Annotated in this window: 48 protein-coding genes and 1 tRNA gene (1 of these 49 running past the window's edge); 35 read left to right on the top strand and 14 right to left on the bottom strand. The window is 66.0% G+C overall.

What is annotated here, in order from left to right; all coding sequences use genetic code 11:
• Nucleotides 1–1,300, bottom strand: a 1,300-nt coding sequence (locus tag LDO54_RS04115; RefSeq protein WP_224006792.1) for an efflux transporter outer membrane subunit, incomplete at its 3' end; no start/stop codon positions are given.
• An 86-nt stretch (nt 1,301–1,386) separates the two neighbouring features.
• A complete protein-coding gene (locus LDO54_RS04120; RefSeq protein WP_205996306.1) occupies nt 1,387–1,905 on the bottom strand; it encodes a MarR family winged helix-turn-helix transcriptional regulator in 519 nt (172 codons plus the stop codon).
• A gap of 448 nt (nt 1,906–2,353) precedes the next feature.
• Here LDO54_RS04120 and typA point away from each other — a divergent pair, with 448 nt between their 5' ends.
• The 6 genes from typA (at nt 2,354) to LDO54_RS04150 (ending at nt 12,106) form a co-directional block, all read left to right on the top strand.
• The gene (gene typA / locus LDO54_RS04125) at nt 2,354–4,174 is read left to right on the top strand and encodes a translational GTPase TypA (protein ID WP_224006796.1); all 1,821 of its coding nucleotides are present in this window, start codon (nt 2,354–2,356) and stop codon (nt 4,172–4,174) included.
• Between the two features lie 350 nt (nt 4,175–4,524).
• Complete coding sequence (locus LDO54_RS04130) at nt 4,525–7,389, top strand: 2-oxoglutarate dehydrogenase E1 component (protein WP_224006799.1); 2,865 nt, start codon at nt 4,525–4,527, stop codon at nt 7,387–7,389.
• A 103-nt stretch (nt 7,390–7,492) separates the two neighbouring features.
• Nucleotides 7,493–8,761, top strand: coding sequence for a 2-oxoglutarate dehydrogenase complex dihydrolipoyllysine-residue succinyltransferase (gene odhB, locus LDO54_RS04135; RefSeq protein ID WP_224006802.1), 1,269 nt, complete (start codon nt 7,493–7,495; stop codon nt 8,759–8,761).
• A 108-nt stretch (nt 8,762–8,869) separates the two neighbouring features.
• Complete coding sequence (gene lpdA, locus LDO54_RS04140; RefSeq protein WP_224006804.1) at nt 8,870–10,300, top strand: dihydrolipoyl dehydrogenase; 1,431 nt, start codon at nt 8,870–8,872, stop codon at nt 10,298–10,300.
• A gap of 109 nt (nt 10,301–10,409) precedes the next feature.
• Complete coding sequence (gene zapE, locus LDO54_RS04145) at nt 10,410–11,507, top strand: cell division protein ZapE (protein ID WP_224006807.1); 1,098 nt, start codon at nt 10,410–10,412, stop codon at nt 11,505–11,507.
• A 155-nt stretch (nt 11,508–11,662) separates the two neighbouring features.
• Complete coding sequence (locus LDO54_RS04150) at nt 11,663–12,106, top strand: transposase (protein WP_224006809.1); 444 nt, start codon at nt 11,663–11,665, stop codon at nt 12,104–12,106.
• 76 nt (nt 12,107–12,182) lie between these two features.
• Here LDO54_RS04150 and LDO54_RS04155 read toward each other — a convergent pair whose 3' ends face one another.
• The 4 genes from LDO54_RS04155 to LDO54_RS04170 form a co-directional block, all read right to left on the bottom strand.
• Complete coding sequence (locus LDO54_RS04155; RefSeq protein ID WP_224006826.1) at nt 12,183–12,668, bottom strand: DUF2147 domain-containing protein; 486 nt, start codon at nt 12,666–12,668, stop codon at nt 12,183–12,185.
• Nucleotides 12,669–12,904: 236 nt separating this feature from the next.
• Nucleotides 12,905–14,590 carry a ShlB/FhaC/HecB family hemolysin secretion/activation protein gene (locus LDO54_RS04160; protein WP_310633614.1) on the bottom strand — a complete coding sequence of 562 codons (1,686 nt, stop codon included), beginning with the start codon at nt 14,588–14,590 and terminating at the stop codon, nt 12,905–12,907.
• 278 nt (nt 14,591–14,868) lie between these two features.
• Complete coding sequence (locus LDO54_RS04165; protein ID WP_436975498.1) at nt 14,869–16,368, bottom strand: collagen-like triple helix repeat-containing protein; 1,500 nt, start codon at nt 16,366–16,368, stop codon at nt 14,869–14,871.
• Between the two features lie 102 nt (nt 16,369–16,470).
• On the bottom strand, nt 16,471–18,066 hold the full coding sequence (locus tag LDO54_RS04170) for a collagen-like triple helix repeat-containing protein (protein WP_224006832.1): 1,596 nt from the start codon (nt 18,064–18,066) through the stop codon (nt 16,471–16,473).
• A gap of 787 nt (nt 18,067–18,853) precedes the next feature.
• Between LDO54_RS04170 and LDO54_RS04175 the strand changes: the two genes are divergently transcribed.
• The 14 genes from LDO54_RS04175 to LDO54_RS04240 all read left to right on the top strand — a co-directional run bounded on the left by LDO54_RS04175 (nt 18,854) and on the right by LDO54_RS04240 (nt 32,967).
• The gene (locus tag LDO54_RS04175; RefSeq protein ID WP_224006835.1) at nt 18,854–19,039 is read left to right on the top strand and encodes a Flp family type IVb pilin; all 186 of its coding nucleotides are present in this window, start codon (nt 18,854–18,856) and stop codon (nt 19,037–19,039) included.
• Nucleotides 19,040–19,160: 121 nt separating this feature from the next.
• Nucleotides 19,161–19,661 (top strand): A24 family peptidase, encoded by a 501-nt coding sequence (locus LDO54_RS04180; RefSeq protein ID WP_224006838.1) that lies wholly within the window; start codon nt 19,161–19,163, stop codon nt 19,659–19,661.
• 71 nt (nt 19,662–19,732) lie between these two features.
• Complete coding sequence (locus LDO54_RS04185) at nt 19,733–20,188, top strand: TadE/TadG family type IV pilus assembly protein (RefSeq protein ID WP_224006841.1); 456 nt, start codon at nt 19,733–19,735, stop codon at nt 20,186–20,188.
• A gap of 40 nt (nt 20,189–20,228) precedes the next feature.
• A complete protein-coding gene (gene cpaB, locus LDO54_RS04190) occupies nt 20,229–21,194 on the top strand; it encodes a Flp pilus assembly protein CpaB (protein ID WP_224006844.1) in 966 nt (321 codons plus the stop codon).
• A 169-nt stretch (nt 21,195–21,363) separates the two neighbouring features.
• On the top strand, nt 21,364–22,674 hold the full coding sequence (locus LDO54_RS04195; RefSeq protein WP_224007602.1) for a type II and III secretion system protein family protein: 1,311 nt from the start codon (nt 21,364–21,366) through the stop codon (nt 22,672–22,674).
• 72 nt (nt 22,675–22,746) lie between these two features.
• On the top strand, nt 22,747–23,985 hold the full coding sequence (locus LDO54_RS04200; protein ID WP_224006847.1) for a fimbrial protein: 1,239 nt from the start codon (nt 22,747–22,749) through the stop codon (nt 23,983–23,985).
• 3 nt (nt 23,986–23,988) lie between these two features.
• The gene (locus LDO54_RS04205) at nt 23,989–25,329 is read left to right on the top strand and encodes a CpaF family protein (protein WP_224006850.1); all 1,341 of its coding nucleotides are present in this window, start codon (nt 23,989–23,991) and stop codon (nt 25,327–25,329) included.
• Nucleotides 25,322–26,425 (top strand): type II secretion system F family protein, encoded by a 1,104-nt coding sequence (locus tag LDO54_RS04210; protein WP_224006853.1) that lies wholly within the window; start codon nt 25,322–25,324, stop codon nt 26,423–26,425. The genes LDO54_RS04205 and LDO54_RS04210 overlap by 8 nt, the downstream gene beginning before the upstream one ends.
• Nucleotides 26,422–27,600, top strand: a complete 1,179-nt coding sequence (locus tag LDO54_RS04215; RefSeq protein WP_224006856.1) for a type II secretion system F family protein — start codon at nt 26,422–26,424, stop codon at nt 27,598–27,600. Before LDO54_RS04210 ends, LDO54_RS04215 begins: the two co-directional genes overlap by 4 nt.
• Before the next feature lie 33 nt (nt 27,601–27,633).
• Entirely contained in the window at nt 27,634–28,548 is a 915-nt protein-coding gene (locus tag LDO54_RS04220; protein ID WP_224006859.1) for a tetratricopeptide repeat protein, read from the top strand.
• Between the two features lie 41 nt (nt 28,549–28,589).
• On the top strand, nt 28,590–28,997 hold the full coding sequence (locus LDO54_RS38995; RefSeq protein WP_356788624.1) for a DUF3613 domain-containing protein: 408 nt from the start codon (nt 28,590–28,592) through the stop codon (nt 28,995–28,997).
• A 1-nt stretch (nt 28,998) separates the two neighbouring features.
• Nucleotides 28,999–30,780: a TadG family pilus assembly protein gene (locus LDO54_RS04230; protein WP_224006862.1), complete on the top strand. Its 1,782-nt coding sequence runs from the start codon at nt 28,999–29,001 to the stop codon at nt 30,778–30,780.
• Between the two features lie 9 nt (nt 30,781–30,789).
• A complete protein-coding gene (locus LDO54_RS04235) occupies nt 30,790–32,181 on the top strand; it encodes a sigma 54-interacting transcriptional regulator (protein ID WP_224006865.1) in 1,392 nt (463 codons plus the stop codon).
• A gap of 54 nt (nt 32,182–32,235) precedes the next feature.
• Nucleotides 32,236–32,967 (top strand): DUF2968 domain-containing protein, encoded by a 732-nt coding sequence (locus LDO54_RS04240; RefSeq protein WP_224006867.1) that lies wholly within the window; start codon nt 32,236–32,238, stop codon nt 32,965–32,967.
• A 118-nt stretch (nt 32,968–33,085) separates the two neighbouring features.
• On the opposite strand, the gene LDO54_RS04245 is transcribed toward LDO54_RS04240, so the two are convergent.
• Both LDO54_RS04245 and hfq read right to left on the bottom strand, forming a co-directional pair.
• Nucleotides 33,086–33,259: a hypothetical protein gene (locus tag LDO54_RS04245; protein ID WP_224006870.1), complete on the bottom strand. Its 174-nt coding sequence runs from the start codon at nt 33,257–33,259 to the stop codon at nt 33,086–33,088.
• 233 nt (nt 33,260–33,492) lie between these two features.
• Entirely contained in the window at nt 33,493–33,972 is a 480-nt protein-coding gene (gene hfq, locus LDO54_RS04250) for an RNA chaperone Hfq (protein WP_224006873.1), read from the bottom strand.
• Between the two features lie 605 nt (nt 33,973–34,577).
• On the opposite strand from hfq, the gene LDO54_RS04255 reads away from it, so the two are divergent.
• The 5 genes from LDO54_RS04255 (at nt 34,578) to LDO54_RS04275 (ending at nt 38,268) form a co-directional block, all read left to right on the top strand.
• Nucleotides 34,578–34,736, top strand: a complete 159-nt coding sequence (locus tag LDO54_RS04255; protein ID WP_224006876.1) for a hypothetical protein — start codon at nt 34,578–34,580, stop codon at nt 34,734–34,736.
• A 10-nt stretch (nt 34,737–34,746) separates the two neighbouring features.
• Nucleotides 34,747–35,310: a sigma-70 family RNA polymerase sigma factor gene (locus LDO54_RS04260; RefSeq protein WP_224006878.1), complete on the top strand. Its 564-nt coding sequence runs from the start codon at nt 34,747–34,749 to the stop codon at nt 35,308–35,310.
• Nucleotides 35,307–36,227, top strand: coding sequence for an anti-sigma factor family protein (locus LDO54_RS04265; RefSeq protein WP_224006881.1), 921 nt, complete (start codon nt 35,307–35,309; stop codon nt 36,225–36,227). The genes LDO54_RS04260 and LDO54_RS04265 overlap by 4 nt, the downstream gene beginning before the upstream one ends.
• A 123-nt stretch (nt 36,228–36,350) precedes the next feature.
• On the top strand, nt 36,351–37,916 hold the full coding sequence (locus LDO54_RS04270) for an FAD-binding oxidoreductase (RefSeq protein ID WP_224007609.1): 1,566 nt from the start codon (nt 36,351–36,353) through the stop codon (nt 37,914–37,916).
• Between the two features lie 16 nt (nt 37,917–37,932).
• Nucleotides 37,933–38,268: a hypothetical protein gene (locus tag LDO54_RS04275; RefSeq protein WP_224006884.1), complete on the top strand. Its 336-nt coding sequence runs from the start codon at nt 37,933–37,935 to the stop codon at nt 38,266–38,268.
• Between the two features lie 17 nt (nt 38,269–38,285).
• Here the strand turns inward: LDO54_RS04275 and LDO54_RS04280 are convergent, their stop codons facing one another.
• The 3 genes from LDO54_RS04280 to LDO54_RS04290 all read right to left on the bottom strand — a co-directional run bounded on the left by LDO54_RS04280 (nt 38,286) and on the right by LDO54_RS04290 (nt 43,222).
• On the bottom strand, nt 38,286–40,055 hold the full coding sequence (locus tag LDO54_RS04280) for an AMP-binding protein (protein WP_290371061.1): 1,770 nt from the start codon (nt 40,053–40,055) through the stop codon (nt 38,286–38,288).
• A 205-nt stretch (nt 40,056–40,260) separates the two neighbouring features.
• Nucleotides 40,261–41,478 (bottom strand): MFS transporter, encoded by a 1,218-nt coding sequence (locus LDO54_RS04285; RefSeq protein WP_224006886.1) that lies wholly within the window; start codon nt 41,476–41,478, stop codon nt 40,261–40,263.
• Nucleotides 41,479–41,812: 334 nt separating this feature from the next.
• Nucleotides 41,813–43,222 (bottom strand): tetratricopeptide repeat protein, encoded by a 1,410-nt coding sequence (locus LDO54_RS04290; RefSeq protein WP_224006889.1) that lies wholly within the window; start codon nt 43,220–43,222, stop codon nt 41,813–41,815.
• A gap of 335 nt (nt 43,223–43,557) precedes the next feature.
• Between LDO54_RS04290 and LDO54_RS04295 the strand changes: the two genes are divergently transcribed.
• Nucleotides 43,558–44,331 carry an SDR family oxidoreductase gene (locus LDO54_RS04295; protein WP_224006892.1) on the top strand — a complete coding sequence of 258 codons (774 nt, stop codon included), beginning with the start codon at nt 43,558–43,560 and terminating at the stop codon, nt 44,329–44,331.
• A gap of 111 nt (nt 44,332–44,442) precedes the next feature.
• Nucleotides 44,443–46,182 carry a long-chain fatty acid--CoA ligase gene (locus tag LDO54_RS04300; protein ID WP_224006895.1) on the top strand — a complete coding sequence of 580 codons (1,740 nt, stop codon included), beginning with the start codon at nt 44,443–44,445 and terminating at the stop codon, nt 46,180–46,182.
• Between the two features lie 137 nt (nt 46,183–46,319).
• Here the strand turns inward: LDO54_RS04300 and LDO54_RS04305 are convergent, their stop codons facing one another.
• The gene (locus LDO54_RS04305; RefSeq protein ID WP_224006897.1) at nt 46,320–46,703 is read right to left on the bottom strand and encodes a hypothetical protein; all 384 of its coding nucleotides are present in this window, start codon (nt 46,701–46,703) and stop codon (nt 46,320–46,322) included.
• A 233-nt stretch (nt 46,704–46,936) separates the two neighbouring features.
• On the opposite strand from LDO54_RS04305, the gene LDO54_RS04310 reads away from it, so the two are divergent.
• The 8 genes from LDO54_RS04310 to oxlT all read left to right on the top strand — a co-directional run bounded on the left by LDO54_RS04310 (nt 46,937) and on the right by oxlT (nt 56,502).
• Nucleotides 46,937–47,656, top strand: coding sequence for a GntR family transcriptional regulator (locus LDO54_RS04310; protein ID WP_224006900.1), 720 nt, complete (start codon nt 46,937–46,939; stop codon nt 47,654–47,656).
• Nucleotides 47,657–47,995: 339 nt separating this feature from the next.
• Nucleotides 47,996–49,744 (top strand): oxalyl-CoA decarboxylase, encoded by a 1,749-nt coding sequence (gene oxc / locus LDO54_RS04315; RefSeq protein WP_224006903.1) that lies wholly within the window; start codon nt 47,996–47,998, stop codon nt 49,742–49,744.
• Between the two features lie 51 nt (nt 49,745–49,795).
• Nucleotides 49,796–51,046, top strand: a complete 1,251-nt coding sequence (gene frc / locus LDO54_RS04320) for a formyl-CoA transferase (protein ID WP_224006906.1) — start codon at nt 49,796–49,798, stop codon at nt 51,044–51,046.
• A gap of 122 nt (nt 51,047–51,168) precedes the next feature.
• Nucleotides 51,169–51,615: a PAS domain-containing protein gene (locus tag LDO54_RS04325; RefSeq protein WP_224006909.1), complete on the top strand. Its 447-nt coding sequence runs from the start codon at nt 51,169–51,171 to the stop codon at nt 51,613–51,615.
• 57 nt (nt 51,616–51,672) lie between these two features.
• Entirely contained in the window at nt 51,673–51,909 is a 237-nt protein-coding gene (locus LDO54_RS04330; protein ID WP_224006912.1) for a hypothetical protein, read from the top strand.
• Between the two features lie 198 nt (nt 51,910–52,107).
• The gene (locus tag LDO54_RS04335; RefSeq protein WP_224006915.1) at nt 52,108–53,688 is read left to right on the top strand and encodes a Re/Si-specific NAD(P)(+) transhydrogenase subunit alpha; all 1,581 of its coding nucleotides are present in this window, start codon (nt 52,108–52,110) and stop codon (nt 53,686–53,688) included.
• 9 nt (nt 53,689–53,697) lie between these two features.
• Complete coding sequence (locus LDO54_RS04340; protein ID WP_224006918.1) at nt 53,698–55,092, top strand: NAD(P)(+) transhydrogenase (Re/Si-specific) subunit beta; 1,395 nt, start codon at nt 53,698–53,700, stop codon at nt 55,090–55,092.
• Nucleotides 55,093–55,161: 69 nt separating this feature from the next.
• Nucleotides 55,162–56,502 carry an oxalate/formate MFS antiporter gene (oxlT, locus tag LDO54_RS04345; RefSeq protein ID WP_436975499.1) on the top strand — a complete coding sequence of 447 codons (1,341 nt, stop codon included), beginning with the start codon at nt 55,162–55,164 and terminating at the stop codon, nt 56,500–56,502.
• A gap of 25 nt (nt 56,503–56,527) precedes the next feature.
• Here the strand turns inward: oxlT and LDO54_RS04350 are convergent, their stop codons facing one another.
• Together LDO54_RS04350 and LDO54_RS04355 are read right to left on the bottom strand one after the other, a co-directional pair.
• A complete protein-coding gene (locus tag LDO54_RS04350; protein WP_224006924.1) occupies nt 56,528–56,788 on the bottom strand; it encodes a hypothetical protein in 261 nt (86 codons plus the stop codon).
• Between the two features lie 255 nt (nt 56,789–57,043).
• A tRNA-Leu gene (locus tag LDO54_RS04355) sits at nt 57,044–57,128 on the bottom strand; it runs 2 nt beyond the window's last position.

Below are 57,128 nucleotides of genomic sequence, written 5' to 3' on the forward strand. Positions count from 1 at the left end.
CCGCCTTGTAGCGGATCACCGCGAGCTGGTACGCCTTCGTCGACGCATCGAGCGCGTGCTGCGCGTCGACCAGCTGCTTGTCCGCCGAACGGATCGACGACACCGTCGTCGCCACGTCCTGGAACGCGCCGATCAGCGTCTGGTTGTAGTTCGCGACGTCGAGTTCGAAGTCGGCGTAACGGCCTTTCAGCTGCGCGCGCAGTGCGCCCGCATCGAAGATCGGCAGATGCACGGCCGGGCCGATGTTCATCTGGCGGCTCGTGAAGTTGAGGAATTTGCCCCAGCCGAACGCATCGAAACCGATGCCCGCCGCGAGGTTCACGTCGGGATAGAACTCGGCTTTCGCTTCCTTGACGTCGTGCATTGCGCCTTCGACCTGCCAGCGCGCGGCGACGATGTCCGGGCGGCGCGCGATGAGATCGGCGGGCAGGTTGTCGGGCAGCGCGACGTTCGCGACCGGATTGAGCACCGGATTCGCGATCTGCAAACCACGGTCCGGGCCCTTGCCGAGCAGCGCGCCGAGCTGATAACGCACGGTCTCGATCTGGCCGTCGATCTGCGAGAGATTGGCCTGACTCGTTGCGATGTTGCCGTTCGCGGTCTGACGTTCGACGTTGGTATCGAGGCCCGCGACCACGCGGCCGTTCGTGATCGTGCCGATGGTCTTGCGGTTGTCGATCTCGTGCGCGGCGATGTCGCGCAGCGCGTAGAGCTGGGCGAGCTGGTTGTACGTGCGCGCGACGGACGCGGCGAGCGTGATGCGCGCCTGCTGCATCTCGGCTTCGGCGGCGCGCTGCGAGGACACGGCCTGCGCGAGACGCTGACGGTTCTTGCCCCAGAGGTCCAGATCCCACGACGCGCTCGCGAGCACGTTGTTTTCGCTGTACCAGCTGCCGCCGTAGGGCGGCGGGAACAGCGCGTTTTCGGAATACAGCTCGCGGGTCCACGAGTAGCTCGCGTTGGCCTTCGGATAGAGCGCCGACTTCGACGTCTCAATATAGGACGACGCTTTCGCCAGACGCGCCTGCGCCTGCGCGATGGTCGGATTGCCCTCGAGCGCTTCGTCGATCAGCTTCTGCAACTGCGGATCGCCGAACTGGCTAGCCCAGTCGAGCGCGGGCCACTGGCCACCCTGCGCCGGAATGCTCTGCGACGACTCGAACTGTTGCGGCTGGTCCAGCGTCTTGTCGCTCTTGATGCCGATGTAGTTCGCGCAGCCCGAGAGCGCAATCGCGGCAATCGCGGCCGTCACCGCGGCCCGGCAAGACAGCGCTGGCGCAAACTGGGTTTGGGATTTCATTGCTCGTCTCGTTGCGTGAGAAGGTGAGGTGATACTGGACGATGCAGCTATTTTCTTGTTTTCCGGTTTCAAATTTGCTTGCCCTGTCATGAATTGGCCGGCGGATTCTGGCCGGCTGCCGGGTTCGCGTTCTGGCTAGCATCGCAGCTATTGGCCAGAACCCGGCGCAACATGTTCTTCAGAAAGCCCACTTCTTCCGGTGTGAAACCCGCGGCGAGTGTCTCCGTCACGCTCGTGAAAATGGCCGGCATGCGGCGTGCGATCGCTTCGCCTTCGGGCGTGAGCGCGAGGCGCACGGCGCGGCGGTCTTCCGAGCTGCGCACGCGCTTGAGCAGGCCGCGCTTCTCCAGCCGGTCGACGAGACGCGTGACCGCGCTGGCGTCGATGCCGTATTCGCGCGCCAGTTCGGCCGCGAGCAGGCATTTGCCGCTCGCCACCATGAACAGCACGCTGGCCTGCTGGCTGGTGATGCCGAGCTCGGCGAGCGTGCGCTGCGTGACCATGTTCGACATGCTCGTCTTGGCACGCGCGAGCAGGTAGCCGACGCTCTCGCCGAGATCGTAATCGCGGATTTCGGGCGGCGGTACAGGGATCGGATCCGTCATGTTTCTGCTGCGACTGCAATGATTGACCAGGCAGGGATTATAGGAAACGTTAGTTGACGCGACAAGGGTTTTATTCTGCCGAGGCTGAATAACCTTTGCCGGATGGGGTCTTAATCTTGCGCGGTGGGCGTGAGAAAATTGAGATCCCGCGCAGCGCCGCTGCGGAACCCGTGAGCGTCCGACCCCGTGCCTGTTTGCACGGGTTCCGGCAGGTCACGGCGGCCCATGATGGAAAGATCGGATATGCGCCTGATCAATTCATCTGCGCGTGCTATAATTTCAGGTTCCCAAAAGTGCGCCATTGCAGCGCTGCCGAATCGAGCCTCCGGATGCGTCCGGAAGGGGCGGGCGGTGGTCGCGATGCCTCAGTTCTGGCTATGTAGCCGGCTGTGTAGCGCTCGCCCGCCCGGGCGCGCTGCCGCGCACTCTTAACTGTACCCAGGTTCCTATGTCCCGCGCCCTTCGCAACATTGCCATCATTGCCCACGTCGACCACGGCAAGACCACGCTCGTCGACCAGCTCCTCCGTCAGACCGCCACGTTCCGTGACAACCAGCAGGTCGCTGAGCGCGTGATGGACTCGAACGACATCGAAAAGGAACGTGGCATCACGATTCTTTCGAAGAACTGCGCGGTCGAGTACGAAGGCACCCACATCAACATCGTCGACACGCCGGGCCACGCCGACTTCGGCGGCGAAGTGGAACGCGTTCTGTCGATGGTCGACTCGGTGCTGCTGCTCGTCGACGCCGTCGAAGGCCCGATGCCGCAAACGCGCTTCGTGACCAAGAAGGCGCTGGCGCTCGGCCTCAAGCCGATCGTCGTCGTCAACAAGATCGACCGTCCGGGCGCGCGTATCGACTGGGTCATCAACCAGACGTTCGACCTGTTCGACAAGCTCGGCGCGACCGAAGAGCAGCTGGACTTCCCGGTCGTGTACGCGTCGGGCCTGAACGGCTACGCTTCGATGTCGCCGGATGCGCGCGAAGGCGACATGCGTCCCCTGTTCGACGCCGTGCTCAAGTACGTGCCGATTCGCGACGCCGACCCGGAAGGCGGCCTGCAGCTCCAGATCACCTCGCTCGACTACTCGGCTTACGTTGGCCGTATCGGCGTGGGCCGTATCAAGCGCGGCCGTATCAAGCCGGGCCAGCAGGTTGCCCTGCGCTTCGGCCCGGAAGGCGATGTGATGAACCGCAAGATCAACCAGGTCCTGTCGTTCAGCGGCCTGGAGCGCGTGCAGGTCGAGTCGGCTGAAGCCGGCGACATCGTGCTGATCAACGGTATCGAAGACATCGGTATCGGCGCGACCATCTGCGCGGTGGACAACCCCGAAGCGCTGCCGATGATCACGGTGGACGAGCCGACGCTCACGATGAACTTCCTCGTGAACTCGTCGCCGCTCGCCGGCAAGGAAGGCAAGTTCGTGACGAGCCGCCAGATCCGCGACCGTCTGACGAAGGAACTGAACCACAACGTCGCGCTGCGCGTGAAGGACACCGGTGACGAAACCACGTTCGAAGTCTCGGGCCGTGGCGAACTGCACCTGACGATCCTGATCGAAAACATGCGCCGTGAAGGCTACGAGCTGGCCGTGTCGCGTCCGCGCGTGGTGCTGCACGAGGTCGACGGCGTGAAGCAGGAGCCGTACGAAATGCTGACCGTGGACGTCGAAGACGCCAACCAGGGCGGCGTGATGGAAGAACTGGGCCGCCGCAAGGGCGAAATGCTCGACATGGCGTCGGACGGCCAGGGCCGCACGCGTCTCGAGTACCGCATTCCGGCGCGTGGCCTGATCGGCTTCCAGGGCGAATTCATGACGCTCACGCGCGGCACGGGCCTGATGAGCCACGTGTTCGACGCTTACGGTCCGGTCAAGGAAGGTACGCTCGGCGAGCGCCGCAACGGCGTGCTGATCTCGCAGGACGACGGCGCCGCTGTCGCCTACGCACTGTGGAAGCTGCAGGATCGCGGCCGCATGTTCGTGAAGCCGGGCGACGCGCTGTACGAAGGCATGATCATCGGTATCCATAGCCGCGACAACGACCTCGTCGTGAACCCGATCAAGGGCAAGCAGCTGACCAACGTGCGCGCCTCGGGCACCGACGAAGCCGTGCGCCTCGTTCCGCCGATCCAGATGTCGCTCGAGTACGCAGTCGAATTCATCGACGACGACGAACTCGTGGAAGTGACGCCGCAGTCGATCCGCCTGCGCAAGCGTCACCTGAAAGAGCACGAGCGTCGCCGCGCAAGCCGCGAAGCCGAGTAAAGTTTTGCTGTCGAAACTTTTTCGCGCACTGCAATGCATGTAAGAAAACAAGAAAGCCGCCGCTGTCTGGGCGGCTTTTTTGCGTCCGGCGGGGATTGCCTCGCAGTGCAGGAAGAGTCTGTTGTAAAAGTTGCAAAGTGCCGCTCAGGCCCGTGGAGCAAGGGTTTGCGTGCGGTGCTGTGTCGCATTGCATCTTATGGGGAGTATCACTTATGTGCTATCCTCCGCGGATGCATGATTTAGGTCCTTCCAAGCAGACTTGATTCGCAATCCGCTAAACGGTCAGGCCGTGGCGCGGAAGGTTGAGTAACCCGCTATTTCTCGAGAAACTCGAAGAAAGGTGAGCGTAAATGTCGGAAACGATGAAGCAATTCCAGCTGAACTCCTATCTGTTCGGCGGCAATGCTCCGTATGTCGAAGAGCTATACGAAGCATATCTTGACAACCCTGCGTCCGTTCCGGACCAATGGCGCGAATACTTCGACGCACTGCAAAACGTGCCGTCGTCGAGCGGTTCGGCCGACAGCGATGTCGCACACGGCCCGATCGTCGAGTCGTTTGCACAGCGCGCGAAAGCCAATGCATTCGTCGCCAGGGGCGGCGGCGAAGATCTCGCAACGGCACGCAAGCAGGTCTACGTTCAGTCCCTTATCGGCGCATATCGCTTCCTGGGCTCGCAATGGGCGAACCTGGATCCGCTGAAGCGTCGCGAGCGTCCGCCTATCCCCGAACTCGAACCTGCGTTCTACGACTTCACTGAAGCCGATATGGACCAGACGTTCAGCGCCACGAACCTGTATTTCGGTTTCGAGCGCGCGACGCTGCGCGAGATCGTCAAGGCGCTGCGCGACACGTACTGCGGCACGATCGGCGCCGAGTACATGTACATCAGCGACCCGGAACAGAAGCGCTGGTGGAAGGAACGCCTCGAGTCGATCCGCTCGACGCCGAACTTCACGAACGACAAGAAGAAGCACATCCTCCAGCGCCTCACGGCTGCTGAAGGTCTTGAGCGCTTCCTGCACACCAAGTACGTCGGCCAGAAGCGCTTCTCGCTCGAAGGCGGCGAATCCTTCATCGCCGCGATGGACGAAGTCGTCCGTCACGCAGGCGCGAAGGGCGTGCAGGAAATCGTCATCGGCATGGCCCACCGCGGCCGTCTGAACGTGCTGGTCAATACGCTGGGCAAGATGCCGGCGGACCTGTTCGCCGAATTCGAAGGCAAGCACGTCGACGACCTGCCGGCAGGCGACGTGAAGTACCACAAGGGCTTCTCGTCGGACGTCGCAACCGAAGGCGGCCCGGTCCACCTGTCGCTCGCGTTCAACCCGTCGCACCTCGAAATCGTCAACCCGGTGGTCGAAGGCTCGGCCAAGGCCCGTATGGAGCGCCGCGGCGACGACAACGGCCTGCAGGTGCTGCCGGTGCAGATCCACGGCGACGCGGCCTTCGCAGGCCAGGGCGTCGTGATGGAAACGCTGAACCTCGCGCAAACGCGCGGTTACGGCACGCACGGCACGCTGCACATCGTCATCAACAACCAGATCGGCTTCACGACGTCGGACCCGCGCGATGCGCGCTCGACGCTGTACTGTACCGACGTGGTCAAGATGATCGAAGCGCCGGTGCTGCACGTGAACGGCGACGATCCGGAAGCGGTCGTGCTGGCGATCCAGCTCGCGGTCGAATTCCGCATGCAGTACCACAAGGATGTTGTCGTCGACATCATCTGTTTCCGCAAGCTCGGCCACAACGAGCAGGACACCCCGGCGGTCACGCAGCCGCTGATGTACAAGACGATCGCGAAGCACCCGGGCACCCGTGCGCTTTACGCTGAGAAGCTCGTGCAGCAGGGCGTCATCTCGGCGGAAGACGGCGACAACTACGTCAAGGCGTACCGCGCCGCGATGGACGAAGGCCACCACACGGTCGACCCGGTGCTCTCGAACTACAAGAGCAAGTACGCGGTGGACTGGGTGCCGTTCCTGAACCGCAAGTGGACCGACGCAGCCGATACGGCCGTGCCGCTCGCGGAACTCAAGCGCCTCGCCGAACGCATCACCACGATCCCCGAGAACTTCAAGGTTCACCCGCTGGTCGAGCGCGTCATCAACGACCGCCGCGCGATGGGCAAGGGCGAAGCGAAGCTCGACTGGGGCATGGGCGAACACCTCGCCTACGCGTCGCTGGTCGCGTCGGGCTACGCTGTGCGCCTGACGGGTCAGGATTCGGGCCGCGGCACGTTCACGCACCGTCACGCCGTTCTGCACGACCAGAACCGCGAACGCTGGAACGACGGCACGTACATCCCGCTGCAGAACATCGCCGACAACCAGGCGAAGTTCAACGTGATCGACTCGGTGCTGTCGGAAGAAGCGGTGCTGGGCTTCGAATACGGCTACTCGACGGCTGAACCGAACACGCTCGTCGCGTGGGAAGGCCAGTTCGGCGACTTCGTCAACGGTGCGCAGGTCGTGATCGACCAGTTCATCTCGTCGGGCGAAGTGAAGTGGGGCCGCGTCTCGGGTCTCACGATGCTGCTGCCGCACGGCTACGAAGGCCAGGGCCCGGAGCACTCGTCGGCGCGTATCGAACGTTTCCTGCAACTGTGCGCCGAGCACAACATGCAGGTCGTTCAGCCGACCACGCCGGCTCAGATCTTCCACGTGCTGCGCCGCCAGATGATCCGTCTGTTCCGCAAGCCGCTGATCATCTTCACGCCGAAGTCGCTGCTGCGTCACAAGGAAGCCGTGTCGGACCTGTCCGAACTCGCGAAGGGCACGTTCCAGCCGGTCATCGGCGAAGTGGACGAGTCGATCGACGCGAAGAAGGTCAAGCGCGTGGTGGCCTGCTCGGGCCGCGTGTACTTCGACCTCGTCGCGCATCGCCGCGAAGCGAAGGCAAACGACGTCGCGATCATCCGTATCGAACAGCTCTATCCGTTCGCGCACAAGCAGTTCGAAGCGGAGCTGAAGAAGTACGACAACGCGACCGAAGTGGTGTGGGTGCAGGACGAGCCGCAGAATCAGGGCCCGTGGTTCTACATCGAGCACCACCTGAAGGAAGGCATGAAGGAAGGCATGAAGCTCGCATACAGCGGCCGTCCTGCTTCGGCCTCGCCGGCTGTCGGCTACTACGCGAAGCATTACGAACAGCAGAAGACGCTGATCGAAGGTGCGTTCGGCCGCCTGAAGGGCGCGCAGGTCGCGAAATAAGCATATGAGCTAACGAACCGGGAAGGCGTGCGAACACAGCGCGCTTTCCCGCGCTCAGATGCGCGAGCCGGTTCGTACCCAGATACGTATTCAGGAACATCAAATGGCTATTGTTGAAGTCAAGGTCCCGCAGTTCTCGGAGTCGGTGTCGGAAGGCACGATGCTGCAGTGGAAGAAGAAGCCGGGCGAAGCGATCGCTCAGGACGAAGTCGTTATCGAAATCGAGACCGACAAGGTCGTGCTCGAAGTGCCGGCGCCCGCAGCCGGCGTGCTGGCTGAAGTTCTGATCGGCGACGGCGCAACCGTCACGAGCGAACAGGTCATCGCGAAGATCGACACGGAAGGCAAGGCTGGCGCCGCAGCAGCTCCCGCAGCCGCCGCCGCTCCGGCAGCCGCACCGGCCGCCGCCGCAGCACCCGCTGCCGCAGCCGCATCGACGTCGAGCAGCAACATTGCCTCGCCCGCAGCGACCAAGCTGATGGCGGAGAAGGGTCTGGCAGGCGGCGACGTCGCCGGCACGGGCCGCGACGGCCGCATCACGAAGCAGGACGTGCTCGGCGCAGGCGCGCCGAAGGCCGCGCCCGCAGCCGCACCGGCTGGCAAGCCGGCTGCCGCCAAGCCCGCGCTGCCGCAAGTCAACGCACCGGCATCGGCCGGCAACTGGCTGAGCGACCGCCCGGAACAGCGCGTGCCGATGTCGCGTCTGCGTGCGCGTATCGCCGAGCGTCTGCTCGAATCGCAGCAAACCAACGCCATCCTCACGACGTTCAACGAAGTGAACATGGCGCCGGTCATGGATCTGCGCAACAAGTACAAGGACAAGTTCGAGAAGGAACATGGCGTGAAGCTCGGCTTCATGTCGTTCTTCGTGAAGGCTGCGGTTCACGCCCTCAAGAAGTTCCCGCTCGTGAACGCGTCGATCGACGGTAACGACATCGTCTATCACGGCTACTTCGACATCGGTATCGCCGTCGGTTCGCCGCGCGGCCTGGTGGTGCCCATCCTGCGCAACGCAGACCAGATGAGCCTCGCCGACATCGAGAAGAAGATCGCCGAATTCGGTCAGAAGGCCAAGGACGGCAAGCTCTCGATCGAAGAAATGACGGGCGGCACGTTCTCGATCTCGAACGGCGGTGTGTTCGGCTCGATGCTCTCGACGCCGATCATCAACCCGCCGCAGTCGGCGATCCTCGGCGTGCACGCGACGAAGGAACGCGCTGTGGTGGAAAACGGCCAGATCGTGATCCGCCCGATGAACTACCTCGCGATGTCGTACGACCACCGCATCATCGACGGCCGCGAAGCCGTCCTGTCGCTGGTCGCGATGAAGGACGCGCTCGAAGATCCGGCGCGCCTGCTGCTCGACCTGTAATCACAGCGTCGCTCAAGCCTCGCGTATCAAGTCTCACACTGAGCGGCGTGCGCGCGAACTCCGGAAGCCGGAGTCCGCGCGCCGCGCTCACGTATCGAAAGGATGACCATGTCCAAAGAATTTGACGTCGTCGTGATCGGCGCCGGCCCCGGCGGCTATATCGCGGCGATCCGCGCCGCGCAGCTCGGCAAGTCGGTTGCGTGTATCGAAAAGTGGAAGAACCCGGCCGGCGCGCTGAAGCTCGGCGGCACCTGCCTGAACGTGGGCTGCATTCCGTCGAAGGCGCTGCTCGCCTCGTCGGAAGAGTTCGAAAACGCCGCGCATCATCTGGGCGACCACGGCATCAGCGTCGCTGACGTGAAGCTCGACGTGTCGAAGATGCTCGCCCGCAAGGACGGCATCGTCGAGAAGATGACGAAGGGTATCGAATTCCTGTTCCGCAAGAACAAGATCACCTGGCTCAAGGGCCATGGCAAGTTCACCGGCAAGAACGACGCCGGCGTGCAGATCGAAGTCTCGGGCGAAGGCGAAACCGAAGTCGTGACGGCGAAGAACGTCATCATCGCGACGGGTTCGAAGGCGCGTCACCTGCCGGGCATGCCGGTCGACAACAAGATCATCGCCGACAACGAAGGCGCGCTGACGTTCGACTCGGTGCCGAAGAAGCTGGCCGTGATCGGCGCAGGCGTGATCGGTCTGGAACTGGGTTCGGTGTGGCGCCGTCTGGGCGCCGACGTCACGATCCTCGAAGCGCTGCCGGAATTCCTCGGCGCCGCTGACCAGTCGCTCTCGAAGGAAGCTGCGAAGCTCTTCAAGAAGCAGGGTCTCGACATTCACGTTGGCGTGAAGGTCGGCGAAGTGAAGGCGACGGACAAGAACGTCACGATCAACTACACGGACAAGGACGGCAACGCGCAAGTGCTCGAAGCCGACCGCCTGATCGTGTCGGTTGGCCGCGTGCCGAACACCGACAACCTCGGTCTCGAAGCCATCGGCCTGAAGGCCAACGAGCGCGGTTTCATCGACGTCGATGCGCATTGCGCAACGTCGGTGCCGAACGTCTACGCGATCGGCGACGTGGTGCGCGGCCCGATGCTCGCGCACAAGGCCGAAGACGAAGGCGTGCTGGTCGCAGAAGTGATCGACGGCCAGAAGCCGCACATCGACTACAACTGCATTCCGTGGGTGATCTACACCGAACCGGAAATCGCGTGGGTCGGCAAGACGGAACAGCAGCTCAAGGCCGAAGGCCGCGACATCAAGACGGGCCAGTTCCCGTTCATGGCGAACGGCCGCGCGCTCGGCATCAACAAGGCCGACGGCTTTGTGAAGATGATCGCCGACGCGAAGACCGACGAACTGCTCGGCGTGCACATCATCTCGGCGAACGCATCGGACCTGATCGCGGAAGCCGTGGTGGCGATGGAATTCAAGGCTGCCGCCGAAGACCTCGGCCGCATCTGCCATCCGCATCCGTCGCTGTCCGAAGTCATGCGCGAAGCGGCACTCGCTACCGACAAGCGCGCGCTCAACATGTAAGCGCCTGAGGCCGGGCGCGCCAGCGTTCCGGCCTTGCAGCACCTGCATCACGTACAGAGGCGGACGGGTTCGAATACCCGCCCGCCTTTACTCATTTGCGGCTCACGAAATGAACGTCACCGAATACTACGAAAACGAACTGCAGAAACGCGGTTACCAACCCGATACGGCGCAACGCGTTGCGATCGAGCGGCTGCAGCGGTGCTACGACGAGTGGGTCGAATACAAATCGCGTCGTTCGAACGCGTTCTGGAAACTCATCAACCGTCCCGATCTGCCGCGCGGCGTCTACATGTGGGGCGGGGTGGGGCGCGGCAAGAGCTTCCTGATGGACAGCTTCTACGCGGTCGTGCCGGTGCAGCGCAAGACGCGCCTGCATTTTCACGAGTTCATGCGCGAAGTGCATCGCGAACTCGAAGAACTGAAGGGCCAGGCCGATCCGCTCGACGAACTCGCGCGCCGCATCGCGAAGCGCTATCGCCTGATCTGTTTCGACGAATTCCACGTCTCGGACATCGCCGACGCGATGATCCTGTACCGCCTGCTCGACCGTCTGTTTTCGAACGGCGTGCAGTTCGTGATGACCTCGAACTACGACCCGGATCTGCTTTATCCCGATGGCCTGCATCGCGACCGCATGCTGCCCGCCATCGCGCTCATCAAGGAAAAGTTGGATGTCCTGAACGTCGACGCCGGCGTCGACTATCGCCAGCGCACGCTCGCGCAGGTCGAGGTCTATCACACGCCGCTCGGCGCCGCCGCCGACAAGGCGCTGCGTCACTCGTTCGCGCAACTGGCCGCGGTGCCCGACGAAAGCCCGATCCTGCACATCGAGAAGCGCGAACTGAAGGCGCTGCGCAAGGCCGATGGCGTGGTGTGGTTCGACTTCGCCACGCTCTGCGGCGGGCCGCGCTCGCAGAACGACTACCTCGAACTGGCGAGCCGCTTTCACGCCGTGATTCTGTCAGACGTGCCGCAGATGACGCCGCGCATGGCCTCCGAGGCGCGCCGCTTCACCTGGCTCATTGACGTGTTTTACGACCACAAGGTCAAGCTGCTGATGTCGTCGGCCGTGCCGCCCGAGGATCTCTATCCCGAAGGCCCGATGGCGAACGAGTTCACGCGCACGGTGTCGCGGATCGTCGAAATGCAGTCGAAGGAATATCTCGAAACGCCGCGCCGCATCGTCGATACGTCGCTGACCTGAGTGCTGACCGCAGTGCCGACCTGAGCGCGCGCACCCCTGCGACATCGCAAAAATAGAGTCCGAAGCGTTTTTTCAAGATTCGGACTCGTCTGATATGGCCCGCGCGGGCGAGTGGATATCGTTGGTTCAGAACCGTTCTGACCAAGGAGAACTCCATGACGCCGCATCGCGATATCACCGAGGAAGAGTGGCAACGCGTGTTGCCGCTACTGCCCGAACTGCGCCCGCGCTCCGAGCTGCGCGGCCGCCCGCTTGCCAACACCCGCTCGGTGCTCAACGGCGTGCTGTGGGTCATGTACAGCGGCGCCACGTGGTCGGCCATGCCGCGCCGCTATCCGTCCTATCAGACCTGCCATCGCCGCTTCAAGGCGTGGCACGACGAAGGCGTGCTCAAGAACGTGATGGCCGAGCTGTTCGGCCCCGAGGGCGCGGCACTGTGCGACGCCATCGAAACCCGCATGCGCAAGCACGGGAGCCGCGCCGAAAAAGCCGCGCGCGCCCAGGAAGAGGTGCCGATGCGCAATTCGCCGTTCTCGCCGGCCGCGCCCGGCGTGCCGCAGCCGTTCAGCTATCGGTCGGTGTATCGGCACACGGTTTGACGTGCGCACCAGGGTCGATCAAAAAAGGCCGCCTGATTCAGGCGGCCTTTTTCATGGTGTCGCGCGGCGCACTGTCTTACTGCTGGCGCACCCAGGTCTGCGAGCGGCCGAGCAGCGCAATGCCCATATAGCCGCGCACCACGAGCTTCTGGCCGCCATCTTCCGTGTGCATCTTGCAGCTATAGATCTTGCCGTTTTCCGGGTCGAGAATGTGGCCGCCGTCGTACTCGTTGCCGGCCTTCTTCATGCTGTCGATGATCGTCATGCCGAGGATCAGCTGGTCCTTGCGCGAATCGGTGCAGGCGGTGCAGCGGCGATCGGGCTGATCGTTCGCACCGAGTCCCTTGATGACCTTGCCGGTGAGGCCGCCGCTGCCGTCGTCGCTGATCTGCACGAGGGCTTTCGGCTGGCCGGTGTGATCGTCGATGGTCTGCCAGACGCCCACGGGCGAGCTGTCCTGCGCATGCGCGGCGGCGATGCCGCCCAGCAGCGCGCCGGCCAGCGCGAGATGACGCGCCGCGCGCGCGGCGAACGAAAGGGGGCGACCGTCGATACGGTTCATGTGTCTTCCTCCACTGATGTTTATGTGTGTGTACCGCACGCACGGCATGCAACGCGCGCAGGCACGTGCAGACGCGTGACGCGATGGCGCGCTCATGCAGTCAGGGCAGCATACGCGAAAGCGCCGCGCGCGTTTGCGAGTAGGAACTCTAGTCGGCGCGGCGCGCGCGGCACGCGGCTTGCCGCACGTGCCGTGCCTCGCGCGCCGCACGCATCTCTCACATCTCGCCCATCGCATCAGTTGAGTTGATACGAGAAAGTCGCGTTGATGCGCGGGCTGCGCGACGGGCTCTCGATCGGCGCATCGGCGAGCGCCTTCGCCACGGAGAGATCGAGGCTGTAGTACTTGCCGTCCGAGATCCGAAACCCGAACGACGCCGACGACAGCCGCGAAGGCGAGGGCGTGCCCGCATGCAGATAGACGCGCGCCATGTCGAACGAGACATAAGGCGTGATCGTTTGCAGCCACGTGCGGCCGATCTTGAACGGATGATTCAGTTCGAGCAGGAAGCCCCAGCCCGAATCGCCCGAGGCTTCGCCCGGCTGGTAGCCCGCCGCGAAGCGCTGCGCGCCGAACGAGATCTGCTCCGAAGTCGGCAGCGTGACCGCGCTGTACTGGCCCGTGACCGCCACCGAGGTGCCGAAGCCCATCGGCCAGTCGTTGGTCTGCGAGAACGACGCATTGGTGCGCACGAAATTCAGCGACACGGGGTTTTGCAGCACCACGCCCGGGATATTCGTATCGGCGCCTTTCGACGCGCCGAGGATATTGAACGCCTTCGCCACCGCGATGCTCGCCTTGCGCACCTGGCCCGTCTGCACGTCGGTGTAATCGGCTTGCAGCTGCAGCACGCGCACCTGCGAATGCGTGTCGTACTGAAAGCCGTTGATCGTGTTGTGATAGCGGTCCTCGTCGTGCGTGGCGTAGGCGCTCGCGGTGCCCACCACGCTGCGCGTGTTGCTGAGCAGCAGCGGGTAGGACAGCGAACCCGTGATCTTGTCGCTGATGACGGTGCGCTCCACGTAATTCGGCAGGCCCGGATTGTCGGCGGGATTGCCGCGATAGTGCGAGGCATCGACCTTCGCGGTGAGGCCGTCGCTCGCGATCGGCACGGCGGCGTGCGCGGCCAGATAGGTGACGTTGTCGCGGCCCTTGGGCAGCAGCGCGGACACGCTCAACTGCTCGCCGAACGGCGTCAGCCCGTTCTCGGTCAGCGTGAGCAGACCCTGCACGCCCGGATGATTGAAGTCGATGCCGGTGCTGATGTCGTACGGCTTTTGCGTGGCGTCGAGTTCGAGCGTGGTGGCGCCGTCGGTGCTCGTGGGCGGCGGCACGTTGGCCTTCACCTTGAGTCCAGGCAGCAGGCCGAGCACGTTGATATAGCGCTGGAACGTGGCCGTGCGCAGCGGCCGGTCCTCGACGATATGCGCGGCGATGGCGCGCATCTTGTCCTCGAGCTTGCCCGGCTTGCCGGTAATCGTCACGCTGCCCACATAGCCTTCGACGACCGTGATGCGCACCACGCCGCCCGCGAAATCCTGCGCGGGCACGAACGCGAACGACAGCGCGTAGCCGCGCTCCTGATAGAGCTTCGTCACGCCGTTGGCCGTCTCGATCAGCTGGCCGATCGTGATGTCGTGATTCGCGAGGGGCGCGAAACGCTGCGCGACCTCGTCGAAGGGAATCGACTTCACGCCTTCGACCTTGAACGTGGTCGGTGTGAGATGCGTGGCGAGCAACTGTTGCAGCTGAGGCGTCTGCTGCTGCACCTGCACGGTCACGTTCGGCGCCTTCTGCGGCGCGTTGATCTGCGGCAGTGCGTCGAGCGGATTGCCCCCTGCGGGGTTGCCGCCCGACGCCGGCCGGTTCTGTGGTCCTGCTTGTTGTGCTACTGCCACCCCCGTCAAGCCAGCGCTCGCCATCACCCCCAACGCGGCGAGCACGGCCCATTCTGCGACTGCGCCTTTCATCGGACTGCCCTCGGACTTGTCGGTCGGCGCGCCCGGTTTCTTTGAAGCGACCGGTGCGCGCCGCCTTTTTGTGCCGCCTTTTCGGCGGTCTGTGGCTCCCTGATTGCCTGTGTTTTTATTCCTGCGGACTCCGTACTACCTTGCCGATCTGCTTCGCATTACGCGCGCGGCTTCCCTCTCCAGACGCCGCGTCACGCGTTGCTCATGTTGCCCGATGATCGTTGCGCGTGCTACGGCAGCTTATGCAGCAAGCCGCTCAGTAGTCCCCCTGATGTACTCGTGCTGCCGGAACTGCTTGTCGAACTCGTGCTGCCGGTCGTGGCGCCCAGCGCGCCCGTCACCGTGCCGACGATCACCGTCACCGGCTGGAGCAGGGTGGTCGTGCCGCCGATGCTGCCCGCGCCGGTGCCCGCGCTGGTTCCGGTGCCGCTGCCCGATGTCGCCGAGCCGGCCGCGCCGGTCGCCGTCGAGACCACGCCGGAAAGCAGGCCGCCGACCACCGGCACGTTGCCGAGCGCGCCGGTCACCGCGCTCGTGCCGCCGGCCGTGCCCGTGAGACCCGTGACCGACGACAGCGGCGAGCCGCCCAGCCCGAGGCTCGCGATCGCCGCATTGAGCGGACCGAGCGGGCCTTGCGCGGCCGCGCCGGTCGGCGCGCCGCTGCCGACGAGCGCCGTGCTGCCGCCGACGAGACTCGTGATCAGACCCGGAATCGGCGCGGCGCCATTCGGTCCGTTCGGATTCACGAGGCCGCCCGCATTGGTGACTGTGTTGCCGAGCGCCGAGACCAGCGTGCCGACGTCGGCGCCCACCGGCGCGAGCGGGCCGAGCGCGCTGAGCGCGGCGGTCGTCGACGTGCCGCCCGTGGTCGACGAGATCGTGCTGCCGGCCGTATCGAGCGCGCCGCCGACCTTGGCGAGCAGCCCCGAAACCGGCACGCCCAGACCCGTCGTCGTGCCCACCTGCTGCGTGAGGACGCCGGCCTCGATCACGAGCGGCGTGATGGCGGTGCTGAGCGGCTGCGTGACCTGCTGGACCGGCGCGGAGGCGAGCGCGTTGCCGAGCATCTTGCCGCCCGCGTTGACGGCGTTCGCGGTCGTGTCGAGCACCGTGGCGACCGGCGTCGTGACGGGCGCGAGCGGCGCAAGCGGCCCGCTGCCGAGACCGTCGACCGTGGTGGCGACGCCCTGGACGACGCCGCTCGTCGCGCTCACGACGTTGCCGAGACCCGCGACCGTGGTGCCGACCGGATTGGCCGTCGAGCCGGTCTGGCCGAGGCCGTTCGAAACGGCGTCGGCGAGCGCGCTCGCGACGGTGCCGGTGCTCGACACCGTGCTGCCGAGGCCTTGCGTGACCTGCGAGCTGGTGCCGCCGGGCAGGGTGGTCGAGCCGATCGCATCGCCGAGATCGCTGGCCGTCTTGGCGACCGTGCTGACCACGCCGCTCGTGCCGGTCGAGCCGGTGGTGGTGCCGCCGCCCGTGTTGGTGTTGGTGTCGCCGCCGGAGCCACCCGAGCCGCCGGTGCCGGCCGTGCCGGAGGTGCCCGTCGTACCGGTTGCGCCGCCCGTGCCGCTCGACGCCGACGGCGGCGTGTAGCTGCTGCCGCCACAGGCGGCGAGGCTCAGGGCGACCACGCTCGCGGCGGCGAGGGCGGTCAGGCGCAGGCCGCGCATCAACGTGACGGCCCGCTCGTGCGAAATCGCGATGGAAAGACTGGACGTGCTGGACATAGCGCTGTCTCCTTGTTTCATCAGGGCGCTGTAACTGGCTATCGAGGCTGCAGAGCGGAGCGGCCGCTCTGCATGGGCTGATTCAGGCGCTGGGCTGGACGCTTATTTCTTCGCGCCGAGCAGACCGCCGACCAGCGACGTGACGCCGCCGAGCGGCCCGGTCGTGCCGCTGCCGCTCGTGGTGCCGCCCGTGAGCGAGGCCAGCGAGAGGCCCGGAGTGCTGTTAGCCGCACTGTTAGCCGCGCTGCCAGCTGTGCTACCGGCGCTGCTCGACGTCTTGACGCCCGCGCCGAGCGCCGCGCCCGCCGCGACGCTGCCCGTCGTGGTGGCGGCGGTGTTCAGCGTGCCGGCGACCGTATTGACGACACCCGCGACGAGGCCCGTGACCGGCGCGAGCGGGCTGCTGCTGCCGCCGGTCGCCGAGGTCAGCGTCGAGGTAACCGTGGTGAGCGCCGCCGTGACCGGCGCGAGCGGATTGGCGCCGCTGGAACCGCTGGTGATGCCGAGACCCGCGCCGATGCCGATGCCCGCGCTGCCGCCCGAACCCGTGCCGCCGGTCGTGCCACCCGTGAGGCCGCTGAGCAGGCCCGTGACCGGCGCGAGCGGATTGCTGCCGCTGCCCGACGTGCTGCCCGTCACGAGATTGCCGGCGGTGGCGACCGTCTTGCCGGTATCGGCGACGAGGTTGCCCACGCCCGAGGTGAGCGGATTGCCCGCGCCCGTCGACGCCACCAGCGCGCCGCCTTTTTCGAGGCCGCCGCCGAGCGTTTGCAGCAGGCCCGCGACCGGCGCGCCGATGCCGGTCGTATTGCCGACGGTCTGCGTCGTCGAGGCGAGCACCGACGTGATCGGCGTAATGGCCGAGCTGAGCTGCTGCGTGACTTGCTGGACCGGACCGGTCGAGAGTGCGGTCGTGAGCGTGTTGCCCGCGCCGGTGACCGCGGTGCCGAGGGTGCCGACCGCGCCGCCGAGCGGCGTGGTGACGGCGGCGAGCGGCGCGAGCGGGCCGCTGCCGAGGCTCGTCACGAGCTGGCCGGCGCTGGTGACCGCCTTGCCCGCGTCGGCGACGACGCCGCCCGTGCTCGCGACCGTCGTCCCGACCGGATTGGTGTTGGTGCTCGAACCGAGCTGGCCGAGACCGTTCGACACGCCGCTGCCGAGCGTCGAGACCGCCGCGCCGAGATTCTCGACCACGCCGCCCGCCGCCTGCGTGGTGGCTGAGCTCACGACCGGCAGCGATTGCGAGGCGATCGTGCTGCCGACGCCCGACACCGTCGAACCCAGATCGCCGACCACGGTGCCCGACACCTTCGCGACCTGGCCGACCGCATTGGCCGCGACGGCCGTGCCGCCGCTACCCGTGCCGGTGCCGCCGCTGCTGGTGTTGTCGCCGCCGCTGCCGTTCCCGCCGCCAGCGGTCGAGGTGCCGCCGCTTCCCGTTCCCGTGCCGTTCCCCGACGTGCTGTCGCTCGACGTGGTGGTGGTGCCGGAACCGCTGCCGCCGCTGCCACTGCCGCTATCGCCGCTGCCCGAGCCGCCGCTCGTGCCGCCGCTGGTCTGCAGCGAACCGTCGTTGCCGCTGCCCGTGCCGCTGCTGAGCGAGCCCGAACCGCCGCAGGCGGTCAGGGAAAGCAGCGTGGCGATGGTGGCAGCGACGGCAGTCAGGCGTGCCGCGTTCGCGATGGAATGGTTCTTCATGGTGTGCCCTCGTCTCTCGTATGGTGTGCGCGGTGTATGCGCTGCTCTGTCTGTGTTTTGTCGTGCTGCGCGACATACACTGCAACAGCTGTGCCAATGCGAGCGCGCACGCGAAAACGGCCTTCGCGGCGCAGACGTGCGTATCGTCTGATCAAGACGGCATGGGACTTTGCGCGAAGCTTTCTTCGCAGGAATCGATGTGTGGGAATGCGCGCGTTACTGTTCCCCGCGCGTTACGTCACGTAACGGCGCGCGGGCGATGTTACGAATGCCCGGGGTAACGTGACGAAGTGCTAATCGTTTTGCATATTTTCAATTCGATGAAGCATTCGAAACAGGATCAACGGCAGCTTGAAATATCGCTTGATTCACCGCGCATGAATCGTTATTTACGCATCGAAAAGTGTTTCTAGTCCTGAGTAGTTAGCGTGCGTAACGCGGTGTGTGGAAGCGCTTACCGATCGGCTCGCGGACGTTATGGTTTGCCCTGAGTGAATAAAAAAACGCCGCGTGCCGATAATGATGTTACGTAGAAACAGTGGCGTAACGGGAGATTGCGTAACGCTCACGGTTACGCTATAAAAAGCGCACTGAATAAAAATCACATACAAGCAGAGTTGAACGTGGCATACCAGATTTGATTGGGATGCTTACGATTCGGCCGCGATGTTGGCGGACTGACATGGCAGTCCGTGGACCAGATGCATCGGCGTCGTCATTTAAAAGAAATTGCAGAGACAGCCGATGCAATGCCGCGTGAGAGCGCGAGAAAAGAGAGAGGGCCGAAATGAACAAGCTGGTAAAGTTTTTTGCGCAGTCGGAGGAGGGGGTGACGGCGCTGGAATATGGGCTCATCGCCGGGCTCATTGCCGTCGTGATTGCCGCGAGCGCGACGAATCTGGGTACGCAGCTCAGCAGCGTATTCACCTACATCACGAATCAGCTGAGCACTGCGGTGCCAGCCAAGACCTGAAATAGCGCGTCGTCGCGTGGCGGCCTCGTGTCGCCGCGCCCGGTTATTCAGTTAAACGTAGCAATGGATTGTCACGCGCTGGCTTGCCAGCCCGCGTGACGTCTGTGCACGCCGATTCGCGATGAATGCATCCATCATTCCCAGCTGCGTATTCGCTGCGTGGGCGCTCGCGGTCGCGATTTGCGATCTGCGTTCGCGCCGCGTGCCGAATGCGCTCGTGATTGCCGGCCTCGTTGCCGCGCTGGTAGCCGCGTGCTGGCACGCGGGACCGGCGCATCTCGGCATTGGGCGCGCGTCGATCGCGGCGGCCATCGGGCTCGCCGCGCTCATGCCGTTCTTCGTGCTCGGCATGATGGGCGGCGCCGACGTCAAGGTGTTCGCCGCGCTCGGCGCATGGTGCGGGCTGCAGCCCTTGCTCTGGGTGTGGGTGGCCGCGAGCCTCGCCGCGCTCGTGCATGCGCTTGCGGTCATCGCGATGCGCGCGCGCTCGCATGCGTCGGCGTCGCGGCGCGTGCAGATCGTGAGCGTCGGCGCGCGGCGCGGCACGCCCTACGCGACGTGTCTGACCTTGCCTGCGCTCGCGTGGCTTGCGTTGCAGTGGATGCCGGGAGCGATGCAATGAGTGCGTGCGCAGCGAATCATGCAGCGTCGATGGCGCCCGGCGCGAAGCGTACGGCGCGTTCGAAGGGATGGATGCGATCGAAACGCCAGCGCGGCGCCGCCGCCGTCGAATTCGCCATCGCGTTTCCGCTGTTCTTTCTCGTGCTCTACGCGATCGTCACGTACAGCCTGATCTTTCTCGTGCAGCACAGCCTGACCGCAGCGTCGGCGGACGGCGCGCGCGCCGCACTCGTCTTCGTCAATGCGCAGGACACCGCTTCGGCGCTCAACGGCCGCGCGCAGGCCGCCTGCACGCGCGCGCTGCAAGGCGTGACGTGGCTCGCCACCGCGCCGACCTGCACGACCGTCGTGAGCGCCCAGCCCAGCGGCTGCACGAACAACACGGCGATGGACTGCATTCAGGTCACGCTCAGCTACCCGTGGAGCAAGAGCCCGCTCGTGCCTGCGCTGCCGATGTTCAGCGCGTTGCAGCCGACCACGCTCGCGGGCCGTGCGACGGTGCAGATCGATCCGGTGAATCTGCAATGAGCCATCCGCAACCGACCCATCGCATTCAAGGCAGCCGCTCATGGCCAATCTGACCAAAATCGCTGCAGGCTTGCTGATCGCCGCCGCGCTCCTGCTCGGCCTGTTCGCGTTCATGCTGGCGCGCCGTGCGCCGCCTGCACCGGTCGCGCCGACGCAACCGGCCGCCTCGGTGACGCAACCGCTGACGCCCGTCGTCGTGGCTGCGCGCACGCTGCCCGCAGGCCAGCTGATTCCTGCCGACGCGCTGCGCGTGCAGCCGCTGCGCACGCAGCCCGCGGGGTCGGCGAGCGACGTGCAGGTGATCGCGGGCCGCGTGCCGCTCGCCGACATCGCCGCCGATACGCCGGTGCTCGAGACGCAACTGTCGTCGAGCCTGGCGTCGTCGCTGGCGGCGGGCGAGCGCGCGGTCGCGCTGCGCGTCGACGAGAACAACGCCGTGGGCAATCAGCTGCACGCGGGCAATTACGTCGATGTGTTCTTCACGCTGCGCCGCGACGGCGCGTCGGGCGGCACGGGTAGCGCCGAAATCGATCGCACCCAGGCGCGCCTGCTGATCTCGAAGGCGCGCGTGCTGGTATTTGGGAATCCTGCCGATTCGGCGAATGGCGGCGCGGGCGGTACGCAACGCACGAACGGCTTCGGCACGCAGAACGCCACGCCGCGCACGGCGGTGCTCGCCGTGCCGCTGACCGAGGTGAACGAACTCGCGCTCGCGCAAAGCCAGGGCCAGTTGATTCTCGCGCTGCGCAATCCCACGGACAACGACGCGCTCGATCCGAACGCATTCGGTCCGCAGCCGGGCGTTCTGCGGGTGGTCGCGCACGGCACGCCGGACAATTCGACGCGCGCGGCCGCAGGCGTCGCGCTCGATCAGCTTGCGGGCGCGCAGGCGTCGCGTCAGGCCGCGCCGGTCGCGCATCGCGCGGGTGCCGGCGGCAGCGCGCGCGCGTCAGGCGGCGGGCTGGAAGTGATACGGGGCGGGCGGGCCGAAACGGTCGCCTGGTAGAGGGGGGAGTGCGGGTAGCGCGCCGCGCAAGCGTGCGTATTCGAGCTTTTTCAAGCGCATTCAAGCGTATTCAAGCGTATTCAATAGCAACGACAACACGATGACGATGAAGAGGACCCTTGCCGTGGCGCTGGCCGCATCCGTTTGCGCGGGCGGTTTCGCGCTCGCGATGTTGCCCGCGCGCGCGGCGCCGCCACTGCGCGCCAGTTCCGCCGACGCGCTGCCCGGCAGCGTCGACATCACCGTGGGCGAGCAGCGCACGCTGCCCGTTACGGGCTCGCTCACGCGCGTCGCCGTGGGCGATCCGTCGGTGGCCGACGTGCTGGTGGTGCGCGGCGACCGGCGCGGCGGCCTGCTGCTGGTCGGCAAGGGCGCGGGCACGACCAGTGTGATGCTGTGGGAAGGCGGCGTGCAGCGCAGCTTCACCGTGAACGTGACGACGCGCGCCGCGCGCGCGTTGCTCGGCGACGGCACGCCGGACGTGAAGGTGCTCGGCGGCACCGCGATCATTAGCGGCAGCGCGGCGACGATGGAGCAGCATCAGCGCGCCGTCGCGGCGGCGCAGGGCTCGCTCGGCAAAGGCGCGAAGGACGCCGACGTGCTCGACACATCGAGCATCGCGACGCGCTCGGTCGTGCAGGTCGACGTGCGCGTGATCGAATTCAGCCGCTCGGTGCTCAAGCAGATCGGCTTCAACTTCTTCCGCCAGAACAACGGTTTTTCGTTCGGATCGTTCGCGCCGACGTCGCTCACGTCCGCGTCGAACTCGAACGGCGGCACCGATATCCAGGCCTTGTCGCCGATCTCGTCGGCGTTCAATCTCGTGTTCGCCTCGGCCACGCACGGCCTGTTCGCCAACCTGAGCCTGATGGAGTCGAACAATCTCGCGCGCGTGCTCGCGGAACCGACGCTCGTCGCGCTCTCGGGACAAAGCGCGAGTTTCCTCGCGGGCGGCGAGATCCCGGTGCCGGTGCCGCAGGCGCTCGGCACCAGCTCGATCGAATACAAGCCCTATGGCATCGGTCTTTCGCTCACGCCCACGGTGCTCTCGCCGCAGCGCATCGCGCTCAAGGTCGCGCCCGAGGCGAGCCAGCTCGACTTCGCCAACGCGGTGACCATCAGCGGCGTGTCGGTGCCCGCGATCACGACGCGGCGCGCGGAAACCACCGTCGAACTCGGCGATGGCGAGAGCTTCGTGATCGGCGGCCTGATCGACCGCGAGACCGCTTCGAACGTGAACAAGGTGCCGCTGCTCGGCGATCTGCCCGTGATCGGCACCTTCTTCAAGCAGTTGAACTATCAGCAGAACGAACGGGAACTGGTGATCGTCGTGACGCCGCATCTGGTGTCGCCGCTCGCGAAGGACGCGAAGCTGCCCACCGCGCCCGGCGAACTGTCCGAGCAACGCAACGGCCACGTCTGGGGCGCGCTGCTCGGCGGCGCGGCCTCGCGCGATCCCGCACCGGGTTTTTCGCCATGAAGACCGCCGCCGGCAGGGCTACGCCGCGCCGCGCGCGGATTGCGCTGCGCGAGCAGCACAAGGAGAGGGCACATGAACGCGAGAACGTACTTGACGACTGAACGCACGGTCGTGGACTCGTTCGTGTTCGCATCGTCGGACGAGGCGCACGCGCGCTGGCTCGCGCGCGCGCTCGGCACGGGCGGCAAGGTCGATGCGGTCGCGCTCGATCCGGCCGCCGTCGGACAGCGTGTCGGCCAGCAGATGCCGTCGCTGCTGATGGTCGATTTTTCGCAGGGCCGCGCAGCCTGGGCGAGCGCCGTGGTGGCCGCCGCGCACGTGTCGTTTCCCGGCCTGCCGGTGATCGCCGTGGGCACGCTCGCCGAACCCGAAAGCGCGCTCGCGGCCTTGCGCGCGGGCGTGCGCGATTTCGTCGACGTGGCGGGCAGCACCGAGGACGCGCTGAACATCGTGCGCCAGGTGCTCGAAAACCGCGTCGAAGCGCCGAGCCGTCATGGCCGCCTCACGGTGATGCTCGGCGCGCGAGCGGGCATGGGCGTGACCACGCTGGCCGCGAATCTCGGCGCGCTGCTCGCGCGCAAGGGCGCGGCGCTCAACCGCCATGCCGCGCTGCTCGATCTCGGCTTGCCCGCGGGCGACGGCGCGATGATGCTCAACGCGGGCAACGGTTTCAGTTTCGTCGATGCCGTGCGCAATCTGCGCCGCTTCGATCAGACCTTCGTGCATACCGCGCTCGCGCGCCACGAAAGCGGTCTCGCGCTGACGACATTGCCCGCCGATCTCGCCGCGCTGCGCGAGGTCTCGTATCAGTCGGCGGTGGCACTGCTCGCGCGTCTGCGCGCGTTCTTCGACCAGCAGCTCGTCGATCTCGGCGGCTTCACGAACGCGGAGTTCATCGCCCAGGTCGCGCAGTCGGCGGACGCGGTCTGGCTCGTGTGCGACCAGAGCGTGGCGTCGATCGTCGCGGCCGCGCGCCAGATCGACGCGTTGCGCGAGGGCGGCATGGAGACCGCCACGCTGCGTCTCGTCATCAATCAGTACGAGGCCGAGATCGACCTGGGCGGCGCGCAGATCGCCGAGCGCCTGGGTGTCGAGCTCGCCGCCGTGCTGCCCGCGCGCCGCGTGGCGCTGTGCCAGGCCGCCAATCGCGGCCAGTTGCTGGTCGACAGCGCGCCGCGCGATCCGTATGTGCGCGCGCTCGAAGGGCTCGCCGCGCAGATGGACGGCATCGAATCGCGCGCGCCGAAAAAACTCGACGCGCTGCGCCGGCCGCTGCGCAACTTCTTCCCTCAATCACCGAAGCGTTCGTAGATCATGGCGGATAACATCGAATTTGCCGACGACGCGCCGCTGTTCGCGCACAGCCAGCAGTTCCAGGACATCAAGAACGCGGCGCACGAACACCTGCTCACGCGCATCGAGGAGCTGGGCGCGGAGTTCGGCCGCTGGTCGCGCCACGCGATCAACCAGTTCGTCGATCTCGAGATGGACAGCTTCGTGCGGCTGCGCCATATCCCGATCAACGAGAGCGAGGTGCGCGCGATTGCCGAGGCGCTCACGAAGGAGCTGGCGGGCTTCGGGCCGATCGAGGACCTGCTCGGCGATCCGGCCGTCGAAGACATCCTGATCAACGGCTACAGCGACGTGTACGTGTCGCGGCACGGCATCCTCGCGAGGATTCCGGTGCGCTTCTCCGATAACGCGCATCTGCTGCGTATCGTGCGGCGCATTCTCGCGCCGATCGGGCGGCGTCTCGACGAATCGAATCCGATGGTCGATGCGCGCCTGCCCGACGGCGGCCGCATCAACGTGGTGATCGAACCGCTTTCGCTCGCGGGCCCGATCGTCTCGATCCGCAAGTTTCGCAAGGACCCGCTGCGTCCCGACGATCTGCTCGGCAACGGCACCTTCGGCACCGAGATCGGCGCGCTGTTCGAGGCGGCGGTGCAGGCGCGCTGCAATATTCTCGTGTCGGGCGGCACGAGCTCGGGCAAGACCTCGCTGCTCAACGCGCTGGCGTTCTACATTCCCGATGTCGAGCGCGTGGTGACGATCGAGGACACCGCCGAACTCTCGCTCAATCACCCGCACGTGGTGCGGCTCGAAAGCCGTCCGGGCGGCTTCGACGGCGCGGGCGTGGTGACGATCCGCGACCTGTTGCGCAACACGCTGCGCATGCGGCCGGACCGCATCATCGTCGGCGAAGTGCGCGGCGGCGAAGTGCTCGAAATGCTTCAGGCGATGAACACGGGCCACGACGGCTCGATGGCGACGGTGCACGCGTCGAGCCCGCGCGAATGTCTGTATCGACTCGAAATGCTGGCCGGTTTCGCGGGGTTTCAGGGCACGGAAAACAGCTTGCGCCGCCAGATCGCCAACGCGGTCGACTTCATCGTGCAGATCGGGCGGCTCTCGAACGGGCGCCGTCGAATTCTTTCGGTTACCGAAGTAACGGGTCTCGCGGACAACATCATCGCGACGCAGGAACTCTATCGCTACGAACCGGTGACGACGCCCGACGGCGAGGAAATCGACCGCTGGGATTCGCTCGGCATTCATCCGCATTCGCCGAAGCTCGCGCGCTTCCGCCAGGCGGTGTCGGCGTCGGCGAATTTCGGTTTCGGCGGCGGGCAGGGCGGGGGCTTCAATGTCTAGCGTCGTGGCGCTCGCTGCGGCGCTTGCGCTGCTGTTCGCCGCCGCCGGGCTGATGCTCTGGCAGCGCGCGCAGCAACGCACGGCGCGCGAGCGCGTGACGCGTTTCGTCGACAGCCGCGTCGCGGCGGCGGGTTATGCGAGCGGCGCGGCGATGCCGGGCGGCGCGGGCGTGGCAGGTGCGGCAGGCGTAGCCGGTGCAACAGGCGCGGCGCGCGCGGCGGGTGTGGCGCCGATACGCGTGACGTCGGCGACGGGCGCGGCGAATGGCGCGAACGCAGGCAATGCGGCCGGCGCAGGGAATCCGGCGAACGCCGCGAATGCGGCCTCGCCGCTGCGCCGCTGGCAAACGCGCATCGGGCTCGCGTTCGAGCATGTCATGAGCCGCGCCGGTATCGCCGACGCGCGCAAGCCCGCCTTGCTGGCCGGTTGTGCGGCGTTCGCGCTGGCGCTGTGGGCTTACGTGACGGCCGGCGTGCCCGCGATGCTCGGCGCGCTGATGGTCGTCGCGGCGGGCGCGGCCTTCGTGCTGTCGGTGCGCATCGAACGGCGCCGCCGCAGGCTCGTCGGCCAGTTGCCGTCGTTTCTCGATGGCATCGTGCGTCTCATCGTGCTCGGCAATAGCGTGCCCGCGGCGTTTCAGGCCGCGCTGGTCACGACCGAAGCGCCGCTGCGCGAATGTCTCGATCACGTCTCGCGGATGCTGCGCTCGGGCGTCGAGATCGACCGCGCGCTTTACCAGGTCGCGCAGGTTTATCGGGCGCGCGAACTCGAATTCGTGGGCTCGGTGCTGCGGCTCTCGGTGCGTTACGGCGGCCGCGCCGACGTGATGCTCGAACGCATGTCCAATTTCATGCGCGATCTCGAACAGGCGCAGCGCGAGCTGATCGCGATGTCGGCGGAAACGCGGCTCTCTGCGTGGGTGCTGGGCCTTTTGCCGGTCGGCATCGCGGGCTTTCTCGTGCTGACGAATCCGCGCTATTTCGGCTCGCTCTGGAACGACGGTTCGGGGCGCACGCTGGTCTACGTCGCGCTCGGCTTGCAGGTGGTCGGCGGCTGGCTGCTATACCGGCTCACGCGGCTGAAGGGCGGCCTATGAACGCGCAGACACTCGGCACGCTCGCGCTGCTGCTTGGCGCGCTCGGCTGCGCGCTGCTTGCCGCGCTCGTGTGTCAGCGTTGGCTGGCGTCGCGGCGCAGCGCGCGCACGCTCGCGCAGGCCATTGCGAACATGAGCGCGCAGACGGCCGCGACGGCGTCCGAGGCGCGCGGCGCGGCCTCGCTCAATGCGATGAATTCGATCAATTCGACGAACGCGGCGGGCACGATGGGCGCGATGGGCGGGGTCGGCGCGATGCGAGGCGCGGGTTCGGTATCGGCGGCGCGGGCACCAGGCGGCGTACCAGGCGGCGCATCGATGAGCGGCGCGAGTGGAGCGAGCGCGGCAGGCTCGGCGAACGCGCCAGGTGCGGCAGGCGGCAACGCGCGCGCGCCGCGTCGCAAAGGACTGCCCGGCGTCGTCGATGCGCTGGCGAACGCGGGCGCGCGCTGGCTCGACACGCCGCTCGGCAAGCTGATGGTCGCCGACGAAGACCGCCGCCTGCTCGATCAATGCGGCTACGCCGATGCGCGCGCACGCGGGCTGTTCATCGCCGCGCGCTTCGCTTGCGCGTTCGTGCTCGCCGCAGTTGCGGGAGGCTATGCGGCGATGAGCGGCCGCAACGCCGCGATATTCGCCGTCGGCGGCCTGCTCGCGGGCTTCCTGGTGCCGAAATTTCACCTGCGCCGCCGCGCGTCCGCGCGTCTCGAAGCCGTCGCCGACGAGTTGCCGATGTTCGTCGATCTGCTGCGTCTGCTGCAGGGCGTCGGGCTCTCGCTCGACCAGAGTCTGCAGGTGCTCGTCAACGAATTCCGTCCGGTGCTGCCGGTGCTCGCGAGCGAAATGGAAATCGCCCAGCGCCAGTTCGTCACCGGACGCACGCGCGAACAGTCGCTGCAACGCATGGCGACGACGTACGACAACGAGGATCTGCGCTCCGTGATCCGCCTGCTCGTGCAGGTCGACAAGCACGGCGGCGCGGTGCAGGAACCGCTCAGGCAATTCGGCGACCGGCTGCGCGAAGTGCGCCGCGCGAGGCTGCGCGAGCGCATCGGCAAGCTCACGGTGCGCATGACCGGCGTGATGGTCGTGACGCTGTTGCCCGCGCTGCTGATCGTGGCGGCGGGGCCGGGCATGATCGCCGTGATGCACTCGCTGTCGTCGATCCATCGCTAGCGGGTGCGCCATGAAAAACCAGGCAGAACGAACATGAAGACTTCGATCGTGATACGCGCGGCGAATGTGGCGGTGAGCGCGTCGGCGCTCGCGCTGCTGGCGGCGTGCTCGTCGCCGCAAGGCTATGGCGTGGGGCCGCAGGCGCAGGCCGAGATGCAGATGCGCGCCGCGACCGCGCAGGAAAGCTCGCCCGACACGCCCGGCATGTATCTCGGGCTGATTTCGCGGATGCAGTCCGAAGGCCTGTATTACGCGTCGCTCGCGCATATCGACGCCTACGAGCGACAGTACGGCGCGAGCCCGAATTCGATCGTGCTGCGCGCCGACGCCTTGCGCGCGACCGGCCAGGCGACGGCGAGCGCCTCGGCCTATACGCAGTTGCTCGATACGCCGTTCGCGGCGCGCGGCCATCGCGGGCTCGGCTTGCTCGCGGGCGCGTCGGGCGACTTCCGGCGCGCGGCCCAGGAACTCGACGAAGCGTCGATGCTCGCGCCGACCGATCCGGCGACGCTCTCCGATCTCGGCTACGCACTGCTGCGCGAGGGCGACGTGAACGGTGCGCGCGTGCCGCTGCTCAAGGCATTCGAACTCGATGCGCACAATCCGAAGATCGCCGCGAACGTGGCGTTGCTGCTGAGCGCGAGCGGCGCCGATAGCGACGCGCAGGCGCTGATGAACACGCAAGGTCTGCCCGCCGAGGCGCGCGCGGCCGTCGCGCGCGATGCGCAGAAAGTGAAGGACGCGAGCCGCGCGCGCGACCTCGCCGAGCAGCGCGAATCGCTGGCCGTGACGGCGCACAGGCTCGCGCAGACCGCAGCCGTGCCGCAACCGCGCACGCTGGTCAGCAACCAGGGCAGCGCGGGCAGCGCGGGCAGTGTGGCCAGCGCGGGCGGAAGCTGGCCCGGCAACGATGCGCAGTCGCGGCTCGTGCAGCGCCTCGCGCAATAGTGGGCATTCATGCGGCGCGATATCCATCCGGGGAGACAACAATGAGAACGAACGCCTACACCGTGGCCTTGACGCGCCGGCGCGCGCCGACGCTGGCCGAGATGCTCAAACGCTTCGGCTGGCGCCTGGCCGTTGCGCTCGCGCTGACGTCGCTTGCCGTGCCGCATCGCGCGCATGCGCAGGAGGAAATCCAGGCCGCGCAGGAAGCGGGTGCCGTCGCGCCGATGAACAGCGAAATCGGCCACGCTACCGAGTCGTGGCTCGAGCTCCAGCGCAGCAACAGCGCCGCCGCGCCCGCGCAGCCGATGCTCGGCGCGGAGGCCGGTTACGCCTACAAGCGCTACCTCAAGTCGTTCGATACGGAGATTCCGGCGACCTTCGGCTCGTCGGTGAAATCGGGCGGCGGCGAGGTTGGGCAGGGCGGCGGCGCGTCGGGCGGCGCGTACTGAGATGAAACGGCGTATCGGTGAGCGGCAGGCGCGCCCTCGCGCGGGCGCGCGGCGGCAACGCGGCTCGATCGCGATCATCGCGGCTTTCGCGGTGATTTTCGCGGTCGCCGCGCTCGGCGTGATCGACATCGCCAACGTCTATTTCCAGAAGCGCGCGTTGCAGAACGTCGCCGATTTCGCGGCGCTCGCCGCCGCGCAGCAGATGGACGACACGTGCAGCCAGCCGAAAGCCGTTGCGACCGCGAACGCGAGCAGCAACGGCTTCACGGCGCAAGGCTCGTCGAGCACGCTGTCGGTCGTCTGCGGGCGCTGGGACCAGACCGGTCAGCAGGCCAACGGCTCGGCATCCATGAGCTTCACGCCGAACGGCAGGACGCCGTACAACGGCGTCGCGGTGACGGTCACGCAGACCGTGCCGATCTTCTTCCTCGGCATGGTGTCGCGCCAGATCACCGCGACCGCGACGGCGCAGTCGACCATCGTCGGCTCGTTCGCGCTGGCGACGACGCTCGCGCAGGTCAATCTGCTCAACGGGCTGCTCGGTTCGCTGCTCGGCGGCGCGGCCGTCAACCTGAGCGTCGCGTCGTGGAACGGCATCGCCAACGCGAACGTCAAGCTCGCCGATATCGCGGCGGCCGCCAACGTCGGCACGGTCAAGGGCCTGCTCGACGCCCAGGCGAGCGTCGCGAGTCTCGCGAACGTGCTCGCGACCGCCGTGCAGCAGGACGGTGCGCTGACCGCCGATGTGAGCGCGGCCGTCGGTGGCCTCACCGCGTTCGCGAGCGCCGCCGCCACGTCCGCCACGAAGATCGCGATCGCCAGCAATTCCGGCGGCACTGCGCTGCTGTCGCTCGGGCTCGCGGACGCGCAGTCGGCCGCCAACGTCTCGGTCAACGCGCTGCAAATGCTGATCGTGGCCGCCGAGATCGCGCAGCAGGGCAAGCCGCCGGTCGAGGTGCAACTGAATCTGAACAGCCTGCCCGTGGTCAGCTCGGTGCTGCCGGCGACGGCGTCGCTGAAGGTCAACGTGCTGTCGCCGCCGTCGATCGCCGTCGGTCAGGCCGGTCCCAATCCGGGCAATCCGCCGCCGCCGTGGCGCACCCAGGCGCACAACGCGCAGGTGACGGTGGCGCTCAATCTCGGCTTCGGCAACCAGTCCATCGCGGGCCTCGTCAGCGGGATCACGGTGAATCTGCCGCTCTACGTGGAGGTCGCGCCGGCCACCGCCGGGCTCGCGTCCGCGCAATGCTCGACCACGAAGGCGGCGAGCCGCTTCGTCGTGGAAACGCAAACGGGCATCGCGAATCTGTGCGTGGGCAATGCGCCCACGACCGCCGCGCAGCTTCAGTCCGGCTCGTGCAGCGGGCAGCCCGCCGCGCTGATCGACGTCGCCAGTCTGATCACCGTGAAAGCGGGGCTGTCGGTCGGGCTCAACTCGCCGCAAGTCTGGGATCTGACCTTCGACGGCACCGGCAAGCCGTTGTCGAGCACGACGCCCAACACGAACCAGTTGGGCGGCTCGGTGGGCAATGCGCTGAGCAGTCTGTCGACGCAGTTGATGAACCCGAACAATCTGTCCGTGAGCCTCGTGGGCTTGAACCTCGGTCTCGGCGTGGTCGTCGGGCTGGTCACCAGCCTGCTCGCCGCGCTGCTCAATCCGCTGCTGAACGCGCTCGACACGGCGCTCATCGGGCCCTTGCTCCAGCTTCTCGGCGTGCAGGTCGGCGTGGCCAACGTCACCGGCTATCCGCTCACCTGCGGCGTCGCCACACTCGTCCAATAAGAAACCACGATGAGAACCACCACCCCGATCGAGGAACTCGATCTGTATGTCTGGGAAGGCAAAGCCGATATCGTCGAGCGCGTCGCGCGCTGCATGGCGAGTCTCGACGTCGAAGTGATCCGCGCGGACGACACAGCGATCTCGGCGCAGCGCATCGCCGCGCGTCCGTCGATCGCCGTGGTCAGCGTGAGCGTGATCGATACCGGCGCGCTGATGCTGCGCGACTGGCAGGCCACGCACGGCCTGCCGGTGATCTGGGTCGGCGCCGCGCCGCGCGACAACGATCCGGCCATGTATCCGAATGAGTATTCGCACGTGCTGCCGCTCGACTTCACCTGCGCCGAGCTGCGCGGCCTGATCTCGAAGCTGATGATCCAGATGCGCGCGCACTCCGCGCAGACGGCGGGCGCCGACGTGCTCGTCGCCGAATCGGAGACCATGCGCGCGCTGCTCAAGGAAGTCGACACCTTCGCCGATTGCGACACCACCGTGCTCGTGCATGGCGAAACCGGCGTGGGCAAGGAGCGCATCGCCGAGCTGCTGCACCGCAAGCACGGCCGCTACGGCGCGGGGCCGTTCGTCGCCGTGAACTGCGGCGCGATTCCCGACGGCCTGTTCGAGTCGCTGTTCTTCGGCCACGCGAAGGGTTCGTTCACGGGCGCGGCGGTCGCGCACAAGGGCTACTTCGAGCAGGCCGACGGCGGCACGCTGTTCCTCGACGAAATCGGCGACTTGCCGCTCTATCAGCAGGTCAAGCTGCTGCGCGTGCTCGAAGACGGCTCGGTCACGCGCATCGGCTCGGCCACGCCGCTGAAGGTGGATTTCCGGCTCGTCGCCGCGACCAACCGGCAGTTGCCGCAACTCGTCAAGGACGGCACGTTTCGCGCGGATCTTTACTATCGGCTTGCAGTAATCGAATTGATCGTGCCGTCGCTCGAAGATCGCGGCGCCGTCGACAAGATCGCGCTGTTCAAGGCCTTCGTCTCGACGGTGGTGGGCGAGGAGCGGCTCGAAACGCTGCCCGAACTGCCGTACTGGCTGGCCGATTCGGTGGCCGCGATGCGCTTCGCGGGCAACGTGCGCGAGCTGCGCAACCTGGCCGAGCGGGTCGGCGTGACGGTGCGTCAGATGGGCGCATGGGACGCCTCGCGGCTGCGCCGTCTGCTGGCGGGCTCAGGCGGCGCGCAGCCGACGGCTACTGTGGAGCCGGCCGCACCGGTCGTCGATCGCAGCAAGTGGGACATGGCCGAACGCGGCCGGTTGCTGGTCGCGCTCGACGCCAACGGCTGGCGCCGCAAGGACACGGCGCAGTACCTCGGCATCAGCCGCAAAGTGTTGTGGGAAAAGATTCGTAAGTACCAAATTTTCGACGAGGAGCCCGCAACCGGTGAAAGTGAGTAATAATTGTGCCGATTTGTAAAACCTAAAAATAGAACTGTTCAAAACAGGTACTTCATGGACTACAAGTGGAGAGTTCGGCAGGTTGCATTTGCCACTCTGATGTTGATCGGGGGTTTCGAAACCGGTTGCGCCCAGACGATGCCGCAGACCGCGGCAGCGCCGGTCGCTGCGTCGCAGGACGATTCGGCCATGGCCGTGCAGGCGCAGCCCGCTGCGGCCGCCCAGCCGTTGCCGGCCAGCCAGCCTGTCGCGCTGACGCCGGATGAGGCCCAGCAGAACGCAGCCGGTAATGTGGCGGAACTGCAGCGGATGATTCGCGGCTCCGAGCTGAACGAATTGCGCACGACCTACAACGGCACGTATGGCGCCAGCTTGCTGTTCTACGGCAAGGAAATGACGTACTACGTGGCGCTGTTCCAGAACAAGACGTTCTGGCGCGTGATCAAGACGAGCGACGAGCAGCGCGCGGAAGCGATCTATCGCGATTTCGCGGCGAAGACGATCCAGCTGTCGGACGTCGAACTGCGCCGCACGCGTCTCGAAGCGCAGAAGGCCTTCACGGCGCGCATGATCGCGCTGGCGCAGGACCACGCGAACCGTCTGCAGGCCGACCTCACGGTCGCGCGCCAGCAGCAGGCAATCGTCGCGGACCAGCAGAAGCAGACGCGCGACCAGGCCAATGTGTTGCAGGCCGAGAAGTCGCAGGCGCAGGATCAACTGCGTCAGATGCAGCGTCAGGTTCGCGAACTGCAGCGTCAGGTGGAAGGCGGTTTGCCGGTGCATTGATGCACACGCCCAGAGCGCTTGCTCAGCGGGCGCTTCGGCAAACGTGAATCCGCGAAGGGATCAAAGGCGGGCGCCTCGGGCGCACCGCCTTTTTGTCGTTGGCGCGTCAGTGTCAGTGTCAGTGCTTGCCGTGATGGCGCGGGCTGTCGTGCTTTTTGGCCTTGTCGGCGGGCTCGGGCTTCTCGCGCGGCGGGTCGATGGAAATCGGGTCGCTGGCGGGGAAGGTTTCCTCGAGCGCTTCGTCGAGCGGATCGGGCTGGGCGGGTGGGGAAGGCGGCTTGGTGGCGGACATGGCGTACTCCGGGGCGAGGAGAGTCGCTGTCAGAATAACGCAAAGGGCAAAACCCTGAGCGCAGGCGAGTTTTTGCCGTTTTCACGCCGATTCCGGTGCCAATTCGCGTGCCAGCGCGCTTGCAACCTGATTGCCAACCTCGTGCCCCGATGCCGATGCGTCGCTCAAAAAGCAAAACGCGCGCAGGAAATGCGCGCGTTTTTGCGGGTACGTCTGTGTGGCCTGGCGGCGGCTTAGCTGTTGCCTTCGCCGCCGTTGCCGCCGTTGTTCACCGCGCCATAGAGGCGACGACGACGCGTGACGACGACCGGGCCGTCCGAACCGCCGCTGGCCGGGCGATCCGACGGTGCCGAGGGCGCCGACCACGATTCGCGGGGCTCGCGCGGTTCACGGGGTTCGCGCGGCTCGCGGGATTCACGCGGGCCATGGCCGCCGTGACTACCGTGCGGACCGCGGCTCGTGTGCTCGCCGTGCGAGGGGCGCGGCGTGCGCGGACCCGGACGCGTGCCGGTGTCGAGCTGGATGGTGGAGATGGCGCGTTTGTAGATGCCTTGCAGGCCAACGGGCGTGCGCAGCATCACCAGGTACTGATCGAACGACTCGATGCATCCGGTCAGGCGGATGCCGTTGACCAGATAGATTTCGACGCGCTTGCGCTCTTTGCGCGCGGCGTTCATGAAGTCGTTTTGCGGGTGCGATTCTGCGGAAGGCATGGACGAATTTTAGCCAGGCGGCTCAGTGCCGCAATTCATTGGAAACGTTTGCTTGCCGGGGATTCTACCCTGTGTCGGCGAAGCGCGCGTGCGGTTACCTACTTTACTGCAGAACTATACCGGGTCGCGGCCGGAGCCGCCGTTTGCCGGTGCTGCCGATAGCGGGGTCAGGCTGTCTGCGCGAGCAAGCCGTGCACGATACACGAGCGGCTTGCCCGGACTGTGACAGTACGACGCGTTCATGGTTCATACGTTCAACAGCGTAGTGCATCGCGAGCGAGGCCGCCCGACCGATTTGGCCGATTTCTCCGCAACGATAGCCGTAAAGGCAGTCGTAAGGCCAGCCGCACCAAAATTCCTGTAAAAAATCACAACAAAAATCACAGCGAAAAGCGGCGAAAAAAGAGCCGGAAAAGGGACAAAAAAGCGGCAAAAAAACGCAACCCTGCGCCGCGCAAGCATCGCCTTCGATTCTGGTGCCGGTTCATTTTCAGGCGCGCCTCGCCCGAGAACCGTGCGGCGACGCACGTGGCGGGAATAAGCCGCCGCGCCGCGACGTTTACCGCGTATTGCAGCCTCATTGGCTGTTTCAGCAGGAGACGATCATGAAGCCGACCCTGAAGCACTTTCGCCAGTTCCTTGTCTGTTTCGTCTGCGTGACGATAGCCGCGGTCTCGGGCGCGGGACTCGCCGCGTGCAGCGACATGAACGCCGGCGGCGCGTCGAGTAGCTCGGGCAGCGGCGGATCGTCGGGCGGCTACTGAGCGGCGCGCCGTGCTGCGCCGCCCGTCGGCGGAATTCGAAGCACAGGTCGTGGCCCAGCTCGGGGCCATGCGCCGCTATGCGCGCGCGCTCACCGGCGACGCCGCCTGGGCCGACGATCTCGTCCAGGACGCCGCCGAGCGCGCGCTTTCGAAGGCCGCGTCGTTCCGGCCCGACAGCAATTTGCGTGCGTGGCTGCTGACGATCCTGCGGCATATCTATATCGACCAGTTGCGCGGCCGCCGCGAGATCGCCGTCGACGACGAAAGCGCGCCGTGGCGCACGCTCGAAGCGCCGCACGGCGAAGTGGACGGCCTCGTGCTGCGCGATCTGCAACGCGCGCTCTACGCGCTGCCGGCGGCGCAGCGCGAAGTGCTGCTGCTCGTCTGCGTCGAGGAACTGAGCTATCAAGAGGCCGCGGCCGTGCTCGGCGTGCCGGCGGGCACGGTGATGTCGCGCCTGTCGCGAGCGCGCGAGCAACTGCGCGCGCTGCTCGACGCCGATCCGGCGCGTGATTCCGCGCGTGATTCCGCGCGGCGCACCGCGCCGCTGCGGGTCGTGGGGACGATGCGATGAACGACGACGATCTCGAACGCGAGCGCGCCGGCGCACAATCCGACGCACACAGCTCGACGCGCAACGAAACGCATGTCGACACGCATGGCGAAGCCGGTCTCGCGGATCACGACCTCGCGGCGCTGGGCGCGTTCGTCGACGGCGAACTCGCGCCCGATGCGCAAGCGGCGTTGCTCGAACGGCTCGCCGACGATCCGGCGGCGGCGCGGCGCATCGCGGCGTATCGCGCGCAGAAGGCCGCGCTGCAATCGCTCTGCAATCGCGCGTCGGGCACCGACGATGCCGCCGATGTCGCTGGCACCGCCGCCGCGCCGCCTTACCTCGTCTTGCGGCGACGCGATCCGTGGTGGCAGCGTGCCGGTCTCGCGGCGGCGTGGGCCGTCGTCGGCGCGGGGCTGGCGACGGCGGCGGCGACGTTCGTGCCGTCGTGGCTCGGCCACGGCGACGGCCGTGCGAGCGCGCTGTTCGCGAGCGAGTCGGAAGGTTTCGCGCGGCGCGCCGATGTCGCCTACGCCGTCTATTCGCCCGAAGTGCGCCATCCGGTCGAGGTCGGCGCCGCCGACGAGGCCCATCTCGTCGCGTGGCTCTCGAAACGCCTCGGCAAGCCGTTGCATATTCCCTCGCTCGGCGAGTACGGCTATACGCTCGTCGGCGGGCGGCTGCTGCCGGGCGCGGCGGGACCGGCCGCGCAGATCATGTACCAGAACGACTTCGGCGAACGGTTGACGCTCTACGCGAGCGTCTCGGGCCGCGACCGCGACGCGGTCCATCTGCTGCGCGACGGCAGCCGCCGCACGTTCTACTGGAGCACCGACAGCATGGGCTACGCGCTCTCCGGCCCAGCCAGCGAAGGGCGCTTGCGCACGATCGCCTACGACGTGTGCGGCGCGCTCGGCGGCACCGCGGCGCAGTGGTGATGTGCCATGACGCGCGGCGCGCCCGTCGATGCGAAGCGAGCACAAGCCGCGAGCGCGACCGATGCGGGAACGGAAACCGAAGCGGAAACCGAAAAGGAAACCGAAGCGCCGCGGCCGCCCGGTATGAGCGCCGCACAACTGGCGCGCGCGCTCGCGGCGTTCGAGACGATCGTCGGGATACCTTACGTCTGTCGTGGCGGCGCGGCGCTCGCGGCGTATCGCGATCCGTTCGCGCCGCTGTCGAATGACGCCATGTTCGCGCCGTGCGCCGCGTTGCTGCCCGCGAACGTCGACGAAATCCGCGCGATCCTGCGCGTCGCCAATGCAGCGCGCGTGCCGCTCTGGACAGTGTCCACGGGCCGCAATTTCGCCTATGGCGGCGCGGCGCCGCGCCTGGCCGGTTCGGTCGTGCTCGACTTGCAGCGGCTGAACCGCATCCTCGACGTGGACGAACGCCTCGCGTGGGCGCTCGTCGAGCCCGGCGTGAGCTACTTCGATCTGCATGCGCATCTGCGCGAACGCGGCCTCGCGCTGTGGGTCGATCCGCCCGCGTCGGGTTGGGGCAGCGTGATCGGCAACACGCTCGAACGCGGTTTCGGCTACACCGCGTATGGCGATCACGCGGCGTCGCAGTGCGGCATGGAAATCGTGCTCGCGAACGGTGACGTTGTGCGCACGGGCATGGGCGCGCTCGACACCGGCACCGCGTGGACGCTCTACAAACCCGGTCATGGGCCGTCGTTCGACGCGCTGTTCACGCAATCGAATTACGGCATCGTCACGAAGATGGGGCTCTGGCTGATGCCCGCGCCGAGCGCGTATGTGATCGGCGAAATTCAGTTCGCGCGCGAGGACGATCTGGGCGCGATCGTCGATACGCTGCGCGGCCTGCAATTGAGCGGCACGATTGCGCAGCACGCCGTGATCGAAGGCGCGATCCGCCGCGCCGCCGGTCTCGCGCCACGCGCGCGCTGGTACGACGGCGAGGGCGCGATGCCCGAGGCCGCCGTCGCGCGCCTGCAGCGCGAACTCGATATCGGGCGCTGGAATCTGCATTACGCGCTTTACGGCGAGGCCGACGTGATCGAGTTGCAACGGCGCACGGTCGAGCGCGCGTTCGCGGCGGTGCCCGGCGCGCGCTGTGCCGCGCGTCGCTATGCGGGCAACGAGGAACCGCAAGGCGGCGGCGATCGCAACATGGCGGGCATCCCGTCGATGAGCGCGTTTCGTATGCTCGACTGGCTCGACTGGCTCGGCGGCGAAGGCGCCCACGTGGACTTCTCGCCGCTGTGTCCCGCCGACGGCCGCGACGCGCTGCGCCAGTACGCGCTGGTGAAGGCGCGCGCGGCGGAATACGGCTTCGATTATTACGGCGGCTTCACGGCGGCGGGGCGGCATCTGCATCACGTGTTCGCGGCGATCTTTCCGCGTGCGCCGCATCCGCAGGCGGCGCGCGCGGGCGACCTGCTGCGCGCGTTGATGAGCGATGCGCGCGCGGCGGGCTATGGCGTGTATCGCTCGCATCTGCTTTACATGGATTACGCGGCCGCGCAGTACAGCTTCAACGACGGCGCGCTGCTGCGTCTCGCGGAAACCGTGAAGGACGCGCTCGATCCGCAGGGCGTGCTGTCGCCGGGCAAGCAGGGCGTCTGGCCGGCGGCGTGGCGCGGGCAGCGCGGCTATACCTGACGAAGCGGGAGGGGCGATGTCGATGAAGCGGCGCGAGTTTCTCGGTGTTTCGTGCGCGGCCTGCTGCGCGATGGGGTGGCGCGGATCGCAGGCGGCGTGGCAACGAAGCGCGCGGATTGCCGTGTTCGATGCTTCGCTCGCGGAAGGCGCGGTGCTGGCACGTCATGCCGCGCACACGCATATGACGCCGTTCGCCGTCGACGACGATATCGGCGCGCTATGGCACGCGCGCATTGCGGCGCGCGTCGGCGAGGGCGCGGTCGTGCTGTGCGCGCTGCGCGCATCGGATCGCTTCGTGTTCGAGCGGCTGGCGCTGTCGAGACGGTGCGTGGTGATGAACGTATCGCTCTAAAAAAGTGATACGTAACCCTAAGCAGTTTTAGACGCGCCTTCCTTCTCCAGCTTCGCGATCTCGGCCGCGCGCAATTCGCGGCGCAATATCTTGCCGATCGTGCTTTGCGGCAGCTCGTCGCGAAACTCCACCATTCTCGGCACCTTGTAGCCGGTCAGCTGCTGGCGGCAATACTGGATCAGCGCGTCCGCGGTGAGCGTGGCGTCGCGCCGGACCACGAACACTTTCACGCGCTCGCCCTGCACGGGATCGGGCACGCCGATCGCCGCTACCTCGCGCACGCCCGGATGCGTCGCGATCACGTCTTCGATTTCGTTCGGATAGACGTTGAAGCCCGAGACCAGAATCATGTCCTTCTTGCGGTCGATCAGGCGGATATAGCCGCGCGCGTCCATCACGCCGATATCGCCGGTCGTGAGCCAGCCGTCGCTCACGAATACCTTGGCCGTTTCGTCGGGACGGTTCCAGTAGCCGCGCATCACCTGCGGACCTTTTACGCACAGTTCGCCCGGTTCGCCGATGCTCGCCCACGTGCCGTCGTCGCGGCGCAGACGCACCTGCGTGGACGGCGCGGGCAGCCCGATCGATCCTTCGAAATCCTGAAGATGCGTGAGATCGACGGGATTGAGCGTCACGATCGGCGAGCACTCGGTGAGGCCGTAGCCTTCGACGATCGGCTTGCCGGTCACGGCGCGAAAACGGTCGGCGATGGCCTTTTGCGTCGCCATGCCGCCCGCCATCGCGAGTTTGAGGCCGGAGAAGTCGCGCGCGCGGAATTCCGCGTTGTCGAGAAAGGCGTTGTAGAGCGTGTTGACCGCGCTCATGCAGCTGAACTGTTCGTGACGGATGGTTTTCATCACGCGCTTCATGTCGCGCGGATTCGCGATCAGGATGTTGCGTCCGCCGAGCAGCATGAAAATCAGCGCGTTCACCGTGAGCGAATAGATGTGATAGAGCGGCAGCGGCGTCAGCACGGTTTCGGCTTCGGCGTTCAGTTGATCGGCGATCCAGGCCTTCGCTTGCAGCACGTTCGCGAGAATCGATGCGTGCGTGAGCATCGCGCCTTTCGCCACGCCGGTCGTGCCGCCCGTGTATTGCAGGAAGGCGAGATCGTCGCGTTCGGCGGCGACCGGCGCGCGCGGCGCACGTGCGCCCTGGTCGAGCGCGTCGAGCAGCCAGACGGCGCGCGGCAGCGAGTAGGGCGGCACGACTTTCTTCACGTGGCGCAGCATGAAGTTGATGAAGCGGCCCTTGAGATTGAACCCTTCGCCGAGCAGGTCGCCGAGTTGCGTGAGCACCACGCGCTCGACGCGCGTGCCGGGCAGCGCGTCCGCGAGTGTCTTCGCAAAGCTCTCGAAGACCACGATGGTTTGCGCGCCGCTGTCGTTGAGCTGATGCTCGAGTTCGCGCGCCGTATAGAGCGGATTCACGTTGACGACGATCGCGCCCGCCTTGAGCGCGCCGAACAGCGCCACCGGATATTGCAGCGTATTCGGCAGCATGATCGCGACGCGCTCGCCGGGCAGCACGCCCGCGCCTTGCAGCCACGAAGCGAAGGCGGTGGCCTTGCGCGCGAGCGCGCCGTAGGTCATCGGCGAGCCTGCGCTCACGTAGGCGACGCGCTCTCGATAGCGCGTGGTGCAGTCGTCGAAAAACTGCACGAGCGAGGTGTAGCGCGTGACGTCGACTTCATGCGGCACGCCGGCGGGATACGAGGCGTACCAGATGCCGTCGGTGTTGGGGTGATCGATCGGCGTGGTGCTCATATTCGTCATGCTATGCGTCATGCGTGGACTCCGGGCGAGACGTGGCGCTCTCATGATGCGCCGCGCGGCGCGCGAGCGGCACGCGTAGTTTCCCCTGTCGATTCCCCATTTTTCGGCGACTTTGCTGAAAAAGAAAAAGCCGTGCGGGCGGCAACCCGGCACGGCTCGTTCGTGTGTCGCGCGGCGCAGCGCCGCCGCGCGTTCACAAGGCGAAGGTTCGCTAACCTCAGGTGGTGGTCACCTGCTTCGCGGTTTGCGTCATGTCGATGCCGCGGCGTTCGCGGCTGAACAGGATCAGCACGGAAATCACGATGGCCACGGTGCCCGCGACGATCGCCATCGCCATGCCGTAGTTCTGGTCGTGCGTTTCGGCGAGCGATGCTTGCAGCGTGGCGTTGACCGACGCGAACAGATTGCCGAGCTGATAGACGAGACCGGGGAAGGTCGCGCGCACTTCATCCGGCGAGATTTCGTTCAGATGCACCGGGATCACGCCCCACGCGCCTTGCACCGAAATCTGCATCAGGAAGGCGCCGAGCGCGAGCATCACCGGCGTGGCCGAGAACGCCCACAGCGGCAGCACCGGCAGCGCGATCAGCGCAGCGATGCAGATGGCCTTGCGGCGGCCGATCTTCTCCGAAATCGAGCCGAAGAACAGACCGCCCACGATCGCGCCGATGTTCAGCACGATGGTGATCAGCGAGACCGTATGCGGATCGAAGTGATGCTGTTCGCGCAGGAAGGTCGGATACAGATCCTGGGTGCCGTGCGAGAAGAAGTTGAACGCCGTCATCAGCACGATCGCGTAGATCGAGAGGCCGAGATTGTGCTTGAGCGTGGAGAGCAGCGTCGGACGCACGCGCTTTTCCATTTCCTTCCAGGCCGGCGACTCGGGCACGTGCGAGCGCACGTAGAGCACCAGCAGCGCGGGCAGCACGCCGACGAAGAACATGCCGCGCCAGCCGATATGCTGATACAGCACGCCGAACACCACCGAGGCGAGCAGATAGCCGCTCGGATAGCCGGCCTGCAGCAGACCGGAGACAAAGCCGCGCGCCTTCGGCGGAATGGTTTCCATCGTCAGCGCGGAGCCCACGCCCCATTCGCCGCCCATCGCCACGCCGAACAGCGCGCGCAGCACGATAAAGGTGGTGAGATTCGGCGAGAAGCCGGTGAGCAATTCGAGCAGCGAATAACACGCGATGTTGACCATCAGCGTGGGGCGGCGTCCATATTTGTCGGCGAGCCGGCCGAAGATGAGCGCGCCGAGCGGGCGCATGGCCAGCGTGAGCGTAATGGCGAATGCGACAGCCGGGATTTTGGTATTGAATTCGGTAGCGATATCTTTCAGAACGAAAACCATCAGAAAGAAATCGAATGCGTCGAGCGTCCACCCCAAATACGCTGCGATCGTTACGTTTTTCTGTTCTCGCGTCCAGCTCATTTCATTGTTCTCCTGTCTTACCCGCGCCATGCCGCGTCTCCCGGGCATGGCTCATGTGGCTGTTCGCCCCGCGCTGTGAGCTTCGTACGAGTGTACGCCCGGCATTAAACATTTGCATGAATGTCCGGCGCAACCCGTACTAATCCATGGGGTTAATCGGGAGTTCTGAAAGCTTTTCGTCTTAATAGTAATTTAAATGTAATTGCATTGAAGCCGTAATTGAATGTTGAATGGATGGAGTGTGCGAGGGTAATGCGCAATTGACCGCCGGATTAATGGCGGTATTCAGCGGTCGATGATCGGGAGTGCAGAGCGATTCGGGAGTCGATGCGGATCAGCGCGACGCGAGCCAGTCGATCGTGGCCTCGATCACGTTCGACCAGTCGCCCATCGTCTCTTGACGCAGCACGTGCGCGTCGCGCATCCACGGCGAGCGCGTGCCGTCCTTGCCCCAGCGCCACTCGCCGGTCGGATTGACGAGCACGGCGGTCGGCTTGCCCGCCATCGTCGCGAGATTGGCCACGCCGGCGTCCACGCTCACCACGGCGTCGAGCTGCTCGATGCAGGCCGTGGTGTCCGCGAACGTGTTGATGGCGGGCGCGAAGTGGCTGAAGTGGCCGCGCGGCGAGCCGCTCACCATTTCCACGCTCGGGTGCAGCAGACTCACGAACTGAACATCGCCGGCGAGCGCCGCGCGCGTCGTGAGCCGTTCGAGCGCGTCGAGCGGCAGGCTGCGCAGGCGCGCCCAGTTGCGCTCCTTGCTGCGTAGTGCGCGCGAGTGGCGTTGCGCGCAGTCCCAGAACACGCCGACGAGCTTTTTGCCCGGATGCTGCGCACGCATCGCGCGAGCCCAGGTCGCGGCGGTTTCGCGCTCGGCCTCGGGCGCGCGCAGATACGCGGGGAAATACGGATCGGGACGCGGTGCGTCGTGCGCGCAGAGCATCGGCAGATGCAGCAGCGTGGCCTGCATCGTCGGCGCGAACGCGTGAACCTCGGCCAGCAGCGCCGCATCGAGCGGCGCCTCGGCCGTCAGCGGGCGGTGCGCGGACACCACGCGGCAATCGGGCAGCGAGGCGGCGAGCACGCTGCGAATCGGCGCATCGCAGGTCACCATGAGTTCCGCGCCGGCGGCGCGCCAGTGGCGCAGCGCGCCGTACAGCATGAACTGATCGCCGAAACCCATCTGATGCGTCACCAGCACACGCTCGCCGCGCAGATCGCGTTGGCCGTTCCACATCGGCACGTCGGCGTGGCGCGTGTTGCCGCTGTCGCCGCGATTGCGGTAGAGCCAGTGTGCGAAGCCGCGCGGGTCGCCGAGACTCAGCAGCGCTTCGGCCAGCCATTTGCGTGCGCGCAGTTTCTCGGGGTTGTCGTCGGGCACCGGGCTCTGGACCGCGCGTTCGAGCACCGCGATCGCCTGATCGGTGGCGCCGCTCAGATAGAGGTCGCGGCCCAGGCGAGCCTCGTAGAAGAGGGGCGCCCAGTTCGTGCCCGCCGCGTCGATCCACGTTTGCGCGGCCTGCGCGTGCTCGCCCAGCAGACGCAGTGCGCGCGCCCGCGCATGGATGAAGCCCGCATGGCCGGGCGCGAGCGCGAGACCTTTGTCCGCCCACGCGAGCATGTGCTCGTCGCGCTGCACGCCGATCAGCGCGTAGCAGATTTGCAGCAGCGCGTCGGGATCGTGCGGCGCGCTGGCATGGGCGGCGAAAGCCGCGACGAGTCGGTGTTCGGGATCGGTGGTCATCTTGGGGCCGTCAGTCTCAGTCTTTATGAGAAAGAGCTTAGGGACGGGCGCCGCCGCCGCACATCGGATACGTCCTAATTTGCTGAGAGCGGGCGATTCAAGGCGCATGCGTCAGGCGGCCGTAACGTTGGCAAACCTGCGTGCATTGCGCGCTTCGCCGCACGGCGCGCACAATTTCGCCGATAATGAACGACCGTGCTTTTCCTGATTGCCGCCGTCAGATGCGGTGACTAGAATCGACTCGACTTCGCGTGTTCCGTCAGGCGGAACGCAGAGGAACCTTCAGTGCAATCCGGGCCGTCCGCGGTCCAGACAGACATCAAGGAGACACAAGCATGCAGGTCAGGGAATTGTTCGAACTGGGCGGTCAGGTGGCACTCATCACGGGCGGCTCGCGCGGCCTCGGCCTGAAGATGGCCGAAGCGCTGGGCGAAATGGGCTGCCGCGTCGTGATCACGGCGCGCAAGGCCGACGAGCTCGCCGAAGCGCAGCGCCATCTCCAGGCGCGCGGCATCGAAGCGATGACGATCGTCAGCGACCTGCAGCGCCCCGAGGCGGCCACGAAGCTCGTCGACGAAACGCTCGCGGCCTGTGGCCAGATCGACATCCTCGTGAACAATGCGGGCGCGACCTGGGGCGCGCCGGCCGAGGATTACCCGGACGAGGCCTGGCACAAGGTCATGAACCTGAACGTGAACGCGCCGTTCTTCCTCGCGCGCGAAGTGGGCAAGCGCAGCATGATTGCCCGCAAGCGCGGCAAGATCATCAACATCGCTTCGATCGCCGGGCTCAAGGGTTCGCTCGGCCCGATGCAGACCATCGCCTACAACACCTCGAAAGCGGCGGCGATCAATTTCACGCGCGCGCTGGCCGCCGAGTGGGGCAAGTACGGCATCAACGTGAACGCGATCTGCCCGGGCTTTTTCCCGACCAAAATGGCGGCGGGCCTGCTCGACAAGCTCGGTCAGAGCGTGATCGACCATACGCCGCTGCAGCGTCTGGGCGACGAAAGCGATCTCAAGGGCGCCGTGGTGTTTCTCGCGAGCGCCGCGTCGCGCCATGTCACTGGCCAGTATCTGGCGATCGACGGCGGCGCAAGCATCGTCTGATCAGTATCGTAGTCCGAACTACATTCACGGACGGTCCGCGGCTCGCCGCGGCCGATTGCAAGACGCGCGCGCCGCGCTCGACGGCGCGCGCTCCAGGAGACGGAACCCGCCATGTCCACATCCGCCATCGCAGCTTCGCAGGATCCCGAAGCATCGCCGGCCACGCGCAGTTCATCGCTCAGTTCGCCGCTCACTTCGCCCCACTGGCCCGCGCATCTCTCGCCGCATCTGAGCATTCCCGGCACGAACCTGTTCTATAACGCCGAGGTGTCGGCCGCACGCTTTCCCGACAAACCGTTCATCTACTTCTACGACACGCCCGTCACGTTCGCGCAGTTCAAGGACGAAGCCGAGCGCGTGGCCGGTTATCTGCAACAGCATTGCGGTGTGAAGGCGGGCGATCGCGTGCTGCTCTATGTGCAGAACAGCCCGCAATGGGTGCTCGCGTACTACGGCATCCTGCGCGCGAACGCGGTGGTGGTGCCGGTCAATCCGATGAATCTGACCGAGGAACTCGAGCACTACGTCGAGGACAGCGGCGCGACGACGGCCTTCGTCGCGCAGGAACTGTATCCGCGCATCGCGCCGCTGGCGGGCGAGGGTGAGGGCAGGCTGCAACACCTGATCGTCGCGACGTATAGCGATTATCTGAAGAACACGCCTTCGTCGCCGCCGCCTGAATTCGTGAGTGCGCCGCGCCAGGTGGAAGGGCCGGGCGTCGTGCATTGGGCCGACGTGCTCGCCGCGCAGTGCGCGCCCGGACCGCTCACCGCCGGTCCCGACGATCTCTGCGTGATGCCGTACACCTCGGGCACGACCGGCAAGCCGAAAGGCTGCATGCACACGCATCGTTCGGTGATGTGCACGGCGGTGGGCGGCTGCAACTGGTTCGGCAGCAATCAGGACGCGGTGCAGCTTTCCGTGCTGCCGTTCTTTCACGTGACCGGCATGCAGGGCGGCATGAACAGTCCGCTCTACAACGGCTCGACCATTGTGATCCTGCCGCGCTGGGATCGCGACGCCGCCGCGCGCGCGATCGAGCATTACCGCATCAACGGCTGGCAGGCGATCTCGACGATGGTGGTCGATTTCATTTCGAACCCGCGGATCGGCGAATACGATCTGTCGAGCCTCGCGTGGATGCGCGGCGGCGGCGCGACCATGCCCGATGCCGTGGTGAAGAAGCTGCGCGATCTCACGGGCCTGGAGTTCGTCGAAGGCTATGGCATGTCGGAGACGATGGCGGCCACACACATCAATCCGCCGCAGAGTCCGAAGCCGCAATGTCTGGGGATTCCGGTGTTCGACGTCGATGCGCGCATCGTCGATCCGATCACGCTCGAAGATGTGCCCGAAGGCGAAGCGGGCGAGCTGATCATGAGCGCGCCGCAAGTGATGCTCGGCTATTGGGGCAACGCGAAAGCGACGGCCGAAGCGTTTATCGAGCGCGACGGCAAGCGCTTTCTGCGCACCGGCGATCTCGTGCGGCGCGACGCGCAAGGTTATTACTTCATGACCGACCGCCTCAAGCGCATGATCAACGCCTCGGGCTACAAGGTCTGGCCGGCCGAAGTCGAAGCGCTGATGTACCGCCATCCGGCGATCAAGGAGGTGTGCATCATCGGCACGCAGGACGCGAAGCGCGGCGAAACCGTGAAGGCCGTGGTCGTGCTCGATCCGAAGCAGATCGGCAGCGTAAACGAGGACGACATCATCGCGTGGGCGCACGAGAACATGGCGGCGTACAAGGCGCCGCGCATCGTGCAGTTCGTCGACACGCTGCCGAAGTCGGGCAGCGGCAAGATCCTCTGGCGCAAGCTGCAGGAGGATGAGGCGGCGGCGCGCGCCTGACGCTCACGCGTCGTTCAACGCACCATCACGCTGTCCCGCCGCGATCGAGACGCGAATCGTCTGAATGCTTGCGCATTCGCGTCTCGATGTCGGTGCTGTCGCTGCTGCTGTCTTTGCTACACCCACTCCCGCGAGCGTCAGGCGCCTGCCAGCGCAGGCAAGCCGGGCTCGCTCCAATCCCATCCGTCACGCGTGGCCGCCGCCACCGGCTGATTCGGCGCGGCGCGCTGCAGCGTCGTTTCCGTGCGCCATTCGCCGGGCGCCTGCGCATTCTTGCGGCCGAGAATCGCGTCGCACAGAAACTCGATGCTGTAAGCGTTCAACAGATGCGGATGATGCGTCTGGATATAGGTCGCGAGGCGCGCCGCTTCGCCTTCGATCGCCGCGAGCGCATAGAGCGTGGCGGCGTCCCAGCGGAACCGCAAGCCCAGTTCGGCGAACGCCGAATTGAATGCGCACAGTTGCGCGTGCAGAACGGACTCTTGTTCGGTGGCGTGCGGACGGGCGGGTGAGGGGCTCATGGCTGTCTCCTGGTTCGCGAAAGGCGTGAACTCAATGTAGGAGGGCCAATGAATAAACGATAGTTAAAGTTTTTTTCGATTTATATAAGGCATCGTCTATATCTGCGATCGGGATGGCAGGCTTCGCGTAAACCCCGCGTAGTGCTGTTCGTGTCGCTGATATATTGTATTGGAAATATGAAATCGATGAGTTGTACCGGCTTACTCATTAGAACGCTGGAGACAAACGACCGATGTCCACCGATACCCAAGACGAAGCCGCGGCGTCCTCGCTGACCCTGACGCTCGAACCGATTCACGCCGCGCTCTCTTTGCGCGACCAGGCTTACGCGAAGCTGAAGCAGGCGATTGCAGAGACCGATATCTACCGCTCGCGAGACGAAATTCGTCTGGATGAGAAGGAACTGACCGAAAAGCTGGGCGTGAGCCGCACGCCGGTGCGCGAAGCCATGACGCTGCTCGAACAGGAAGGGTTCCTGCGTACCGTGCCACGGCGCGGTGTCTACATCCTGCGCAAGACGCGCAAGGAAATCGTCGAGATGATCTATATGTGGGCCGCGCTCGAAAGTATCGCGGCGCGCCTCGCGACTCAGCGCGCGAGCGACGAGGAGATCGCGCGCCTGCGCAGCATGTTCGCCGACTTCGACGATGCGCGGCCCGCCGAGCACATCGAGGAATACTCGGAAGCGAACATCATGTTCCACCAGTCGCTGGTCGAACTCTCGAAGTCGCCGATCATCGTCGAGACCATCAAGAACATCTTCATGCACGTGCGCGCGATACGCCGGATGACGATCGCGCAGAGCGACCGCGCGTCGAGATCGATCGTGGATCACATGCGCATCATCGAGGCGCTGGAGGCGCGCGATACCGAGCGCGTCGAGCGGCTCGTGCGGCAGCATTCGATCGACCTCGCGTTGTTCGTCGAAGCGAACTGCGACTTTCTCGACTGAGCCCGCGCACTTTTTTACGCTGGATTTGAACGCCGCGTGAGCGGCGCGCAGGCATACGCGAATCGTCTGGATACGTGTTCGGGAAGGTGTCGGGTACGTGTCGGGATGCTGTTTAAGTAGTTGGGAATCCGAAATAAATTACGCGGTTTGCAGGAGTCGAGACCGGCGAAATTTGTGTGGCGCATCAAAGCGGAAGGGCGCAAGCCCGATGTCACAAGGTCCGCAAGCTGCATTGCACTGCAACACGCCGCCACCGCGTAAAAAAACGTCTTGACTAATATTGTGTGTGGAATATTGTATATCACGGATCACACAACGCCCCGCCAAAGAGGAGACGTCATGGCAGAAGCAGGCATCAACGACGCGCAGAACAGCCCTGCGCAAGAGGCGCAAGCGACGACGGACGGTTTTCATCTCGTCATCGATGCGCTCAAGCTCAACGATATCGACACGATCTTCGGTCTCGTCGGGATTCCCATCACGGACCTCGCGCGGCTCGCGCAGGCCGAAGGTATGCGTTTCATCGGGTTCCGCCACGAGCAGAACGCCGGCAACGCAGCCGCTGTCGCGGGCTATATGACGAAGAAGCCGGGCATCTGCCTGACGGTCTCCGCGCCGGGCTTCCTCAACGGCCTCACGGCGCTGGCCAACGCCACGACGAACTGCTTCCCGATGATTCTCATCAGCGGGTCGAGCGAGCGTGAGATCGTCGACCTGCAGCAGGGCGACTACGAGGAGATGGATCAGCTCAACGCGGCCAAGCCTTATGCCAAGGCGGCCTATCGCGTGCTGCATGCGGAAGACATCGGCGTCGGCGTGGCGCGCGCGATTCGCGCAGCGGTCTCGGGCCGTCCGGGCGGCGTCTATCTCGATCTGCCCGCCAAGCTGCTCGCGCAGACCATCGACGCCGTGAAGGCCCAGCAGTCGCTGATCAAGGTCGTGGATGCGGCGCCGCGCCAGATTCCGGCGCCCGACGCGGTCAAGCGCGCACTCGATGTCATCAGGAATGCGAAGCGTCCGCTCATCCTGCTCGGCAAGGGCGCGGCCTACGCGCAAGCCGACGCGCAGATCCGCGAGCTGGTCGAAAAGAGCGGCGTGCCGTATCTGCCGATGTCGATGGCCAAGGGCCTGCTGCCCGACACGCACGAGCAGTCGGCGTCGGCGGCGCGCTCGTTCGTGCTGGCGGAAGCGGATGCGGTCGTGCTGATCGGTGCGCGCCTGAACTGGCTGCTCGCGCACGGCAAGGGCAAGACGTGGGGCGCGGCCGCCGGTCCGAAGCAGTTCGTGCAGATCGACATCGCGCCGACCGAGATCGACAGCAACGTGGCGATCGAAGCGCCCGTGATCGGCGATATCGGTTCGTGCGTGGAAGCGCTGGTCGCCGGTATGGGCGCGGATTTTCCGAAGCCTTCGGCGGAATGGCTCAACGCGGTGGCGGAGCGCAAGAACACGAACCTCGCGAAGATGGCCGCGACGCTCGACAAGAATCCCACGCCGATGAACTTCCACAGCGCGCTGCGGGCGATTCGCGACGTGCTGAAGACGCGCCCCGATATCAACGTCGTGAACGAAGGCGCGAACACGCTCGACTACGCGCGCAGCATCATCGACATGTACCAGCCGCGCAAGCGCTTCGATTCGGGCACGTGGGGGATCATGGGCATCGGCATGGGCTTCGCGATCGGCGCGGCAGTCACGAGCGGTACGCAGGTCGTGGCGATCGAGGGTGACAGCGCGTTCGGCTTCAGCGGCATGGAGCTGGAAACGATCTGCCGCTACGACCTGCCGGTCTGCACGATCGTGTTCAACAACAACGGCGTGTATCGCGGCACCGATGTGAATCCGACCGGCGGCGCCGATGTCGCGCCGACCGTGTTCGTGAAGGGCGCGCGCTACGACAAGATGATTGAAGCGTTCGGCGGCGTCGGTCATCAGGCGACCACGCCCGAGGAACTCACGAAGGCGCTGCTCGAGGCGATTGCATCCGGCAAGCCCACGCTCATCAACGCCGTGATCGACGAATCGGCCGGCACCGAGAGCGGACGCCTCACGAATCTCAATCCGCAAAGCGCGGCGATGAAGAAATAAATCCAACCGTACAGGACAGTCGTTTCAGACTACCGAGACCAGGAGATAGCAATGAGCAAACCCCTCGACGGCATCAAGATCATCGACTTCACGCACGTACAAGCGGGACCCGCATGCACGCAAATGCTCGCATGGTTCGGCGCCGATGTGATCAAGGTCGAGCGTCCGGGCGCGGGCGACGTCACGCGCAATCAACTGCGTGACATTCCCGAAGCCGACGCGCTGTACTTCACGATGCTCAACAGCAACAAGCGCTCGCTTACGCTCGACACCAAGAAGCCCGAAGGCAAGGAAGTGCTCGAGAAGCTGATTCGCGAGTCGGACGTGATGGTCGAAAACTTCGGCCCCGGCGCGCTCGATCGCATGGGCTTCACGTGGGAGCGCATCAAGGAACTGAATCCGAAGATGATCGTTGCTTCGGTGAAGGGCTTCAGCGAAGGCCATCACTACGACGACCTCAAGGTCTACGAAAACGTTGCGCAATGCGCGGGCGGCGCGGCCTCGACCACGGGCTTCTGGGACGGCCCGCCCACGGTCAGCGCGGCCGCGCTCGGCGACAGCAACACGGGCATGCATCTGGCCATCGGCATTCTCACGGCGCTGATCGGTCGCGACAAGACCGGCAAGGGGCAGAAGGTCGCCGTGTCGATGCAGGACAGCGTGATCAACCTGTGCCGCGTGAAGCTGCGCGACCAGCAGCGCCTCGACCGCGTGGGCTATCTGGAAGAGTATCCGCAGTATCCGCACGGCAGCTTCAGCGATGTCGTGCCGCGCGGCGGCAATGCGGGCGGTGGCGGCCAGCCGGGCTGGGTGCTCAAGTGCAAGGGCTGGGAAACGGACCCGAACGCGTATATCTACTTCACGGTGCAGGGCCACGCATGGGAGCCGATCTGCCACGCGCTGGGCAAGCCGGAATGGATCGAGGATCCGAACTACAACACCGCGCAGGCGCGCCAACCGCATATCTTCGATATCTTCGCGACGATCGAAGCGTGGCTCGCCGACAAGACCAAGTACGAAGCGGTCGACATTCTGCGCAAGTTCGATATTCCGTGCGCGCCGGTGCTCAGCATGAAGGAGATCGCGAACGATCCGTCGCTGCGCGCGAGCGGCACCATCGTGGAAGTGCCGCACAAGGCGCGCGGCTCGTACCTCACGGTGGGCAGCCCGATCAAGTTCTCGGAGCTGAAGCCGGAAATCACGGGATCGCCGCTGCTGGGCGAACATACCGACGAGGTGCTCGCCGACCTCGGCTACACGCCGCAGCAGATCGCGGCGCTGCACGAAGTGCGTGCTGTGTGACAGGACGGTCGATGTAGCGATGTTGCAGTGATGCATCGGCAGTGAGGTGCGCGGCGCGCGGGGCTTCGTCCCGGCCGCGCCGCGCACCCGAATATAACCTCGCATCCCCCACGACGAACGACATGCCAGCCGCCATCGATTTCGAACAGCTTGCCGACGCTATCGGCGACGCCATCATCATCTCGGACGCCGCAGGCGATATCACTTACTGGAATCCCGCAGCCACGCGCATGTTCGGCTATACGCCGGACGAGGCGCTCGGCAAGACACTGGATCTGATCATTCCCGAACGCTTGCGCGGTCGCCACTGGGAGGGCTATCACAAGACGATGGCCACCGGGCAGACGCGCTACGGCAACGACGTGCTGCGCGTGCCAGCCGTGGACAAGGATGGCCGCGCGCTGTCCATCGCTTTCACGGTGGCGCTGCTGCATGGCGAGCAGGACGAACTCACAGGCATCGTCGCGGTCGTGCGCGACGAGACGGCGCGCTTCCAGGAAGAACGCAATCTGCGCAAGCGTGTGACGGAGCTGGAAACCCGGCTGCAAACGCAAGATCAGCAATCCTGATCAATCCGTCTCGTCGCTCTTATCCCTTCAAGCCGCAGGTCCGCACGGAGCGCTTCGATGCATACCGAAAGACTCGGGCACTACGAGGTCGAACTCTCGGCCCGTCAAATGATTCATAACGGCGGCTGGGTCGCATTCGCCGCGATTCACTCCGCCGAGGAACAACACGCGGCTGCGCTGCTGCCCGAACAACAGGTCGCCGACGAGACCGTGTTCGCGAGCGAAGCCGCCGCCATCGAAGGCGCCCGCGCAGCGGCGCTCGCGATTCTCCAGTTGGGCCGGGCGCCGCGTTAGCGCGCCTTTACAGCACTCAAACGGTCCATCAGCATGGCGCGCCACGCGCGCCGGACGAGCCGCGGCATACAGAATTCCAACATCGAGCAGGAGACGTTTCATGAAGTCGTGGCCACGTTTTCGGCGCGCCAGGTCGCTTGGCGCGCCGCCGATTCCGTTCGCCCTCAGATCCGCAACTCTCGCCCACGGAGGTGCATCATGGCGATGACGATTGCGGTTCCGCGCGAGTCCCATCAAGACGAACGCCGGGTCGCGGCGACGCCCGACAGCGTCGCGCAACTCATCAAGCTCGGCTATGAAATCGAGGTCGAAACAGGCGCGGGCGCGCGCGCGTCGTACAACGACGACGCGTATCGCACAGCCGGCGCGTGCCTCGTCGACGACGGGCTCGAACTCTGGAGCAACGCCGATATCCTGCTCAAGGTGCGTCCGCCTTCGATCGACGAAGTGCAGCGGCTCAAGCCGGGCGCGACGCTGATCGGCTTCATCTGGCCCGCGCAGAACGGCGCGCTGCTCGAAGCGTGCGCGGCGCGCGGCGTGACGGTGCTCGCGATGGATTGCGTGCCGCGTCTCTCGCGCGCGCAGAAGCTCGACGCACTGAGCTCGATGGCGAACATGGCCGGTTACCGTGCGGTGATCGAGGCGGCGCAGCATTTCGGCCGCGTCTTCACCGGCCAGATCACGGCGGCGGGCAAGATGCCGCCCGCCAAGGTCCTCGTGATCGGCGCAGGCGTGGCGGGACTCGCGGCCATCGGCGCCGCGCGCGGTCTCGGTGCGATCGTGCGGGCGTTCGATACGCGCCCGGAAGTCGGCCAGCAGGTCGAGAGCATGGGCGCGGAATTCCTGAGCGTCGATATCGACGAAGACGGCGGCGGCACGGGCGGCTACGCGAAGCAGATGAGCGCGAAGTTCATCGAGGCGGAGATGGCGCTGTTCGAGGCGCAGGCGCGCGAGGTCGACATCATCATCACGACCGCGCTGATTCCGGGCAAGCCCGCGCCGCGACTGATCGATGCGAAGACGGCCGCGTGCATGCGCGCGGGCAGCGTGATCGTCGACATGGCGGCGGAGCAGGGCGGCAACTGCGAACTGACGCGCGCGGGCGAGGTCGTGCAGGCGCATGGCGTGACCGTGATCGGCTATACCGACTTGCCGAGCCGCATGGCGAATCAGTCGAGCCAGTTGTACGCGACCAATCTGCGCCATCTGCTGACCGACCTTACGCCGCTCAAGAACGGTGAGCTGACGCTCGATATGAACGATGTCGTGCAGCGCGGCACCACCGTGATGCAGCAAGGCAATCTGTGCTGGCCGCCTCCTCCGGTGCAACCGTCTCCTGCGCAGCCGCAAGCGGCGCAGGCTGCGCAGAATGCGCCCGTGAAGGTCGTGGCAGGTGCGGGGCATGCGCAGCCGTCGGCGCAGGACGCACGCAGGCACGGTGCATGGTCGTTAGGCATGCTGATCGTTGGTGCGCTGTTGCTGCTGGCGCTTGGCGCCGTCGCGCCGCCTGCGTTCGTCGCGCACTTCACTGTATTCGTGCTGGCGGTGTTCGTCGGCTATCAGGTGGTCTGGAACGTGACGCCTGCGCTGCATACGCCGCTCATGAGCGTGACCAATGCGATCAGCGGGATCATCGTGATCGGCGCGCTGCTGCATCCGGGCGGATCGAGCACGATGGCGAGCGTCCTCGCGGGCATCGCGCTCGTGGTGGCCACCATCAACATCGCGGGCGGGTTCCTCGTGACCCAGCGCATGTTGAACATGTTCCAACGGACCTGAGGAGGCGTCATGTTGACTGGAATCGGCAATATGGCGTGGCTCGGCGCGGCGACGCTGTTCATCCTGAGTCTGCGCGGCCTGAGTCATCCCGCGAGCGCGCGGCGCGGCAATCTCTATGGCGTCGCGGGCATGACGATCGCCGTGCTCGCCACCTTGCTCGTGACGTCGGGCGCGGGCCTGCAGATCGCGATCGTCGCGGCGGTGGTGGGCGGCGGCGTGGGCGCGGTGCTCGCGCGGCGCGTGGAGATGACGCAGATGCCGCAACTCGTGGCGGTGCTGCACAGCTTCGTCGGGCTCGCGGCCACGCTGATCGGCTTCGCGAACTTTCTTGCGCCGTCGGGGCCCGCGACGGGCGTCGAGCGCGCGATCCACGACACCGAGATTTACGTGGGCGCGTTTATCGGCACCATCACGTTCAGCGGCTCGATCGTGGCGTTCCTGAAGCTGCAGGGCACGCTCGGCGGCAAGCCGCTCGTGCTGCCAGCGCGCCATGCGATGAACGCGCTCGCGCTGGCGGTGTGCGTCGTGCTCGGCTATCGCTTCGTCGCCATGCCCGACTCGCCGCAGGCGCTCTATGCGCTGATCGCCATGTGCGTGATCGCGGCGGCGCTCGGCGTGCATCTGGTGATGGCGATCGGCGGCGCGGACATGCCCGTGGTGGTCTCGATGCTCAACAGCTATTCGGGCTGGGCCGCGGCGGCCACGGGCTTCATGCTCGACAACGATCTGCTCGTGACGACCGGTGCGCTCGTGGGTTCGAGCGGCGCGATTCTTAGCTACATCATGTGCCGCGCGATGAACCGCAGTTTCGTCTCGGTGATCCTCGGCGGCTTCGGCGCGGCGACATCGACAGCGAGCGCGGCACCGCAAGGCGAGGTGGTGGCGACGTCGGTGGACGAAGTGAGCGCGCTGCTGCGCGACGCCGCCGAAGTCGTGATCGTGCCGGGCTACGGCATGGCCGTGGCGCAGGCGCAGGGCACGATCAGCGAGATCACGCGGCGACTGCGCGCGGCGGGCGTGCGCGTGCGTTTCGGCATTCATCCGGTGGCGGGGCGCTTGCCCGGTCATATGAACGTGCTGCTCGCCGAAGCGAAGGTGCCGTACGACATCGTGCTCGAAATGGACGAGATCAACGAGGACTTCACGAACACCGACGTCGTGCTCGTGATCGGCGCGAACGATATCGTCAATCCGGGCGCGCAGGAGGATGCGGGCAGTCCGATCGCGGGCATGCCGGTGCTCGAAGTGTGGAAGGCGCGCACGGTGGTGGTCTCGAAACGCAGCATGGCGACCGGTTACGCGGGCGTCGACAATCCGCTCTTTTACAAGGAGAACACGCGCATGCTGTTCGGCGACGCGAAAGGCAGCGTCGATGCGCTGCTGCGGCAACTGGAGACCGCGTGAGGCAGTGATGGTGTAATCAGGATGGCGAAGTAATGTAGCGGACCGCCGTTCGCGGCGGTCCATCAATGAATGGAGAGAGACAACGTGGCACATACCGATCGCATCGACGCCGGCTACACGGCGCGGCGGCACAACCGCTGGGTGCAGCTCGTGGCCGGCATCGCCTGCATGGGGCTCGTCGCCAATCTGCAATATGCGTGGACGCTGTTCGTCGTGCCGATGGACGCGCGGCATCATTGGGGGCAAGCGGCGATCCAGCTCGCGTTCTCGATTTTCATCGTCACCGAGACGTGGCTCGTGCCGGTCGAAGGCTGGCTCGTCGACCGCTTCGGTCCGCGTCCGGTCGTGATGGGCGGCGCGTGCTGCGTGGCGCTCGGCTGGGTGCTCGACGCGTGGGCGCCGGTGCTGCCGGTGCTCTACGTGGCGGCGGTGATTTCGGGCATCGGCGCGGGCTGCGTGTACGGTACCTGCGTGGGCACGGCGCTCAAATGGTTTCCCGACCGGCGCGGTCTCGCGGCGGGCATGACGGCCGCGGGCTTCGGCGCGGGCGCGGCGCTCACCGTGATTCCTATTTCACACATGATCCAGCACTCGGGCTACGAGAGCGCCTTCGTTTTCTTCGGACTCCTGCAAGGTGCCTGCATCATGGCGCTGGCCTTGCTGATGGTGCGTCCGAAGCCGCCCGCGCACGCGGCGGGCGTCAGGCGCGTGGTCGCAACGAAAACCGACTACACGACGAAGCAGATGATCCGCGCGCCGCTGTTCTGGGTGATGTATGCGATGTTCGTGTGCGTGGCGGCGGGCGGCATCATCGCCACGGCGCAGATCGGGCCGATTGCGAAGTCGTATGGCTTCGCCTCGATGCCGGTGACGCTGCTGAGCGTCTCGCTGCCGCTGCTGACGATGACGCTGTCGGTCAACAATCTCTGCAACGGCTTCACGCGGCCGTTGTGCGGGCTGATTTCGGATCGCATCGGCCGCGAGAACACGATGTTCATCACGTTTCTCGGCGAAGGGCTCGCGCTGCTCGGTCTGCGCGAGTTTGGCCACGATCCGTATCTGTTCATGCTGTTCTCGGGGCTCGTGTTCCTGTTCTACGGCGACATCTTTTCGAATTTCCCGGCGACCTGCGCGGACACCTTCGGCGCGCGCTATGCGGCGGGCAACGCGGGCACGCTGTACACCGCGAAGGGCACGGCGGCGCTGCTCGTGCCGGTGGCCACGCTGCTGGCCGTGCATGGCGGCTGGAACATGGTGTTCGACTTCGCGGCCTGCGTGGCGATGATGGCGGGCGTTTGCGCGAAGGTGGTGTTGCAGCCGATGCGGCGGCGCTGGATCTTCCAGTCGGCGGCGCCGGAGCGTGGCGCGGATCAGGCGTTCGTGGCGGCGCCGCTGGGTTCGCGTGAGTAGCGCGGGGCGTCGCGTGCGATGGCGTTCAGGCTGCCGCTTTGCCCGAACGCTGCGCACTGGCGCGAAAACGCGCTCGGCGCACGCGACGCGTATCGGTGCGGGCCTGGGCGCGGTGCGCGTCGATTTCGGATGACGGGGACGGCGCGGATGACATCGACAGTGACGCGTAGCGTCCTTCGTGCTGGCCGCGCTCGATCCATTCGGCGGGCAGCCGGGTGGCGATCAGCCACGTCGCTGCGACGCCGAAGCTCACAGCGACTAGCGCCGCGATAACGACGAATTCCATCGGGTCTCCCTGCGTTGTTGTGCCGTGCTGTCCTGCTTCGTTTCAATGTATACCATGGAACATATCGCTGCGGCGTGCGACGTGGCGTGCGATGCGTCGTGTGAGACAGCATGTGTTGCAGCGCGTAGATCGCGAGCGAATCGCGCAGGCAGGACTGAAACGGGAAAACGAGGGAGAAGGGCGCGGAAAACAAAAAAGCCCGCATGTGCGGGCTTTTTCGATGAATCCGGGGTGCTGCTTTTACTTGAAGAGACGTGGTGCCCAGGAGAGGACTCGAACCTCCACAGTGTTGCCACCGCTAGGACCTGAACCTAGTGCGTCTACCAATTCCGCCACCTGG

Source organism: Paraburkholderia tropica (assembly GCF_914484835.1).
GTDB classification, from domain to species: Bacteria; Pseudomonadota; Gammaproteobacteria; order Burkholderiales; family Burkholderiaceae; genus Paraburkholderia; species Paraburkholderia tropica_A.

Excerpts from the sequence above, each read along its gene's own strand:
- LDO54_RS04120 (WP_205996306.1), bottom strand. The coding sequence starts at position 1,905 with ATGACGGATCCGATCCCTGTACCGCCGCCCGAAATCCGCGATTACGAT.
- typA (WP_224006796.1), top strand. The coding sequence starts at position 2,354 with ATGTCCCGCGCCCTTCGCAACATTGCCATCATTGCCCACGTCGACCAC.
- LDO54_RS04130 (WP_224006799.1), top strand. The coding sequence starts at position 4,525 with ATGTCGGAAACGATGAAGCAATTCCAGCTGAACTCCTATCTGTTCGGC.
- odhB (WP_224006802.1), top strand. The coding sequence starts at position 7,493 with ATGGCTATTGTTGAAGTCAAGGTCCCGCAGTTCTCGGAGTCGGTGTCG.
- lpdA (WP_224006804.1), top strand. The coding sequence starts at position 8,870 with ATGTCCAAAGAATTTGACGTCGTCGTGATCGGCGCCGGCCCCGGCGGC.
- zapE (WP_224006807.1), top strand. The coding sequence starts at position 10,410 with ATGAACGTCACCGAATACTACGAAAACGAACTGCAGAAACGCGGTTAC.
- LDO54_RS04150 (WP_224006809.1), top strand. The coding sequence starts at position 11,663 with ATGACGCCGCATCGCGATATCACCGAGGAAGAGTGGCAACGCGTGTTG.
- LDO54_RS04155 (WP_224006826.1), bottom strand. The coding sequence starts at position 12,668 with ATGAACCGTATCGACGGTCGCCCCCTTTCGTTCGCCGCGCGCGCGGCG.
- LDO54_RS04160 (WP_310633614.1), bottom strand. The coding sequence starts at position 14,590 with ATGGCGAGCGCTGGCTTGACGGGGGTGGCAGTAGCACAACAAGCAGGA.
- LDO54_RS04165 (WP_436975498.1), bottom strand. The coding sequence starts at position 16,368 with ATGTCCAGCACGTCCAGTCTTTCCATCGCGATTTCGCACGAGCGGGCC.
- LDO54_RS04170 (WP_224006832.1), bottom strand. The coding sequence starts at position 18,066 with ATGAAGAACCATTCCATCGCGAACGCGGCACGCCTGACTGCCGTCGCT.
- LDO54_RS04175 (WP_224006835.1), top strand. The coding sequence starts at position 18,854 with ATGAACAAGCTGGTAAAGTTTTTTGCGCAGTCGGAGGAGGGGGTGACG.
- LDO54_RS04180 (WP_224006838.1), top strand. The coding sequence starts at position 19,161 with ATGAATGCATCCATCATTCCCAGCTGCGTATTCGCTGCGTGGGCGCTC.
- LDO54_RS04185 (WP_224006841.1), top strand. The coding sequence starts at position 19,733 with ATGCGATCGAAACGCCAGCGCGGCGCCGCCGCCGTCGAATTCGCCATC.
- cpaB (WP_224006844.1), top strand. The coding sequence starts at position 20,229 with ATGGCCAATCTGACCAAAATCGCTGCAGGCTTGCTGATCGCCGCCGCG.
- LDO54_RS04195 (WP_224007602.1), top strand. The coding sequence starts at position 21,364 with ATGTTGCCCGCGCGCGCGGCGCCGCCACTGCGCGCCAGTTCCGCCGAC.
- LDO54_RS04200 (WP_224006847.1), top strand. The coding sequence starts at position 22,747 with ATGAACGCGAGAACGTACTTGACGACTGAACGCACGGTCGTGGACTCG.
- LDO54_RS04205 (WP_224006850.1), top strand. The coding sequence starts at position 23,989 with ATGGCGGATAACATCGAATTTGCCGACGACGCGCCGCTGTTCGCGCAC.
- LDO54_RS04210 (WP_224006853.1), top strand. The coding sequence starts at position 25,322 with ATGTCTAGCGTCGTGGCGCTCGCTGCGGCGCTTGCGCTGCTGTTCGCC.
- LDO54_RS04215 (WP_224006856.1), top strand. The coding sequence starts at position 26,422 with ATGAACGCGCAGACACTCGGCACGCTCGCGCTGCTGCTTGGCGCGCTC.
- LDO54_RS04220 (WP_224006859.1), top strand. The coding sequence starts at position 27,634 with ATGAAGACTTCGATCGTGATACGCGCGGCGAATGTGGCGGTGAGCGCG.
- LDO54_RS38995 (WP_356788624.1), top strand. The coding sequence starts at position 28,590 with ATGAGAACGAACGCCTACACCGTGGCCTTGACGCGCCGGCGCGCGCCG.
- LDO54_RS04230 (WP_224006862.1), top strand. The coding sequence starts at position 28,999 with ATGAAACGGCGTATCGGTGAGCGGCAGGCGCGCCCTCGCGCGGGCGCG.
- LDO54_RS04235 (WP_224006865.1), top strand. The coding sequence starts at position 30,790 with ATGAGAACCACCACCCCGATCGAGGAACTCGATCTGTATGTCTGGGAA.
- LDO54_RS04240 (WP_224006867.1), top strand. The coding sequence starts at position 32,236 with ATGGACTACAAGTGGAGAGTTCGGCAGGTTGCATTTGCCACTCTGATG.
- LDO54_RS04245 (WP_224006870.1), bottom strand. The coding sequence starts at position 33,259 with ATGTCCGCCACCAAGCCGCCTTCCCCACCCGCCCAGCCCGATCCGCTC.
- hfq (WP_224006873.1), bottom strand. The coding sequence starts at position 33,972 with ATGCCTTCCGCAGAATCGCACCCGCAAAACGACTTCATGAACGCCGCG.
- LDO54_RS04255 (WP_224006876.1), top strand. The coding sequence starts at position 34,578 with ATGAAGCCGACCCTGAAGCACTTTCGCCAGTTCCTTGTCTGTTTCGTC.
- LDO54_RS04265 (WP_224006881.1), top strand. The coding sequence starts at position 35,307 with ATGAACGACGACGATCTCGAACGCGAGCGCGCCGGCGCACAATCCGAC.
- LDO54_RS04270 (WP_224007609.1), top strand. The coding sequence starts at position 36,351 with ATGAGCGCCGCACAACTGGCGCGCGCGCTCGCGGCGTTCGAGACGATC.
- LDO54_RS04275 (WP_224006884.1), top strand. The coding sequence starts at position 37,933 with ATGTCGATGAAGCGGCGCGAGTTTCTCGGTGTTTCGTGCGCGGCCTGC.
- LDO54_RS04280 (WP_290371061.1), bottom strand. The coding sequence starts at position 40,055 with ATGACGCATAGCATGACGAATATGAGCACCACGCCGATCGATCACCCC.
- LDO54_RS04285 (WP_224006886.1), bottom strand. The coding sequence starts at position 41,478 with ATGAGCTGGACGCGAGAACAGAAAAACGTAACGATCGCAGCGTATTTG.
- LDO54_RS04290 (WP_224006889.1), bottom strand. The coding sequence starts at position 43,222 with ATGACCACCGATCCCGAACACCGACTCGTCGCGGCTTTCGCCGCCCAT.
- LDO54_RS04295 (WP_224006892.1), top strand. The coding sequence starts at position 43,558 with ATGCAGGTCAGGGAATTGTTCGAACTGGGCGGTCAGGTGGCACTCATC.
- LDO54_RS04300 (WP_224006895.1), top strand. The coding sequence starts at position 44,443 with ATGTCCACATCCGCCATCGCAGCTTCGCAGGATCCCGAAGCATCGCCG.
- LDO54_RS04305 (WP_224006897.1), bottom strand. The coding sequence starts at position 46,703 with ATGAGCCCCTCACCCGCCCGTCCGCACGCCACCGAACAAGAGTCCGTT.
- LDO54_RS04310 (WP_224006900.1), top strand. The coding sequence starts at position 46,937 with ATGTCCACCGATACCCAAGACGAAGCCGCGGCGTCCTCGCTGACCCTG.
- oxc (WP_224006903.1), top strand. The coding sequence starts at position 47,996 with ATGGCAGAAGCAGGCATCAACGACGCGCAGAACAGCCCTGCGCAAGAG.
- frc (WP_224006906.1), top strand. The coding sequence starts at position 49,796 with ATGAGCAAACCCCTCGACGGCATCAAGATCATCGACTTCACGCACGTA.
- LDO54_RS04325 (WP_224006909.1), top strand. The coding sequence starts at position 51,169 with ATGCCAGCCGCCATCGATTTCGAACAGCTTGCCGACGCTATCGGCGAC.
- LDO54_RS04330 (WP_224006912.1), top strand. The coding sequence starts at position 51,673 with ATGCATACCGAAAGACTCGGGCACTACGAGGTCGAACTCTCGGCCCGT.
- LDO54_RS04335 (WP_224006915.1), top strand. The coding sequence starts at position 52,108 with ATGGCGATGACGATTGCGGTTCCGCGCGAGTCCCATCAAGACGAACGC.
- LDO54_RS04340 (WP_224006918.1), top strand. The coding sequence starts at position 53,698 with ATGTTGACTGGAATCGGCAATATGGCGTGGCTCGGCGCGGCGACGCTG.
- oxlT (WP_436975499.1), top strand. The coding sequence starts at position 55,162 with ATGGAGAGAGACAACGTGGCACATACCGATCGCATCGACGCCGGCTAC.
- LDO54_RS04350 (WP_224006924.1), bottom strand. The coding sequence starts at position 56,788 with ATGGAATTCGTCGTTATCGCGGCGCTAGTCGCTGTGAGCTTCGGCGTC.